We start from the raw sequence: 57,276 nt of genomic DNA, 5'->3' as shown, positions 1-57,276 counted from the left end.
ACGCGACGGCCTGGCCGTCCTGTTCGGGCCGGCTGTGCGGCAACCACCGCACCCATTCCCAGTCGGCGCCGCCGGCATGGTCGGTCAGCACGCAGATGCGCAGGTCCATGGGGCTGTGCAGGGCGGCCGCCTGGGCGACCAGCCAGCGGCCCACGCCGCGCGGCAGCGTCCCGCCGCCGGCCACGCCGAGCACGCCCGCGGACACCAGCGGCACCACCACGGGTACGTCGGCCAGCGTGCGCGGGTCCTGGCGCCGGTGCTCCTCGCGCCGCGGGTCGGTGAGCTCCACCTCGGACGGCATCGCGCCGGTGCCGACCCGCAGGAACAGGTGGTCGGGGTCGTCGCGCCGCCGCTCCCACAGGCGTTGCCGCGGGCCGGTGGCGATCAGCGCCGCCTTGGCGGGGTCGGGGAAGGCCGCACGGCGCTGCAGCGTCTCCACGGCGGTCGCGTGCGCGACCTGTTGCTCGATCGAGGTCTTGCGCTGCTGGTACTGGGCGAGCCGTCGGCGGTACGACTTGCGGCCGTGCCGCTTGTTGGTCACGTACATGCCGATCATCGACAGCGGGCTCAGCAGCGCGAGGAAGAGCATGCGCGTGGTGTGCATGACGTAAGCCATGACCAGCGCGCCGAGCAGCGGGGTCAGCGCCATCAGCCACGGCAGCGGGTGCGGGTCGCCCTGCTCGGGGCGCTGGGGGATCTGGAACTTGCGCTGGCGGGGCAGCGGTTGGACGCGCGGCGGACGGTTGAAGTCGAGGCCGCCGCCGCCCTCGGCCGGACGCAGCGCGGTGTCGGGGAAGGTGGGAACGGCCCGCTCGCACACGGTGTGGCCGCAGACCAGCACGGTCCGGACGGGCCATTCCACGGTCCCGTCCAGGACTTCGCCGTCCAGGGTGGCCTCGGCACCGGGCAGCGCGCGCACCGTCACGGTGCCGTCGACCGCCACGTCGATCTCGACGGCCTCGGCGGGCAGCGCGGGGTCGGCGACCCGGATCCAGGCGTCGGGTCCGGAACCGAGGACGGCGGTGCTGGGGCCGAGCCGGTGCACGCCGCCCGCGTCGGGGCCGCTGACGACGTGGATTTCGGCCACTCCCTGGGCGGGCGCGTCGTGGACGGGTGTGCCGACGCCGAGCACCACGCCGTCGCGCACCGGGGACTCGCCCACCGTGAGCTCGGGGTCCATCGGCTGTCCGGCGGTGTACAGCGCGGGCGGCGCGCCCGAAGAGCCGGAGACCCCGTATTCGCGGCCGAGTTCGGCGGCCAGCACGCCCACGGTGACCTCGGGGGCGACCTCGACCAGCACGTCCGCCTCGGAGTCCGCCGTGGCCAGGCTCAGCCTGATCTCCATCGCTCTCCCCTTCGCAAGTGACCAAGCGGAAGGCTATCCCGCACATTTTTGATCGGGCTTGTCGGAGAAGGGAGTTCGCGTGCCGCGCACGAGAGTTCATCACCCTCTTCCTTCTCGTTCACCTGCGGTCAGCCGAACGATTCCTTGCGCCGGGCTAGATCTTGATGGGTCGCGATCTTCCGGCTTGACCACACCGCTCGACCCGGACGCCGAACGCGCCGGGCCGGCCGCCCAGAGAGGACGCCGACATGGCCTCCAACGTCAATGTCACGTACGAAGAGATGCGCAAGGCCGCCAACGACCTTTCGGACGGCCACGCCGACATCATCGACAAGCTGCAGGTGCTGCAGGCGTTCATCAAGACGCTGGTCAACGGCGGTTACGTCACCGACCGTTCGAGCAAGCAGTTCGAGCACTCGTACGAGGAGTTCAACACCGGCGCCAACAAGACCATCGAGGGTCTGCAGGGCATGAGCGCCTACCTCAAGAAGGCCGCCGAGACCTTCGAGCAGGCCGACCACGGCCTCGCGCAGGGCCTCAACGGCTGACGGAGCGCGCACAGAGCGGTACTTCGCACCACCGGCCCGGTGACCCCGGGCCGGTGGTGCGTGGCGTGTGGCGCGCCGACCGGCGCGCCTTACGGGGAAACGGCCCGGCACACACCGGGTCCGAACGGGGAGGGGCGGCGCCATGGGGCTGCTGCAAGGCCAGGACCTCAAGGTCAACGGCCCGATCGTCGACGAGTTCGCGCGTCGTCTGGAGGCCATCAAGAAGGACATCGACGACGCGGGGAACCTCGTCAAGGGCAAGCAGGCGGCACTCGGCGAACACTCGGCCGAGGAAGCGCTGCACTCCTTCGAGTCGAACTGGCACGACGGGCGGGAGCGCATCTCCGAGGCGATGAAGTCGCTCGCGGAAATGGCGCATTCGGTCCTCGGCGAGATGGAGAAGCAGGACACGAGCCTCGCCGCCGCGATCACGGCCGGCCAGCCCTCGCGCCCGGTGTGACGATGACCAGCGTCCAGACCCACCTTCCGGTCGGCTTCTCCATCACCGTGCCCGACGACTGGTACGAGTTCGACATCCACCCGGCCAGCCGCGACGACAACATCCGCCGCGCCGTCAACGCGCGCATTCGCGAGGCTCCCGAACTCGCCGAGCACCGGCAGGCGTTGCTCAAGGCACTGCGCGGCGTCGCGCGCGAGGCGTGGGAGACCGGTGCGCTGTACTGCGGCTGCATGGCGGACGAGTTCGACTCGGTGCCGCTGACCGCGAACCTCACGGTCTCCGTCGTGTCCACCCGTTCGCCGACCGGCGAGCTGGTCGACCTGGACCCGCGCGCGATGTCCGCCGCCCTCAAGTCGAAGGCCGCGCGGCACGGCGGCGACACCTGGCAGCGGGTCAGCACGGTCGACATCGAGGACGTGGGCCCGGCCGCGCGCACCGAGGGCGTCGAGGACCTGCCCGTGCCCGGGACACCGCGCAAGCTACGCAGCGTGACGATGCAGACGTTCGTCCGCATGCCGGGCGTCAACGACTACGTGTGCGTCGTCACCGCCACCAGTCCCCGGCACGAACTCCAGGAGATGTTCCTGGAGTTGTTCGACACCGTCAGCGGCACGTTCCGCTTCGAGTACCCCGCCTGAGCAGCCGACCCGGCCCGAGGAGGACCCGCCGTGGTAGTGATCAGCCTTACCTACGCCGACATGACCCGCATGGCCGACGACCTCTCGGACGGCCGTTCGCAGATCGCCGACCAGCTGAAGATCCTGCAGGCGTTCGTGCACACGCTCGTCGAGGGCGGCTATGTCACGGACGAGTCGAGCAAGAAGTTCCTGACGTACTACACCGAGTTCGACAAGGGCGCGAACCAGACGATCGCCGCGCTCGACGACCTCGGCAGGTTCCTGAAGGACGCCGTGGAGAACTTCCGCAAGCTCGACAAGGACCTCGCCGACGGCCTCCGCGGCTGACCTACGCGCATTTCGAGGATGACACATGGGCCAGTGGGATGTGCTCGGGTACTCGTCGGACCCCGTCCCGGGCGACACGAACCAGATCAAGCAGCTCGCGGACAGCTTCCGGACGACGTCCGACCGCGCGGGCATCGCGCAGAAGCAGACCAGTGACGCGCGCGACGACAACGACCTGCGGACGAACTGGACCGGCGAGGCCGCGAAGGCGTACGCCGAGCACTTCAAGGGCGTCCCGGACGACCTGACGAAGTTGCACGACTCCTACAAGACCGCCGCCGACGCGCTGACGGCCTACTACGGAAGCCTGGTCACCGCGCAGGCGATGCGCGACTCGGCGCTCACGGAGGCCACCAAGGCCGACGGCGACCTGAAGGCCGCGCAGACGGCCAAGAAGGCCGCGGACGGCGAGGTGGACGCGGCGGCGAAGAACCTCCAGACCATCCAGAACCAGGCGACCCCGCCCGACGCGGCCACCCTTCAGGCGGCGATCGACCGGCACAACAAGGCACTGAACGGCCAGACCACGCACGGCAACGACGTCACCGACGCGACCGGTCGGCTCAACCACGCCAAGGGAATCGTCAAGAACGCCGTCGACATCCGCGACAAGGCCGCCAAGACCCTCACGGACGCGCTGCACCAGGCGTCCAAGCAGGGCATCAAGAACCTGCACTGGTGGGAGACCGCCATCGACTGGTTCTACGACCACGTCGTGCCCTTCCTGAAGATCGCGGTCGCGGTCCTCGGCGTCATCGCGCTCTTCGTCAGCGGCCCGCTCGGCTGGATCGTGTTCGGCCTCGCCCTCGCGGTGTTCGCGACGACCGCGTACGAGGCGTTCGCCCGACACAGAGCCGGCGTCGGGGACGTCGTGTTGGCGGCCCTTGACGTGATTCCCGGCATGAAGGGCCTGACCCTGATCGGCAAGGCCAAGTTCCTGGGCGCGCTGGCCAAGTCGGGCAAGTTCCCGAGGATCCTGAACGCGTTCACCAAGACCGACGGCCTGGCCATGAAGACCGCCAAGTTCTTCAGCCCCAAGGGCGGGCTCAAGAAGGCCTGGGACGGCAAGCTCTTCAAGATGCCGACGAAGACCAGCGGCATCAAGAACGCGGCCGCGCGCGGCGCCGTCCGCACGGGCAACACCACCATCCGCTACGGCATGCAGCTGCCCTCGAACTTCGCCACCAAGTACGCCACGACGCTGGCCGCCGAGCATCTGAACGGCAACGACGTCGAGCTGTGGAACCCGGGCGCGGCGATCAACGCCGCCGCGGGCGCGGTGGTCAGCGTCGGCGGCAAGGACCTCGGCACGCTCTTCAAGCACCGCGTCAGGGACGGCAAGTGGCTCCCCGGCAAGCGCGCCGCGGACGACCACCGGGTCGGCCAGCAGCGGCCCACGGACCAGGCCCGCCAGAACACCCACGAAAAGGCCGCCACGACCGAGCGTGCGAAGGCCGACGACTACCGGAACAACGCGCAGACCAAAGAGAACGAGGCCAAGGCGCACGAGCAGACGGCCAAGGACGAGCGCACCTCCCGCGAGACCGAGAAGCAGAACGCCAAGGACCAGCGCGAGGAAGCCGGCAAGCAGGCCAAGGAGGAGAAGTCCGAGGCCAAGCAGGCGAAGGCCGAGGACAAGTCCGCCAAGGGCCACGAGAACCAGGCCCAGTCGCACGAAAAGGCCGCGGCCAAGGACAACGACACCGCGGCCAAGCACGACACGAAGGCCGCCGCCGCGGCCAAGGAGCACGAGGCGCAGACGAAGACCGCGAACGACAAGCACGCCGAGGCCCGCGGCCACGAGCAGACCGCCCAGGACAAGGCCGCGGCCGCCCACAAGAGCGACACGGACGCGAACACGGCGCGCACCAAGGCGGAGGGCCACGAGAACAAGGCCGACGACCTCCGCACCCAGGCCCGCGAGCACGAGCGCCAGCAGAGCGAGCACCAGGCCAAGGCCGACAAGGAGCCGAACAACCCCGACCACGCCAGGAAGGCGGCCGAGCACAAGGACGCCGCCGAGCAGGCGCACACCAAGGCCCGCGAGGAAGACGCGCATGCGAAGACCGAGCGCGACGCGGAGACCAAGGCCAAGGACGAGGCCACCACGTCGCGCAAGGAAGCCGACGACGCCACGAAGGCCGCGCACAAGGCCGACGAGGCGAGCACGAACGCCAAGCAGCGCGCCGACGACGCCGACACCGCGCGGCAGCAGCACGAGACCAAGGCCGCCGACGCCCGCACGTCGGCCAAGGACCATCAGGACGCGGCGGCCAAGGAACGTACCGAGCACGACGCCGCCAAGGAGCGCGCCGACGACCACCGCAAGAACGTCGAGCACGCGCAGGACAAGCACGACGAGGCGAACAAGGCCGCGAAGGACGCCGACGAGCGCGCCGACCAGCACAAGGCGAACGCCAAGGCGGCCGACAAGCAGCACGAGGCGGCGGACAAGGAGTCGGCCGCGAACAAGGAGCGCGCCGCCGAGGCCGACCGCCGGGCCGAGCGGCACGACAACCTCAAGGACAACAAGGACCCGGACGGCGACGCGCGCTACACCAAGCCGTACCACCGGCTCCTGGACTCCACCTCGGACAGCCTCAACACGCGGCGCCACTGGTACTCGGGCGGCATGAACAGCATGACGTCGAGCGTGATCGGCAAGGCCGCCGAGGACTACTGGAAGCAGTCCCACGGCGAGCAGGTCAACTGGGCGTACGACCTGACCAAGAGCGGCTTGACCGGCTTCGCCGGCGGCGCCGGCCAACAGGTCGTCAGCAAGTGGCAGGTGAACCCGGGACCGTTCAACAAGTCGTTCAGCGGCTCCGACCACCACACGTTCGGTGTGCGCGAGTGGGAGAAGCCCGGCTGGCAGTGGGAGCGCACCGCCGAGATCGGCGTGAAGCGCGTCGCGAAGGCCTTGCCCGAATTCGTGGGGCTGTGACCGCCATGGGCCAGTGGGATGTGCTCGGGTACTCGTCGGACCCCGTTCCGGGCGACACGAACCAGATCAAGCTGCTCGCGGAGAGCTTCCGGACGACGTCCGACCGCGCGGGCATCGCGCAGAAGCAGACCAGTGACGCGCAGGACGACAACGACCTGCGGACGAACTGGACCGGTGAGGCCGCGAAGGCGTATGCGGAGCACTTCAAGGGCGTTCCGGACGACCTGACCAAGCTGCACGACTCGTACAAGACCGCCGGCGACGCGCTGATGGCCTACTTCGGAAACCTGGTCACGGCACAGGCCATGCGCGACAGCGCGCTGCGCGACGCGACGCAGGCGGACGGCGACCTGCGCAACGCACGGACGGCGAAGGGCACCGCGGACCGTGAGGCGGACGCGTCCGCGAAGGACCTCCAGACCCTTCAGAACAACGGGACGACGCCCCCCGACCCGGCCACCCTCCAGGCCGCGGTCGACCGGCACAACAGGGCGGTGAAGAGCCAGACCACCCACAACAACGCGGTCAACGACGCGACGGGCCGGCTCAACACCGCCAAGACCACGTGCAAGAACGCCGTCGACATCCGGGACAAGGCCGCCAAGACCCTCGCCGACGCCCTGCACCACGCGTCGAAGCAGGGCATCAGGAACCTGCACTGGTGGGAGACCGCCATCGACTGGTTCTACGACAACATCGTGCCGTACCTGAAGATCGCGGTCGCGGTGCTCGGGATCATCGCGCTGTTCGTCAGCGGGCCGCTGGGCTGGATCGTGTTCGGCCTCGCCCTGGCGGTGTTCGCGGCGACCGCGTACGAGGCGTTCGGCCGACATCGGGCCGGGGTCGGGGACGTCCTGTTGGCCGCCCTCGACGTGATCCCCGGCCTCAAGAGCCTGAGCCTACTCACCAAGGGCAAGTTCATCGCCGCGCTGACCAAGTCCGGAAAGTTCCCGGGCATACTGAACGCGTTCACCAAAGCCGACGGCGTGGCCATGAAGACCGCCAAGTTCTTCAGCCCCGGCGGCAAGCTCAAGGCGGCATGGGACGGAAAGGCCTTCAAGGCCGCCGAAGGGGCCGGCTTCGGCAAGCGGTTCGCGGTCGGCTCGGCGAACTTCTCCACGAAGTACGGCATGCAGTTCACCTCGAACTTCGCCACGAAGTACGCCACGACGCTGGCCGCCGAGCATCTGAACGGCAACGACGTCGAGCTGTGGAACCCGGGCGCCGCGCTCAACGCCGCCGCGGGCGCGGTCGTCAGCATCGGAGGCAAGGACCTCGGCACGCTGTTCAAACACCGGGTCAAGGACGGCAAGTGGCTGCCCGGGAAGCGGGCCGCGGACGACGGGCGAGTCGGAAAGCAGCGCGAGACCAACGACGCCCGCGAGACCACGCACAACGAAAAGGCCGCGGACGAGCGCGCACGCGCCGACCGGGCCAAGGAGGAGGCGGCGCCGCACCGCGAGAACGCCGAGGACGCCAAGCAGCGCGCGGCCGACCGGCGTGACCTGCGTGACGATCAGCGCCAGACCGCCTCCCAAAAAGAAGGCGACGCCAAACAGCACGCCAAGGAAGAGCAGCAGGCCACCGGCAAGCGCGACGCCGAACAGACGTCCGCCAACCGGCACGAAAACGAGGCCGCCACGCACGACAAGGCCGCCGCCGACGACAGGGCACAGGCGGGCAGGCACGACGATCAGGCGGCCAAAGCCGACCAGGACGCCAAGGCACACGCCAAGGACTCGCGCGAGCACAGCTCCCAGGCGGCCGAACACCGGCAGACCGCGCAGGAGAAGGCCACGGAGGCGCGCGCACACGACGAGAGCGCACGCACGTCGCACGAGAAGGCGGGCGAGCACCAGAGCAAGGCCGACGAACACGGCACGCAGGCCCGCGAGCACGAGACCAAGGCCGCCGAGCACGAGGCCAAGGCCAAGCAGGAGCCGGACAACCCCGAGCACGCCAAGAACGCCGCCCACGAGAAGGCCCAGGCCGAAGAGCAGCACAAGGCGGCCGAGCGCGAGAACGCCGAGGCGAACAAGCACCGCGAGGCCGAGACCAAGGCCAAGGAGGACGCCGACCGGGCCCGCCGGGAGTCGGCCGATGCGAAGAGCGCCGCTCGCGAATCGCACAAGGACGCGGCGGATTCCCGGCAGCACTCCGAGGACGCCAACTCCGCCCGGGACCACGAGCGGCAGCAGGCGAAGGACGCGCGCGACTCGGCCGGCAAGCACGACGAAGCCGCCGCCAAGGAGCGGACGGAACGTGACAACGCCCAGACGCGGGCCGACGAACATCAGAAGGCGGTCGAGCAGGCGCAGCACGCCCACGACAAGGCCTCGGGCGAAGCCAAGCAGGCCAAGGAGGACGCCGCGGCGAACAACAAGGCCGCGAAGGAGGCCGACAAGGACTTCAAGGCGGCCGACAGGGAGGCCTCCCGTCACGAGGCGCGCGCGACCGAGGCGACGAACCAGGCCAAGCGGCACGACAACCTGGCGCAGAACAAGGACCCGGACGGCGACGCCCGCTACACCAAGCCCTACCACCGCCTCCTGGACTCCACGGCCGACAGCCTCAACACCCGTCGGCACTGGTACTCCGGCGGCATGAACAGCATGACGTCCAGCATCGTGGGCAAGGCGGTGGAGGACGCCTGGAAGTCGCACAACGGCGAGCGCGTCGACTGGGCGGGCGACCTGAGCAAGAGCGCCTTCACCGGATTCACCGGAGGCGCCGGGCAGCAGATCGTCAGCAAGTGGCACGTGAACGCCGGCGGCTTGAGCCCGTTTCGCAGCGGCGACACTCACGCGTTCGGCGTGCGCGACTGGTCCAAGCCCGGCTGGCAGTGGGAGCGCACCGCCGAGATCGGCGTCAAGCGGGTCGCCAAGGACCTGCCCGACTGGTACACGGAGGCCGAGGACAAGGTGTTCGGCCCCTGACGGCGTCTTCGCGTACGTGAACGGGGTGGTGCGCACCGGAGTCCGGGTGCGCACCACCCCTCGTGTTCCCGGGACCGGACGAGCCGGCCGAGGAACGGAGCCCGTCAGCGGGCGGGCGTCTGCTTCTTCGTGGTCTCGGGCGCGGGCGGGGACGGCGAGCCGGAGGGCTTCGGCGGGCAGACCTGCGGTGCCGGGGCCAGGCCGAGGCTGCCGTCCTGCATGCGGACCAGGGTGGTCACGGTGAAGCACACGTTCACCGGCGCCGTTCCCCGCGGGAGGCCGAAGACCGCGTTGGAGACGCCCACCGGGGTCTGGCGGCGGTCGATGACGTTGCCCTGGGGGTCCAGGGCGAGGACCAGGAAGCCGGCGACCTGCTTGGTGTCGGTCGGCGGCTGCCACGCCACCTGGACGCTTTCGCCGAACGACACCATCGCGACGTCGTGTGGCGCGAACTGCGAGCCCTGCGAACCCGGGAGCAGTTGCGCGCCGCCGCTCCCGGGCGCCGACGGCGAGCCGCTCGCCGCCGGCTTGGCCTTGTGGCCCTTGTCCTTGCCGACCTGGACGAGGGCGACCGCGCCGCCCGCGAAGAGGACGGCCGAGGTGATGGAGAGCGTCCACAGCCAGCGTCGGCGGCGGCGCCTGCGGGCCTCGAACTCCGGGTCGTCCTCTTCGTCTTCGTAGGGTTCCTCGGGCGGGTCGGGGCGCAGCAGCGGGTCCGGCTCGTCGGGTTCCGGGTCGAGGCGCGGGACGCGGTCGGCGACCGTCGCGGGGACCAACGTGCAGAGTGTGCCGTGGACTTCGCCCAGGGAGGGGCGGTCGGCGGCGTGCGGGGCGAGCATGCGCTGGAGCAAGTGGCCGAGCGCGGGCGGGATCTGGGTGCCGCGCGGGGCGGGCAGGCGGCCTTCACCGACGAGCTGGTACAGGGCTTCGGTCTTGACGTCCAGGGCGTCGGTGCGCTGCGTGGTGAGGGCCTGCGGTGTGCCGTCCAGGAGGGCGTAAAGCGTCGCGCCGAGCATGTAGACGTCGGCGGCCGGGCCGGGGAGTTCCCAGCCGGCCAGTTCGCGGGGCGCGTACGCGGGGTCGAACGGCCGGGCCGCGCCCGGGACCGCCCGGGCCACGGCGCGGGCGACGCCGTGGCCGGCCAGGTACGCCTCGCCGTCGTCGCCGCGCAGCAGTGCGCTCGGCCGTACGTCCAGGTGCAGGACGCCGCGGCGGTGCGCGGCGCGCAGGGCGAGGCTCGCGCGGATGCCGATCAGCAGCACCTCGCCGAGCGGCAGCGGCCCGGTGCAGGAGCCGTTCGCGTACCACTCGCCCACCAGGTAGCAGCGGCCCTCGGGGGTCGCGCCGACGTCGAGCACGGTCGCGGTGCACGGGTGGCGTCCGGCGGCCGCGGCGGCGAGGAGTTCGGTGTGCAGGGCCAGCAGTGCGGCGTCGCCGGTCGGGCGGACGTGCAGCACGGTGACCGCGACGTCGCGGCCCCGGGCGGTGTCGCGGCACAGCATGACGCTGCCGTGCGCGCCGACGCCGAGCGGGCGTATCAGCGCGAAGCCCTCGGGCGGGGCGGTCGCGGGGGAGAGGGTGTGGAGCGCGGACCCGGCGCCAGAGGGTCCGGACGGGGGCTCGGCACCGACGGAAACCGCGATACGCACGTGCTGCCCACCCCCGAGACCCGCTTCACCCGACCCTGGTATCCAGTCATGGCCGGGTGTCCGCGAAGTGAACGGCGAACTGCCGTGGCGTGACGGATGATCAGCCAATCCGCACGTCGGGCGGCGGTTCGCGGACACCCACCGGTTGATCGTAAAAGGTCTACACCAATGTGGCCGCGCGCGGGCAAACCGCTTGATCCACTTGTGGACGCGTGCCTAGGGTGCGCACGTGACCGACGCCTCCCCGTACCCCGCCCCGCCCACCGCCCAGGTGCTGATCTTCGACGCCGACGACACCCTCTGGGAGAACAACGTCCTGTTCGAGCGCGTCATCGACGACTACCTTGACTGGCTCGTCCACCCGGTGCTCTCGCGCGACGAGGTGCGCTCCGTCCTCGACGACATCGAGCGGGCCAACGCCGTGACGCACGGCTACGGCAGCAAGGTGTTCCTCGGCAGCCTCGCCGACTGCTTCGCGCGGCTGCGCGAGCGCCCCGCCACCGGCGCCGAGCTCGAGCACATCGCGGAGCTCGCCGCGCCGCTCATCGAGCGCGGGCACGTCGAGCTCATGCCGGGCGTCGCCGACACGCTGGCGGTGCTGGCCGGGCGGCACGACCTGCGGCTGCTCACCAAGGGCGCGGTCGACGAGCAGCGGGAGAAGATCGAGGCGTCCGGCCTCGACGCGCACTTCCGCAGCGTGCACATCGTCGCCGAGAAGAACACCGACACCTACACCGCGCTCGTCGAGGACCTCGGCCTCGACCCCGAGCACAGCTGGATGATCGGGAACTCCCCCAAGTCGGACATCATCCCCGCGCGCAAGGCCGGACTGCGCGCCGTTTTCATCCCGCACCCGCACACCTGGGTGTTGGAACAGGAAGAGGTCGACCCGGGCGACACGGGCGTCCTGCACCTGACGGCGTTCCGCGACCTGCTCCGGCACTTCTGACACTTCTGAGCACACGGCGCACCGGGCCGCTCTGGTCTACTAGGCGCGTCCCCCTCGTACGACCCCGTGGAGCACCGGCATGACCGCCCGAACCCCTTCCGTGTCCTGCGTCTTCGTCTGCCACGACGGCGACGGGCGGGTGCTGCTCGCCCGCCGCGGGCCGGAGGCGCGCGACGAGCGCGGCGCGTGGGACTGCGGCGCGGGCGCACTGGAGTTCGGTGAGGCGTTCGAGACCGCGGTCGAACGCGAGGTGCGCGAGGAGTACGTGGCGGCGCCCAAGGAGATCGTCCAGCTCGGCGTCCGCAACGTGCTGCGCGGCGACCCGGTCGAGTCGCACTGGGTCGCCGTCGTCTTCGCGGTCCGGGTCGAGCCCGACGCGGTGGCGATCGGGGAGCCGCACAAGTTCGACGCCCTGGAGTGGTTCGCGCCCGACGCGCTGCCGGGGACGCTGCACTCGCAGCTGCCGGAGACCCTCGCGCTGTTCGCCGCCGCGGCGGCGGAGGGGCGGCTGTGACGGCCGCGACGGGGGAGGCGGGGGAGCCTCCGGCCGGGGAGGCCGCGGGTGAACGCCGGGCGACCTGGTTCGAGCTGTTCTGCGACCTGGTGTTCGTGGCCGCCGTCGGGCAGGTCACGCACCGGGTCGGCGGACATCCGACGCTCGGCTCGGTCGCGGGCGCCGCCGCGCTGTTCGTCCCGGTGTGGTGGCTGTGGGTCGTCTACACGACGCGTGCCAACCGCTTCGACCCCGACGACCTGGTGCACCGCATGCTGACCATGGTCGGCATGGCGGCCGTCGCGGGCGTCACCGTTTTCGTCGGCGGCGTCGGCCACGGCGGACGCGGTACCGACGCGGCGTTCGCGGTCATGTACGTCGCCGCCCGCGCGGTCATCGTCGCCACGTACGCGGTCGCGGCCCGGCACGACGCGCTGTTCCGGCCCATCCTGCGCTCGTTCGGCGCGGGCACGGCCGCGACCTCGGCGCTGTGGATCGGCGGCGTGTTCCTGCCGTCCGGCCCCGCGCGGTACGGCGTGTGGGCGGCCGCGATGCTCGCCGAGCTGGCCCTGCCGTTCCTCGCCCGACGGCGCATATCCGGCGCCCCGGTCGACACGGAACACCTGCGCGAACGGTTCGGCCTGTTCACCATCATCGTGATCGGCGAGGCGGTGCTGGGCCTGACGAACGGGCTCGCCGCGTCCCCGCGCGCGACCGTCTCCAGCGCGCTGACCGGCGCGGCGGCGTTCGCGGTGTGCGGCGGGCTGTGGTGGACGTACTTCAACGCCAGCAGCACCCGCCGGGGCAGCCACGAGGCCATGGCCGAACGGCAGTCGCTGCGCGACGCGTACGTGTTCGGGCACCTCCCGGCGCAGCTGGGCCTGGCCCTGGCGGGCGCCGCGCTCGGCATCGCGGTGGCCGGCGACGAGCCGCACGTCCCGACCGCGGCGGCGGCCTGCCTGCTCGGCGGCGTCGGCCTGTTCTACGCGTCCTCGGCGGCGGTACGGGCGGCCTTCACGGGCCCGCGCGAACCGGCCGTGCTGACCCGCCTGCTGACCGCCCTGGCGTTCCCGGCGCTGATCCCGCTCGCCCCGCATGTCCCGGTCGCCGTCCTGCTGTTCGCGACGGCCGCGCTGATCGCGGGGACGGTCCTGATCGAGGCCCCGGCGCACCGGCGACGGGTGGCGGTGGGGGAGGCGGCCGCGGCGGGGTAGGCGCGCGCCCGGGGTACGGCCACCACGAGCGCCTGTGCCCGAGGGAGTCGCCCGACCGGCACGACCACCGAGACGGCGGCCGGGGTGCCGACGCCCGTCGCGGTGCGCGGCCGAGCTCGGCGTCCTCGGGCCCGGCGACCGTGCGGAACAGCTCCCGGGCGGGCACGCGCGAACCGACCCCGACCGTCCGTGCCGCCGCGGTGCGCCTGTCGCGATCCGTTGTTGTTCCTGTCGCGGTGGGCCGCCCGTCGCGAACCGCCCCGTCCGCCGGCCGACCGTCAGCGCTTGCGGTCCCTGAACATGCCCGACAGCCCGTTCCCGTTCTCGTCCAGCGCGTTCCGCTCCAGTGCGAAGAACAGCAGCGACGGCTCGTCCGTCCGCCCCGCCGAGGTCATGGCGTGGGCCAGCACCTCCTCGCACACCTCGGCGCGCGTGCGGCCGGGCGGCGGCGTCAGGGTGCCGCGGTAGCTGGCGATGGTGTCGGCCCACTGGACCGTGATGATCCAGTGGTGGCTGTGCGGTGCGTCAGGCATCCGCCGATGATGTCAGTCCCGCACCGCGTGTGCTCAGCGGCGCACCAGCGCGTCGCGGGTCAGACCGTCCACCGTGGCGTGGCCGGACAGCGCCGTCGTCAGGTCGAGTTCGGCCATGAGGCAGCGCAGCACGTGCCGCACGCCGTCCTCGCCGCCGAGCGCGAGGCCGTAGGCGTACGCCCGCCCCACCAGCACCGCGCGGGCGCCGAGCGCGAGGGCCTTGGCGATGTCCGCGCCGGTCCGCACCCCGCTGTCGAACAGCACCGTCAGGTCGTCGCCGACCGCGTCGACCACGCCCGGCAGGGCGTCCAGCGCCGCGATCGCGCCGTCGACCTGGCGGCCGCCGTGGTTGGAGACCACCACGCCGTCCATGCCGGCGTCGCGGGCCTGCCGCGCGTCGTCGGGGTGCAGGACGCCCTTGAGCACGATCGGCCCGTCCCAGTGCGCGCGCAGGAACGGCAGGTGCTCCCACGTCGCCGCCGGGTTGGAGAACATGCCCGCCCAGTGCGCCACCGCGCCGAACGGGTCCTCGTCGGCCGGCTTCGCCAGCCCGGCCCGGAACGCCGGGTCGGTCAGGTAGTTCGCGATCCCGACCGAGCGCAGGAACGGCAGGTAGGACCGGTCGAGGTCGTGCGGCCGCCAGCCCAGCAGCCCGGTGTCGAGGGTGACCATCAGCGTCGTGAACCCGGCTGCCTTCGCACGCGCCAGCAGGCTCGCCGCCACGGCCTCCTCACGCGGCCAGTACAGCTGGTACCAGCGCGCGCCGTCCCCGGCCGCGGCCGCCACGTCCTCCATCGGCGTCGACGACGCGGTGCTCAGCACGGACGTGAGCCCCAGCGCGGCGGCCGCCCGCGCCGCCGCCGACTCGGCGCCCTCGTGCACGATCGACAGCACTCCGACCGGCGCGAGCAGCAGCGGGGCGGTCATCTCGGTGCCGAGGACCGTGCGCGCCAGGCTCCGCGTCGAGACGTCCCGCAGCATGCGCGGCACGATCGCCCACCGGTCGAACGCCTCCCGGTTCGCCCGAGCCGTCGCCCCGGTGCCGGCCGCGCCCGCGACGTACCAGAACGGCCCGTCCGCCAGCACCGCGCGCGCCGCGTCCTCCAGCGCCGCACCGTCGGTCGGATACGCCGGGACCCGGTCCTCCAGCAGCCCCTGCAGGTAGATCTCGTCCTGGAACCCGGACAACGGCCCGAGCGCGGGGCGCCCGGCAGCCGACCCGGCGGCGTCATCGGTGGTCATCCGACCTTCTTACACCGAAGCCGCGGCCTTGTGTCCCTTTCCCGGCGCGACCATTCTCGACAGGTCGTGATCGGGTGGCGTGCCACAGCCGACACCCGGCGCGGCGGTCATGTCCGAGACCGGCACGGGGGAAAACGGATGGAACTCGACGACGCGACACTGCACTTCCCGTTCGACACCGGACCCGGCGGGACGCACCCGACCGAGTTCGACGCGCTGCGCGGCTTCTGCCCCGTCGCGCCCGTGGTCCTGCCGTCGGGGGACCGGGCGTGGCTGGCCAGCCGCTACGACGACATCCTGACCGTGCTGGGCGACCCGCGCTTCAGCCGCCGCCCCGACATCCCGGGCGCGCCCAGGCTGGTCGCCGCCTACGACGGCACGATGGTCAAGGACATGATCGTCGCGATGGACGCGCCCGAGCACACGCGGATCCGCCGCATCGTGCAGGGCGCGTTCACCCCGCGCCGGATCCGCACCTGGCAGCCCCGCGTCCAGGCCGTCGCCGACGACCTGCTGGACGCGTTCGCGGCGTCGCCGGGCCGCACCGGCGACATCTACGAGGGCTTCGCGCTGCCGCTGCCGATCCGGATCATCTCCGAACTGCTCGGCATACCCGAGGCCGACGCGGCGTCGTTCCGCCGCTGGACCGAGATGGGGCTGTCACTCACCCGCTGGACGCGCGAGGAACTCGTCGCCGCGCACCGGGAGTACATCGCGTACGTCGCCACGCTCATCGCCGAACGCCGCGCCGCGCCCCCGGTATCGGACGAGGACGACGCCGACCTGCTCGACGCCCTCGTCTCCGCCCGGGACGACGACGACCGGCTCAGCGAGACCGAACTCGTCAACCTCGTCAGGGCGTTGATCTCCGCCGGGCACGAGACGACCGCCACCGTCTTCAGCCGCGGCCTCTACACGCTCCTCACCCACCCGGAGCAACTGGCGCTGCTGCGCGCCGAACCCGAGCGGCTGAACGACGCGGTGGAGGAGATCCTGCGCTTCGTCCCACCGGGCTCGGGCGGCACACCGCGCATCGTCACGACCGAACTGGAGCTCGGCGGCGTGACGGTGCGCCCCGGCGAGGGCGTGGTCGCGCCGTTCGGCGTAGCCAACCGCGACCCGGCACGGTTCCCCGACCCGGACCGCTTCGACATCACCCGCGACCCCGCCGGGCACATCGCCTTCGGGCACGGGCCGCACCACTGCCTCGGCGTCCATTTGGCGCGCCTCGAACTGCGGACCGCCTTCGAAACCGTGCTCCGACGCCTCCCGGACCTCGAACTCGCCGTGCCCGCCTCCGAGCTGGCGTGGTCGGAGGGCCTGCGCGTACTCAAGCTGCAGGCCCTCCCGGTCCGTTGGTGACCGCCGGCGGCTACTGCTGCGGCGCGCTCGTGATCAACGCGAACACCGCGCCGAACGGGTCGAGCACCATCGCGATACGGCCCGCCATCGGCACGTCCATCGGCGGGATCAGCAGCATGCCGCCGAGCTCCCGGGCCTGCATGGCGGCCTCGTCGCAGTCCGCCACCTCGAAGTACGGATGCCACTCCGACGTCGACCCGGCCGCCAGGTTGTCGGGCGGCAACTGCATCAGGCCGCCGTGCATGGTGGTCGGGCCACCGCCGCTGGGGGACACGATCGAGTACGCGAGGCCCTCGCCGCCCATCGGAGCGTCCACGATGTCCCATCCGAACACCGCACGGTAGAAGTCCTTGGCCGACGCCGCGTCCGTCGTGTACAGCTCGAGCCAGCTCATCGACCCGGGGGAGTTCACGTCCTCCAGGCCCGTGACCTCCCCCGGCTGCCACACGGCGAACTCGGCGCCGGTCGGGTCGGTGAACGCGGCCATCCGGCCCTTGTCGTCGACGTCGAGCGGCTCGACGCGCACACTCCCGCCCGCCTCCAACACGGCCTTCGCGGTGCCGTCGGCGTCACGCGTACCGAAGTACACCGTCCACCCGGAACTCGCACCCTCGGTCAGCGGCCCGATCCCGGCGATGGTGCGCCCGCCGAGCTTGAACCGCCCGTAGCCGTTGTTCGTCGCGTCCCCGGGCGTGAACGTCCAGCCGAACAGCCTGGTGTAGTACGCGGCGTGTGTCTCGATGTCAGGGGACCCCACGTCCAGCCACGTGGGACCGCCCGGGGTATTGGTCGAGGTGAGCATGCCACCCTCCGACGAATCGTCGTGACAAACCGCACGCAGCCGAATCCGCGCACGACCCCGTTGGAGCCAGCCTCGCAGGCCCTACCGACCCACCCAGGGCAACGGCACGCCGGGAAGCCCCGATATTCGGAAGCGAAGGTCAGTGGGCTGTCCAGCCGCCGTCTATGGGGAGGATGGCGCCGGTCAGGAAGGAGGCGGCGGGGGAGGCGAGGAGGAGGGCGGCGGCGGCGAGTTCGGTGGGGGCGGCCCAGCGGGCGGCGGGGACCTGGTGGGTGAGGAAGGCCTGGACGTGGGGGTCGTGGTCGACGTCGGCGTTGAGCGGGGTCCGGAAGGGGCCCGGGGCCAGGGCGTTGACACTTATCCCGGTCCCGGCGAGCTCGGTGGCGAGGCTCCGGGTGAGTTGCACGACGGCGCCCTTGCTCGCGGCATACCCGGTACGGCCCGCGGCGCCGACGAGGCCCAGGGCGCTGGCGAGGGTGACGATGCGGCCGTAGCCGGCGTCGCGCATCACCGGCACCGCGGCCTGGCAGGCGAGGAAGGTGCCGACCACGTTGACGTCGAGGCAACGACGCAGGTCGGCGGCGGTCAGGGTGTCGATGGTGCCGCGCGCCTGGATGCCGGCGCTGGTGACGAGGATGTCGAGGCGGCCGGTGCGGGCCGTGGTCTCGGCGACGAGGGCCCGCACGCTGTCCTCGTCGGAGACGTCGCAGGGCAGGCCGTGGACGTCGGTGCCGGTCTCGTCGGTGATGGCCACGGCGGCCTCGGCGCACGCGTCCGCGCGACGGCTCGCGACGACGACGTCGGCCCCGGCGGCGGCGAGCGTGCGGGCGATCTCGAGTCCGAGGCCTGCGGACCCGCCGGTGACGAGGGCGGTCTGCCCGGTGAGGTCGAGGTCGGTGCGGAGTGTCGCGCGGGATCCCATCGGGGCCTCTCCGGTGTGTGCTGGCCGGGCACGGTGGCCACCGCACCCGCTCCCCGAAGTCGATCACCGCGAGGGCGCCGGCTGCATCCGAATATCGGGCTCCGCGTACCATGCGCCGCATGACAACGGGCTTCGACCCGCGCACCGAGCTCGCAGCGATCCGTGACACACCCACGGCGCTGCGGTTCATCGAGCGCTACGCGGCGGCGTGGTGCACGGCGATCCGCCCCGGCGACGGCTGCCCGGAGGACGAACTCCTGGCAGCCGAGGCCCGGCTCGGGGTCGCGCTCCCGCTCGCGCTGCGCGAGACGTACCGGTTGCTGGGGCGTCGCGCCGACCTGACGTCCAACCAGGACGTACTGCTGCCGCTCGACCAGCTACGGGTCGAGGGCGACGTGCTGGTGTACCGGATGGAGAACCAGGCCGTCTCCGAATGGGGCGTGCTTCTGGACCCGGACGACCCCGATCCGCCGACGGCCACCCGGCCGTGCGGGTGGCGCGACGAACAGTGGGAGCCGTGGTTCGACCGGTTCTCGCTCGCCGCCGTCGAGATGGTGCTGTTCGAGAGCGTGTTGGCCGGGGACGACCAGTGCGACACCCTCGAACTCGCGGACGTCGCCGAATACGAGGCGCTGAAACAGCGATACGACCACCTGCCCTTGCCGGACTACGGGCGGGCCGGCCCGGACGATGAGGGGTCCCGCTGGTATGCGAATGCCGAGACCGTCGTCTGGGTGACCGAAGGCGCCTGGGCATGGGCACGCTGGCGTGACGCCGCGAAGGAGCCGTGGCTCAGCGCGCCATAATGGCCGCCATGTCGCGACGCAAGGTGAACACGCGCTCCAAGGCTCCTGCCGCCTCCGGAGTCTCCGACGGGGATCCGTGTCCGTGCGGGTTGGACGGTGGGGCGTATCGCGACTGTTGTGCGCGGTACCACCGGGGTGCGGCCGCGCCGACGGCGGAGCGGTTGATGCGGGCGCGGTACAGCGCCTATGCAGTGGGAGACCGGGAGTACCTGGTCCGGAGCTGGCATCGGGATTCGCGGCCGGACGAGCTGGACCTCGACCCGAAGACGCGGTGGCTCGGGCTGGAGATCACGTCGACGACCGACGGCGGGCCGTTCCACGACCGGGGGGTCGTCGCGTTCCGCGCGCGGTATCGGGAGCGCGGGCAGGAGGGCGTGCTGGAGGAGACCAGCCGATTCGTTCGCGACGAGGCCGGGGAGTGGGTGTACGTCGACGGGCTGGTGCGGTGACGCAAGTGTGACGCGGACACCCCCCAATGAGGGAGTTCTGGTGATTCGCATACGTGACGGCAAAGTGATGGGGGGGCGAGGCCGTGCCCCCGGCCGACTCAACCAGGCGCGGCCCCACGCTGGAACGAAGCCCGGCAGCGCAACGAACCCGAGCAACAAAACCCGCCTGGAACCCCAAGCGAAACCGCAGCCCGGCGGCGCAGCGCCAGGAGCGGTGAAGCAGCACCGCAAAACTAAGCAACACCGCAGCCCGGCAGCGCAGCGCCAGGAGCGGTGAAGCAGCACCGCAAAACGAAGCAACACCGCAGCCCGGCGGCGCAGCGCCAGGAGCGGTGAAGCAGCACCGCAAAACGAAGCAACACCGCAGCCCGGCAGACCAATAAAACCCAAGAGCCACCACACCCCGCGCCCCTCCCGCCAGGTGCGAGGTAGTCAGCGCGGACGGCCCGCGGGTCAAGGCGCCTCCCGAACCCCGGGACAGGCCAACTGTCCACCAAAGGTCCACCGCGCCTTGACGCGCGGGCCGTCCAAGCGAAAATCAAAAAGCGGGAGGGGCGTCAGGCCGCCGAAAACGAACCAGGTCAGGAACGGTGCAGCCAAAACGCCGCTCAGGACCGGTGCAGCCAAAACCCCGTCAGATCAGCTGCAAAGGCCGGAACGCCCCCGCCCCCCGCAGCAGTTCCGTCGTCGAGTCCAGCCCCTCCTGCGTCGTCCAGTCGATAGGCGCCATACCCGCCCCGCCGTCCTCCCGCCGGTTCGGGTCGGCGCCACCGGCCAGCAGGGCCCGGACCGCGTCGTCGTGCCCCCAACAGGCGGCAGCACACAACGGGAGGCCCTCGTCGCCGTGCCCGCTCTCGCGGTTCGGGTCGGCGCCCGCGGCGAGCAGTACGTCGGTGATCTCCGCATCGCCGTGCACCGACGCCGCGTACAACGGCGTCGTCCCGTGCGAGTCCGGGCGGTCGGCGTCGGCCCCCGCCCGCAGGAGGCGCCTGGCGGCCTGCAGGTCGGCGTACTGCACGGCCAGCACGAGGCGATTGGACAGCTTCTTGGCCTTGCGGCGCTTCATGGGGTGCGGGTCCTTCAGTTGTCGGTGATGCGGCCGGACTCGACGCTGATGCGCCGGTTGGTTTCGACCGCGTCCAGCATCCGCCGGTCGTGCGTCACGAGCAGGAGCGTGCCGGCGTACGAACCCAGCGCCTGTTCCAGTTGCTCGATGGCGGCCAGGTCGAGGTGGTTGGTCGGCTCGTCGAGCACCAGCAGGTTGACGCCCTTGGCCTGGAGCAGCGCCAGCGCCGCCCGGGTCCGTTCGCCCGGCGACAGCGTCGCCGCGGACCGCAGCACGTGGTCGGCCTTGAGCCCGAACTTGGCGAGCAGCGTCCGCACGTCGGCGGGGAGCATGTCGGGGACGGCCGCGCCGAAGGCGTCCAGCAGCGCGTCGTCGCCGAGGAACAGCCCGCGCGCCTGGTCGATCTCGCCGACGACCACGCCGGGCCCGAGCGCGGCCTGCCCCGAGGACAGCGGGACGCGCCCGAGCAGCGCACTGAGCAGGGTGGTCTTGCCGGACCCGTTGGGTCCGGTGATCGCGACCCGGTCGCCCCAGTCGATCTGCAGGCTGACCGGCCCGAGCGTGAAGGCGCCGCGCCGCACCTCGGCGGCGTTGAGCGTCGCGACGACCGCGCCCGCGCGCGGGGCGGCGGCGATCTCCATCCGCAGCTCCCACTCCTTGCGGGGCTCCTCGACGACCTCGAGCCGCTCGATCATGCGCTCGGTCTGACGGGCCTTGGCGGCCTGCTTCTCGCTGGACTCCGACCGCAGCTTGCGGCTCATCTTGTCGTTGTCGGACGCCTTGCGGCGCGCGTTCTTGACGCCCTTGTCCATCCACGCCCGCTGCATGCGGCCGCGCTCCTCGAGGCCCGCCTTGGTGTCGGCGTACTCGTCGTAGCGCTCGCGGGCGTGCCGCCGGGCGACCTCGCGTTCGGCGAGGTACGCCTCGTAGCCGCCGCCGTACGAGCGGATCTGCTGCTGCGCGAGGTCGAGTTCGACGACGCGGGTCACGGTACGGGTGAGGAACTCGCGGTCGTGGCTGATGACCACGGTGCCGGCGCGCAGGCCGGTGACGAACCGCTCGAGCCGGTCGAGGCCGTCCAGGTCGAGGTCGTTCGTGGGCTCGTCGAGCAGGAACACGTCGTACCGGCTGAGCAGCAGCGACGCGAGCCCGGCCCGCGCGGCCTGGCCGCCCGACAGTCCGGTCATCGGCTGGTCGAGGCCGACGGTCAGGCCGAGGTCGGCGGCCACCTCGTCGGCGCGCTCCTCGAGGTCGGCGCCGCCGAGGTCCAGCCAGCGCTCCAACGCCACGGCGTACTCGTCGTCAGCGCCCGCGCGGCCCTCGACGAGGCCCTCCGTGGCGTCGTCGAGCGCGGCCTGCGCTGCGGCGACCCCGGTCCGGCGGGCCAGGAACGCGCGCACGGTCTCCCCGTCACGCCGCTCCGGCTCCTGCGGCAGATGCCCGACGTTGGCCCCGGGCGGGCTGAGCTGGATCGACCCGCCTTCGGGCGTCGCGAGCCCGGCCAGCATCCGAAGCAGCGTCGACTTGCCGGCGCCGTTGACGCCGACGAGCCCGACAACGTCGCCTGGGGCGACCACCAGGTCGAGCCCGGAAAAGAGGACGCGGTCCCCGTGCCCGGCGGACAGGTCCTTGACGACGATCGTGGCACTCATAGGAAGGAAATCGTATCGGCCCAAGACAGGCCTCCCTGCCGGGGCGGGCGCTCTGACGAGGACGGCCGGACGAACCGCAGGATCGGGGCGGCCGACGCAGGCAAGCACGTGAGCCGAGGGGACAGCAGCCCGGTGGGCGCCGGTTGCGGCGCGCCGAACGCAAGCGCGGCTGTCGGTCGGCCTCCGGACGGGGCGGATCCAACCGTCTGACGGCAACGAACCGGAGCACGTCGGTCGAGGCGGGAGCCGACGTGGGCCCCGCTCCGCCTGGGGCTGACGGGGCTGAGCCCGCCGACGCACGCGAGGGACGGGGTCGGCGGGGGAGCGCGGTCGTGTGGGGGCCGGACGCGCGGTGCGGTGCCGCGCATATGCGCGGTCAGCGGCGGGCCTTCGGGCCGGGGCGGATCCGACCGGCGTTCTTCGTCGTCCCCGCCCGACGGTCGAACGACTCCGCACGCGAGGCCCGCTCGTCGAGAGCGGGCCCGTCGGTCAGATCGACCCGTCCGTCCCCGCCAGGCGGGCGGCCTTCAAGGCCATGTGCACCAACAGCCTGTGCTCGCCGTTCGACAGGTCCAGGCCGGTCAGTTCCTCGACCCTCGACAGGCGGTAGTACAGCGTCTGCCGGTGGATCGCCAGCAGCTCCGCGGCCTTCGTCGCATGCGCGGCCTGGTCGAGGTAGATCTCGGCGGTGCGGGCCAGTTCCGCGTGTTGGGGGGTGAGCAGCACAGCCACCGCCGGGTCGGGGGCCGCGCCGCCCGGGGCTTCGGCGAGGCGGGCCAGCATGCGGTACGGGCCCAGGTCGGTCCAGGTCGAGACCGGGGCCCGTTCGGGGAACGCCGCCGCGGCCCGGGCCGCCGCGCGGGCCTGGCCCAACAACGGGGACGCGCCCCGCAGTTCGGCCACCGTCGCGGACACTCCACCACGCGCTGCCCGGCGGCCCTTCGCGATCCGCCGCGCCGTGTCGGCCGCCGGGCGGGGCGAGCGGACCAACGCCACCAGCTCGCCGACGGGGTGGGCGGCCGCGTCGGCGTCGGCGTACGCCGCCACCACGTACGGCAGCGCGTGCACCGCCAGCGGATCCGGTACGTGCTGGGCCGCGTCCCGCACCACCACGACCGCGTAGCCGCCGACGCCGACCCGTGCCCCCGCAGCCTCCAGTGCGGCGACGGCGCGGGCCTCGTCGGCACCGGCCAGCAGGTCGCGCAGGCGTTCGCCCAGTTCCGCCCCGGCGTGCGCCTCCTCCGCGAGCAGGTCGCCCGCGCGTCCGGCCAGCGCGAACGCCGCGGCCAGGTCGTCGGCGGCCCACGGCTCGGCGTCGGGCACCCCCGGGTCGAGGAGCCACATGTACCCGTACGTCACGCCCCGGTGCCGGGCCGGCAGGCACAGCCGGGCCCGGACCCCGGTCGCCGGGTCCGCCGGGATCCGCACGGGCTCGGCGGCGCGGCTGATCCCGAAGCTCTCGAACCAGGCCTTGACCTGCGGCGACGAGGTACGGCTGAGGATCGACCTGGCCCGGACGTCGTCGGCGTCCGCCGCGTCGCCCTCGTGCGCGCAGAACGCGACCAGGCCGAAGTCGCGGTCCTCGAGCGTGGCCGGGGCGCCGAGCAGCGCGGCGACCTCCTCGACGAGGCGCTGGTAGTCGCGCGGCGCTGCCATCGGGCTCCGTTCGGGTCTCGCGGTCGTTCGGACGGTGCAGAAGGTTCAGACGGTTCGGAAGGTGCGGCCGGGGCGTTGCGGTCCGGTCCGGTCCGGGTCGTTGTCGTCGGGTCGGTGCTGTCAGGTCGGTGCCGTCGGGCCGGCGCCGTCAGGTTGTAGGCAGGGTCGTTCCATCGCGGTTCCCGAGGCCGCTCCCCGGCTCGTCCCCAGGCCCTTCCCCAGGCCCTTCTCCAGGCCCTTCCCGCCTCCGCTCCGACCTCCGCCCGGACCCCGTCCCGACCCGCCGACCCCGTTCATACATGTGTACAAGATGCGACCCCGGGAACGCGACTGCGGTCCATGTCGCCCCCGCCACGCCGCGATCTACCGTCGCCTCGCACCGGCATATCGCCCGTGCCCCGCCCCTCCGGAGGACCACCGTGCTCGGCCGCATGCTGCTCACCGCATCGCGGAGCGACCGTCTGCGCGACTTCGTCGCGACGGCGCCCGTGACCCGTCCCGTCGTCGACCGCTTCGTGGCGGGCGAGGAACTGTCCGAGGCGATGGCCGCGGTCAGCGCCCTGACCGAGGCCGGCCTCGACGTCACGATCGACCACCTCGGCGAGGACATCACCGAGCCCGCCCAGGCCGAGGCCAACCGCGACGCGTACCTGGCGCTGCTGGCGGCCGCCGAGGAGCTGGGGCTCGGGTCGCGGGTCGAGGTGTCGGTCAAGCTGTCGGCGTTCGGCCAGGGCCTCGGCGCCGACGGCCACGCGCTCGCGCTGGAGAACGTCCGTCCGGTCGCCGAGGCCGCCTCCCGCGTCGGCACGACGGTCACGCTGGACATGGAGGACCACACCACCGTCGACTCGACGCTGGACATCCTGGACAAGCTCCGCGCCGAGCACCCCGGCACGGGCGCGGTCCTCCAGTCGTACCTGTTCCGCACCGAGGACGACTGCCGCAGACTCGCCGTGGAGGGTTCGCGCGTGCGCCTGGTCAAGGGCGCGTACCGCGAGCCGGCTTCGGTCGCGTACCAGGACCGGCGGGAGGTGGACCTGGCGTACGTGCGCTGCCTCAAGATCCTCATGGCGGGCGACGGCCACCCGATGGTCGCGACGCACGACCCGCGCCTGATCGCCATCACCCGCGAGCTGGCGCTCGTCAACGACCGCGTGCCGGGCTCGTACGAGTTCCAGATGCTGTACGGCATCCGCGCGGCCGAGCAGCAGCGGCTCGTCGAGGAGGGCGAGCGCGTGCGCGTGTACGTGCCGTTCGGCACCGACTGGTACGGCTACTTCACCCGCCGCCTGGCCGAGCGCCCCGCGAACGTCGCGTTCTTCCTGCGCTCCTTCCTGCCGTCGCGCTGACCCGACCGCCGACCCGACCGCCGACCCGACCGCCGACCCGACCGCCGACCCGACCGCCGACCCGGCCGCCGACCCGGCCGCAAGCCCCGCCGGCCCGAACCGCGCCGCCCGCGCCGCATCCCGCAGCCTCCCCGATCCGATCGAAAGGGCTCCTCGTCATGGACGCCGTCTCCAACGTCCCCACACCGGTCAACGAGCCGGTGCACTCGTACGCCCCCGGCAGCCCCGAGCGCGCCCGTCTCGAATCCGCGCTGAAGGAACTCGCGGCCAACCCCGTCGAGCTGACGCAGACGATCGGCGGCGTGTCGGCCCTGGGCGGCGGCGCGCGGGTGGACGTCGTGCAGCCGCACCGGCATGCGGCCGTGCTGGGGTCGTTCGGCTCCGCGACGCACGAGGACGCGCGGGCCGCGGTGGCGGCGGCGAAGGCCGCGGCGCCGGGGTGGCGCGCGCTGTCGTTCGACGACCGTGCGGCGGTGATCCTGAAGGCGGCGGACCTGCTGGCGGGTCCGTGGCGCGAGCGTCTGGCGGCGGCCACCATGCTCGGGCAGTCGAAGACCGCGCAGCAGGCGGAGATCGACACGCCGTGCGAGCTGGTCGACTTCTGGCGCTTCAACGTGCACTTCGCGCGCCGGATCCTCGCGGAGCAGCCGATCAGCTCGCCCGGAGTCTGGAACCGCCTGGACCACCGCCCGCTCGACGGCTTTGTCTACGCCGTTACGCCGTTCAACTTCACCGCGATCGCCGGCAACCTGCCCACCGCCCCCGCCCTGATGGGCAACACGGTCGTGTGGAAGCCGTCCCCGACGCAGACGCTCGCCGCCTGGCACCTCATGCGCCTGCTCGAAGAGGCCGGGATGCCGCCGGGCGTCATCAACCTGGTCACCGGCGACGGCATCGCCGTGTCCGACGTCGTCCTGGAGGACCCGGACCTGGCCGGCATCCACTTCACCGGCTCGACCGCGACGTTCCGCCACCTGTGGCGCACCGTCGGCATGAACATCGAGAAGTACCGCACGTACCCGCGGATCGTCGGCGAGACCGGCGGCAAGGACTTCATCGTCGCGCACCCGACCGCCGACCCGGCGGTGCTGAAGACCGCGATGGTCCGCGGCGCGTACGAGTTCCAGGGCCAGAAGTGCTCGGCCGCGTCCCGTGCCTACGTCCCGCGCTCGCTGTGGCAGAGCGGTTTCCGCGACGAGCTCGTCGCGGAGATCGAGGGCCTGAGCATGGGCGACGTCACCGACCTGAGCAACTTCATGGGCGCGGTCATCGACGAGCGCGCCTTCGCGAAGAACAAGGCCGCGATCGACCGCGCGCACGCGACCGCGTCGGTCGACGTCGTCGCGGGCGGGACGTACGACGACAGCGTCGGCTACTTCGTCCGCCCGACCCTGCTGGTCTCGGACGACCCGACCGACGAGATCTTCCGCGACGAGTACTTCGGCCCGATCCTCGGCGTCCACGTGTACGACGACGCCGACTGGGAGCCGATGCTCCGCCAGATGGAGTCCGTGTCGCCGTACGCCCTGACCGGCGCGGTGATCGCGCAGGACCGCGCGGCGCTGGCCGAGGCGACCGGGTTCCTGCGCTTCGCCGCCGGGAACTTCTACCTGAACGACAAGCCCACCGGCGCCGTGGTCGGCCAGCAGCCCTTCGGCGGCGGCCGCGCGTCCGGGACGAACGACAAGGCGGGCGCGGCGCAGAACCTGATGCGCTGGACCAGCACCCGCACGATCAAGGAGACCTTCGTTCCCCCGACCGACTACCGCTACCCGCACATGGGGGGCGGGAACTGACGGGCCGCTTGGGCCACAGGGTGTAGGTCAGCGCCACCAGGGCGTTGATGCCCGCGATCCAGAGCATGCGCACCTGGGCCCAATGAAGTGCCTTGGTGCGCGTGGCGTCGCCGACCATCCAGATCGCCGCCTGGAGCAGCACGAGCGCGATCGCGCAGGACAGGGCGGTCCGGGCGGCGATCTTCCACTCGTGGACGGCCCGGGCCGTGCCGTACTTGGGCGGCTTCGGCGGCCTCGGGCCGTCCGCGAAACGGTGGAGGAACCAGGAGTCCGCCCAGCGCACCAGGTAGTGGCCGTACGCGACCGAGAAGCCGATGTAGGCGGCGGCCAGCCCGTGGGTCCAGTCGGCGGTGGCGCCGCGGCGCAGGTCGACGATCGTGGCTGCGAGCAGCACGACGTCGACGAGCGGCACGGACACCAGCAGCACGGTGCTGGTACGCCGCCACCGCAGCAGGTAGCGGGCGACCAGGCCGGCGCCGAGGATCAGCCAGAAGCCGATCTCACAGGCGACGACCAACGCGAGCAACATGGGGACTCCTCGGACGAGGGGGAACGACCGGCTGTGGCACCGGTTCGGCGACCGTGCCTCCAGGCTTCCCGACGCGCCCCCGCCCGCGCGTCGTCGGCGCCGACGACCGGCGGCTGCATCGTTCGATGTACGCCTGGCCGCCCGGGACACACCCCGCAGACGACGGAGCGGCGTAGTCGGGCATGGTCGGATGGAGCCATGGCATTGGAGCGTCCGCACCCCCACGACATCGCGATCGCCGTGGGCGGGCTCGTCGGCGGGTTCGTGCTGTGGTGGTTCGGGCTCCAGAACGCGTACTACGACGCGATCCCGCGGGTGCTGCCGCTGGTGCCGCTCGTCGTCATGGCGGCGACCGAGCTGTTCCGGCGCACCGCGCCGCGTGCCGCCCTGGTCGTGGGCTTCGTCGCGCTGGCCGGGGACCAGGTGACGGGCGGCAACCTCGCCACCATCGTCATGTTCACCGACCTCGTGTACGCGTCGGCGCTCTACGCGCCGCAGCGTTGGGCCCGGCAGGTCACGCCGGCCGCCGTGACGTTCACCGTGGTCGTGACGGTCGTCGCGGTCGGCGCGCTGCGCAGGCCGGAGGCGCTGCTGCTGGGGGTGTTCGCCGGGCTGGTCGCGGTCGCGCCGGCGGGGACGGGCTGGCTGATCCGCACCCACCGCGACGCGGCCGCCGCCGAACGCCTGCGGGCCGAACAGACCGCGCTGCTCGCCGAGATGGACCGGCGCCGCGCCGTCGAACAGGAACGCGCGCGGATGGCCCGCGAACTGCACGACGTGGTCGCCAACCACCTGTCGGCGATCGCGATCCACTCGACGGCCGCGATCTCGGTGGCCGCGGGCGACCCCGAGGCGACCGCGCGCTCCCTGGCGGTGATCCGCGAGAGCAGCGTGCAGGGCCTCGCCGAAATGCGAAGGCTGATCGGGCTGTTGCGCGCCGGCGGCGGGGGAGAGGCCCTCGACGGGACCTGGCCGCAGACCGCTGACGGCGACACGGGGGCGGGCGGCACGACCCGAACTCCGAACCGCGCCGCGCCCGCGGGCTCCAACGGACAACGCACGGCGCCGGGGGACCCGGCCGCCCCGACCGCAGGCACCGGCAACGCCGACGGAACCGGCACCGGCGACGGGACCGGCTACGGCACCAGCCACAGCCACAGCCACAGCCACAGCCACAGCCACGCGACACCCACCACCCGTCGCCCCACCGCCCCCGACCAGGCCTCGCCCCACCCCACCGACCCCTTCGACTACCCCCTCGCCGACACCGAGGTCTCCGCCGCCGTACCGCGCCTGGACTCGCTGGACGCGCTGGTCGCCCGCGCCTCACGCAGTGGCGAGGCGAGCGGCCTGTGCTTCGAACTCCGAGACGAGCGCCGGACGAACGGCGGCGACCCGACCCCGCTCCCGGCCCCGGTAGAGCTGGCGGCGTACCGGATCGCTCAGGAGTCGGTGACCAACGCCCTCAAGCACGCCGCACCGGGCGTGGTGACGGTGACCCTGACCGTGACCGAAGGAGCGGCCCGCTGTCTGGCGGTCACGGTCGAGAGCCCGTACAAGGCAGAACCGAACCCCCGCGCCCCGGGCGCGGGTGCGGGCCTGGTCGGCATGCGCGAGCGCGCGGCGCTGCTCGGCGGCCACTTCGAGGCCGCCCCCGCCGACGGTGCCCACAGGGCCGACGGCGCCCACGGCACCGACGGCACCGACCGCGCTGACCGGGCCCACGGGCTCTGGCGTGTCCGCGCCGACCTCCCACTGGACGTCCCGGCGGACCGCCCGAGGCGTGCGCGGGGGGACGCGTGACGGCCAGGCGTCTGACAGCCGTTCGCGACCGCCGTCACCGGCCTCGTCCTCACGCGCGCCGCTCCGCCGCCGAAGCCCGCGCCCGAACCCGCCGAGGCCGAGGCGTGCGTGGAGGACGCATGACGCCCCAGCATGCGGCGCTGCTCGGCACCCGCTTCGAGGGCGCCTGGGCCGACGGCACCCATGACACCGACGGCGCTGACCGAGCCCACGGACTGTGGCGCGTCCGAGCCGAACTCCCGCTGGATGTCGTGGCGGACCGCCCGAGGTGTGCTCGGGAGAAGCGCATGACGCCCCAGCGCCCGATGGCCCCTCGCGGTTGCCGTCATCGGCCTTGTCCTTACGTGCGTCGCTGCGCCGCCGGAGCCCGCGCCCGAACCGCCCAAGGCCGAGGCCTCCGCCCGGGCCTGACCGGCCCCTCGTCGCCGCACCGCGTGGGAGTCTCGCCCCGTCGCCCCGTCGCCCCGTCGCCCCGTCGCCCCGTCGCCCCGTCGCCCCGTCGCCCCGTCGCCCCGTCGCCCCGTCGCCCCGTCACGCGGTCACGCGGTCACGCCCGTGAGGACCGCCACGTCATCGCGCCCGTCGCGCCCGTCGGGCCCGTCACGCCGTCACGCCCGTGACGCCGTCGCCCCCCGTCCCCCCTCCACCCCCGCTCAGGAGCCCGCGTGACCGAGACGTCCGCCACCCCCACCCCCATCCGCGTCGTCGTCGCCGAGGACCAGGGCGCGGTCCGGGCCGGGCTGGTCATGATCCTCGGGGCCGCGTCGGGGGTCTCGGTCGTCGGGGAGGCCGCTGACGGGGAGGAGGCTGTTCGGCTCGCCCGTGTGCTCCGCCCCGACGTCGTCCTCATGGACGTCCAGATGCCCCGGATGGACGGCGTCGCCGCCACACGCGTGGTCGTCTCCGAAGGCCTGGCCGACGTTCTCGTCCTCACCACCTTCGACCTCGACGAGTACGTCTTCGGCGCGCTGCGGGCCGGTGCGTCGGGGTTCCTGCTCAAGGACTCCGACGCGGCCGCTCTCGTCGACGCGGTGCGGCTCGTCGCGCGGGGCGAGGGCATGATCGCCCCGGCCGTCACCCGTCGGCTCATCGCCGCGTTCGCCTCCTCCGGGCACGCGCCGGACCAGGCGCCCGACCCCCGGGCCGGTCTCGTCGACACGCTGACGCCGCGCGAGCGCGAGGTGCTGGTCTGCCTGGGCCAGGGCATGTCCAACGCGGAGATCTCGGCACGCCTGGACATGGCGGGGGCGACCACGAAGACCCACGTCAGCCGCATCCTGCCGAAGCTCGGCGTGCGCAGTCGCGCGCAGGCCGCGGTGCTCGCGCACGAGCTGGGGCTGCTCGACGGGACCCACTGATCTGACGGTGTGTCAGAATCGCTGCGCGGGGCGGCACCGGCGAGAGGACACGGCATGCACGAGACCGCTGCGGACGACACGGGCGCGCCGGGCGCCGTACACCCCGTCCCCGCGGGCGACGACCTCGCCGCCCGGGTCGCTCGGCTCGAGGCCCGCGACGAGATCCGGCAGCTCGCCGCCCGCTACGCGCTGGCCCTCGACAGCCGCGACGTCCCCGCCCTCACCTCACTGTTCGTCGACGACGTCGAGACCGGCGACGGCGGCGTCGGCCGCGACGCGCTGGCCCGCTGGTTCGACCCGGTGCTGCGCCCGTACGGCATCACGTTCCACCTGATCGGCAACCACGTGATCGACCTGGTCGACGAGGACCACGCCACCGGCGTCGTCTACTGCCGCCCCGAGCACGAGGTCGGCGACCTGTGGGTGGTCATGCCCATGCAGTACTGGGACCGCTACGAACGCCGCGACGGCCGCTGGTACTTCCGCAGCCGCAAGCCGAAGGTGTTCTACGCCGCCGACGTCCTGGAACACCCGCTGAGCGTCGCCGACCGCTACCACTTCCCCGGCAACCCGCTCATCACCCGTGCGGAGCTGCCCGAGCGGTGGCCGTCGTGGCAGGAGTTCTGGTCGCGCACCGGCAGCGTCTGAGGCGGCGTCCGAAGGCCGACCGGCGTGGAACCGGACTCGCCGACGACGGCGTCCACCGCGCACTCAGGCGCCGCGAACGCGCGACCGCCCCAACGCCACGCATACCCGCCCCCCGCGCCGGGTAGCGTCGCCGCCATGCGAACCGTCATCGCCGGTGGACACGGCCAGATCGCGCTGCGCCTCGAACGCCTGCTCGCGGCACGCGGCGACAGCGTGGCCGGGATCATCCGCAAGCCCGAGCAGTCCGACGCACTGCGCGCCGCCGGCGCCGAGCCGATCGTGTGCGACCTGGAGGCGGCGTCGCCGGACGAGGTCGCCGCGCACCTGGCCGGCGCCGACGCCGCCGTGTTCGCCGCGGGTGCCGGGCCCGGCAGCGGCGCGGCCCGCAAGGACACCGTCGACCGGGCGGCCGCCGCGCTGTTCGCGGACGCGGCCGAACGCGCGGGGGTGCGCCGCTTCCTCATCGTGTCCTCGTACGGCGCGGGCGCCGAGCCGCCGCCCGGCACCGACCCGGTGTTCGCCGCCTACCTGCGCGCGAAGACCGCCGCCGACGTCGACATCAGCTCCCGCGCCGGACTCGACTGGACGATCCTGCGCCCCGGCACGCTGACCGACGACGCGGGCACCGGCCTCATCCACCTCGCGACCTGGACCGGCCGCGGCACCGTGACCCGTGACGACGTCGCGGCCGTCCTCGCCGCGCTTCTCGACGCCCCGAACACCGTCGGCAGCACGCTTGAACTCATCGGCGGGACCGTCCCGGTCGACAAGGCCGTCCGCACCGTCGCCTAGAAGAGCCCGTCCGGACCAACGCGTAGGACCGGAAGTCGACGCGTCACGCCCGCAATTCACCCGTTCGCCGACCCGTCCGGCGCACGTGCCGCAGCGCTTGGGGTAAATCACCTCATTCCTCCCGTACCGTCGATCTCGTGATCTCCCGCGCGCTCAAATGGCCGTTGGTCGCGGCCGCCGTCGCGGTGGTCCTCGCGATCGCCGGCGTATGGCTGCAGCTCGGCGAGCGGATCCACGCCGACCGGCGGTACCACTCCGGGGACGCGAGCGCGCCCGACCGCGTCGACGTGAAGGCCTCCATCCAGCGCGTGGACGCCGCCGGTCGCGAACTCGTGCTGCGCGTGCTGCCCGAGCCGCGCGGGGCGCTCGCCGACGAAGGCGCCTTCAGCCCGGCCGAGGACCTGGTGCTGCAGACCTCGTCGTCGGTCAAGGGCGACCTCGACTACCCCGCGCACACGCGCATCTCCGGCACCGACGTGGCGGTCGCCCTGACCGGCGGCGCCATCACCGACTACCCGTTCGACGGGTACGACACCGTGATCGCGTTCTCCGCCAAGTCCGGCGGCCGGACCGTTCCCGTGTGGGTCACCCTCTCCAACAACGACGTGCTGTTCTCCGCCGACGTGACCCCGGGGGCCGAGGGCGCCGGCGCGGGCTTCGACGTCGGACTCACCCGTTCGGACAGCGTCCTGTTCTTCGCGACCTTCATGATGACCGCCATGTGGGGCCTCGCCTTCGCCGTGGCGCTCGGCAGCCGCTTCCTCGTCACCCGGCGGCGCGGCCTGGTCTGGCCCGCGCTCGGCTGGATGGCGGCGACGCTGTTCGCGCTGGCCGGATTCCGCAACACCGCGCCGGGTTCGCCGCCGATCGGCTCGCTGATCGACTACCTGGCGTTCCTGTGGGTCGAGGCGCTGATCGCGGTGTGCGTCATCGTCACGGTGATCGCGGGCAACCACGCCGAAGGCCGGAAGCCCGGCACCGATACGACGACGGCCCTCCCCGACGCCGCCCCCTAGGCGCCCCCTAGGCGACCCCGTCGTCGGACTCCGGCGGGTACGGCCGGTCGGTGAAGTCGCGGACCGGGCCGTACCGGTGCTGGGCCGCCGCCGCGGCGCCGTCCGCGGCGGCCCGGATGCCGGAGGCGAGCAGGATCGGGTCCCGGCCGCCGGCGCGCACCATGTGCAGGCCGACGATGCCTGCCGAGCCCGCAGCTTGAGGGGACGTCAGCTCCGTCGCGGCGGGCGTCGCGACGAGCAGGCCCCGGGTCAGCGCGAGCCACGACCCCGCTATGGTCCGGATCATCAGCGCCTCGGGGTCGACCCGGTCCGCCGCGCGGCGCGGCCACAGCCGCGTCTCCAGCACCGGCACGAACGGCAGCGACAGGTGCCCGGCCGGCAGCCACGGCCCCACGTGCGCCAGCCCGGTGCGGGCCTCCGCCTCGGTGAGCCGCCCCTCGCGGACCTCCCGGGCGGCGGCCGCCTCGGCGTCGAACCACCAGGTGAGCCACACCCCGGCGTAGTGCGTCGGGAGGCTCGGCCCCCAGGTCGCGGCGGTCAGCGGCGTGCACCCGTCCGTCGGGTCGACGCCGATCGGCACCTGGAACATCAGCAGGCCTCGGGTGGCCGGAAGCAGCTCCGCCGCCATCGGGAGCCGCAGGTCGACGGACGCGCTGCGCAGCGCCCGCACGGCCGGCTCGTCGACCGCGTACGCGGGGCTGTCCGCGACCCGCTCGACCTGCACGCGCGCCATCCGCTCGGCCTGTTCGGCGGGCGGGCCGTCGCGCCACTCGGCCGGCGCCATGCTGCGCGCGCCGTGCCGGATCATCGCCGCCCAGTGCCGGGGCGCGCGCTCCATGAGGTACGCCAGGAAGCGGGCACGCCGGTCCGCGCAGCGTTGCGCAGTCCAATTTCCGGGCATATCTACGAAGTTAGACCCGGTTGGTTGCCGAGGGGACCGGTTTCTCCGGATTTCCCGGATCGTGACATCAAGTCCCCTCCGCTGACTACAATTTCGCCCCTCCGCCACAGCCGCCGCCGCTCCCCGGCCGTGAACGTCGCCGCTGACGGGAGCCTCCGCGCGGTCCGGGCGGGCGTCCGGCGCACCGCCGCCGGCGTGGCGGAACCGACACCGTCCGGCGGCGCCGGTGACTTGCAGGAGCGTCCGGCGCTGCGCGATGCTGACCCCGCATCGGCCTCCGCCGGTGCGGGGAGGGCGTGGCCAGGAACCCGGTGCGAGTCCGGGACGGTCCCGCCACTGTGACCGTTCGCGCGGCCGGCCTGACGGCGGCGGACGGGAGTCAGGAACTGCGCGTCCACCCCTGTTGTCCGATGGGGCGAGGACCCCGGAGAGGCGCGCACGGTGACGACTCCGTCCTGCGTTCGCTCGCGCACATCCCTGCGCACGACCACGTCCATCCACACCCGCCTGGGCGGCTCGCGCGGGACGGCGGTGGCGTCGTGACGATCCTCTTCCTGTCCACCTCGGACACCGACCTGCTCAGCGCGAAGGCGAGCGAGGGCGACTGGCGCCTCGCCAACCCCGCCCGCGTCGCCCCCGCCGACCTGCCCGCGCTCGTGGACGGCACCGACCTCGTCGTCGTCCGCCTGCTGGGCGGCCGCCGCGCCTGGGAGGCCGGCCTCGACGCGCTGCTGGCGGGTCCGCGCCCGGTCGTCGTGGTGTCCGGCGAACAGTCGCCCGACGCCGCGCTGATGGAGCTCGCGACGGTCCCGGCCGGGGTGAGCGCGCAGGCCCACGCGTACCTCGCGCAGGGCGGCGCCGACAACCTGACCAACCTGTTCCGCTTCCTGTCGGACACCGTGCTGCTGACCGGCTTCGGCTTCGAGGCCCCGGTCGAGGTCCCGGCGTGGGGCCGCCTGGAGCGGTCGACCCGCAATCCGGACGCCCCGGCCGTCGGCGTGCTCTACTACCGCGCCCACCACCTCGCCGGGAACACCGCGTTCGTCGGCGCGCTGTGCGACGCCATCGAGGACGCGGGCGGCCGCGCCGTCCCGCTGTGGTGCGCCTCGCTGCGCGGCGCCGAGCCCGCGCTGTTCGAGGCGATCGGCGAGTGCGACGCGCTGCTGGTGACCGTGCTGGCGGCGGGCGGCGCGCGCCCGGCCGAGGCGTCGGCCGGCGGCGACGACGAGTCGTGGGACGTCGGGGCGCTCGCCGAGCTCGACATCACCGTCCTGCAGGCGCTCAGCCTGACCACCAGCCGCGCCGACTGGGAGGCGGGCGACGCCGGCTTGTCCCCGATGGACGCCGCCACCCAGGTCGCCGTCCCCGAGTTCGACGGCCGCCTGATCACCGTGCCGTTCTCCTTCAAGGAGACCGGCGCCGACGGACTGACCTTCTACGCCGCCGACCCGGAACGCGCCGCGCGCGTCGCGGGCATCGCGGTACGGCACGCACAGCTGCGGCACGTCCCGGCCGCCGAGCGCCGCATCGGCGTCGTGCTGTCGGCGTACCCGACCAAGCACGCCCGCATCGGCAACGCCGTCGGCCTCGACACCCCGGCGAGCGCGGTCGCGCTGCTGCGCGCGATGCGCGAGGCCGGCTACGACGTCGGCCCGGTCGACGGCGCCGACGCGCTGCCCGGCCTGGAGCCGGCCGACGGCGACGCGCTCATCCACGCCCTGATCGCCGCGGGCGGCCAGGACCCCGAGTGGCTGAGCGAGGCGCAGCTCGAGGGCAACCCGGTGCGCATCAGCGCCGCCGAGTACCGCGCCCGGTACGCGACGCTGCCGGTCGGGCTGCGCGCCAACATCGAGGAGCACTGGGGCCCCGCACCGGGCGAGCTGTACGTCGACCACTCGCGCGACCCCGAGGGCGAGATCGTGCTCGCGGCGCTGCGGGCCGGCAACGTCGTGCTGATCATCCAGCCGCCGCGCGGCTTCGGCGAGAACCCGGTCGCCATCTACCACGACCCGGACCTGCCGCCGAGCCACCACTACCTGGCCGCCTACTGGTGGCTCGACGCCGCGCGCGAGAACGGCGGCTTCGGCGCGAACGCGCTGGTGCACCTGGGCAAGCACGGCACGCTCGAGTGGCTGCCCGGCAAGAACCTCGGCCTGTCCGCCGAGTGCGGGCCCGACGCGGTGCTCGGCGACCTGCCGCTCATCTACCCGTTCCTCGTCAACGACCCGGGCGAGGGCGCGCAGGCCAAGCGGCGCGCGCACGCCGTCATCGTCGACCACCTCGTGCCGCCGATGGCGCGCGCCGAGACGTACGGCGACCTGACCCGGCTCGAACAGCTCCTCGACGAGTACGCCAACGTCTCCGCGCTCGACCCGGCCAAGGCCCCGGCCGTGCAGGCGCAGATCTGGACGCTCGTGCAGGCCGCCCGCCTCGACCACGACCTCGGCATCGGGGACCGGCCGCACGAGGCCGAGTTCGACGACTTCCTGCTGCACCTCGACGGCTGGCTGTGCGAGGTCAAGGACGCGCAGATCCGCGAGGGCCTGCACATCCTCGGCACCGCGCCCACCGGCGCCGGACGCATCAACCTGGTCACCGCCATGCTGCGCGCCCGCCAGGTGTGGGGCGGCCGCAGCGCGGCGCTCCCCGGCCTGCGCGAGGCGCTCGGCCTCGTCGAGGGCGGCACCGCCGGCCGCCGCGAGACCGACGACGCCGAGGCGGCCGCGCACGCGCTGGTCTCCGGAATGGAGGAGCGCGGCTGGGACCCGGCCGCGGCGCCCGACGTCATCGACGCCGTGCTCGGCGCCTCCGCGGGCCCGGCGGTCGCCACCGCCGTCGCCGACGTGCTCGCCTTCGCCGCCACCGAGGTCGTGCCGCGCCTGGACCGCACCGGCGACGAGATCAACGCGGTCCTGCACGCGCTCGACGGCGGCTACGTGCCGGCCGGCCCGTCCGGGTCGCCGCTGCGCGGCCTGGTCAACGTCCTGCCGACCGGCCGCAACTTCTACACCGTCGACCCCAAGGCGGTGCCCAGCCGCCTCGCGTGGGAGACCGGCCAGGCGCTCGCCGACTCGCTGCTCGCCAAGTACCGCGAGGAGACCGGGACATGGCCGTCGTCGGTCGGCCTGTCGGTGTGGGGCACCAGCGCCATGCGCACCAGCGGCGACGACGTCGGCGAGGTGCTGGCGCTGCTCGGCGTCCGGCCGGTGTGGGACGACGCCTCTCGGCGCGTCACCGGCCTGGAGCCGATCCCGCTGGAGGAGCTCGGGCGGCCGCGCATCGACGTGACCGTGCGCATCTCCGGCTTCTTCCGGGACGCGTTCCCGCACGTCGTCCTGCTCCTCGACGACGCCGTGCGGCTGGCCGCCGGGCTGGAGGAGTCCGACGAGGACAACCACGTGCGCGCGCACGTCCGCGCCAACCTCGCCGAGCACGGTGACGAACGCCGGGCCACCGCCCGCGTGTTCGGCTCGCGCCCGGGCGCCTACGGGGCCGGGCTGCTGCCGCTCATCGACGCCCGCACGTGGCGCGACGACGCGGACCTGGCCGAGGTGTACGCGACGTGGGGCGGCTACGCCTACGGGCGAGGCCTGGACGGCGTGTTCGCGCGCGAGGACATGGAACGCGCGTACCGGCGCATCGCGGTCGCGGCGAAGAACACCGACACCCGCGAGCACGACATCGCCGACTCCGACGACTACTTCCAGTACCACGGCGGCATGGTCGCGGCCGTGCGCGCGCTCACCGGCACGGCGCCCGCCGCGTACATCGGCGACTCGACGATGCCGGACGCGGTCCGCACGCGCACGCTCGAGCAGGAGACCGCGCGCGTGTTCCGCGCCCGCGTGGTCAACCCGCGCTGGATCGAGGCCATGCGCAAGCACGGCTACAAGGGCGCGTTCGAGCTCGCCGCAACCGTGGACTACCTGTTCGGCTACGACGCGACCACCGGCGTCGTGCAGGACTGGATGTACGAGAAGCTCGCCGCCGAGTACGTCCTCGACCCGGCCAACCGCGAGTTCATGCGCGGCGCCAACCCGTGGGCGCTGCGAGGCATCGCGGAACGCCTCATCGAGGCCGCCGACCGCGGGCTGTGGGCCAAGCCGGACGCGGCCACACTGGACGGGCTGCGCGAGGCGTACCTGGAGGTCGAGGGCGACCTGGAGGGCGGCATAGACGGGGACGGCGGCGGGAATGGCTGAGGCCGCGGGGGGATCCGCCCCGGAGGCCGGGCACCCGCGCGAGCCGGTCGCCACCCTCGTGCCGGGCCTTCCCGACGACGCGTACGCCCACGACGGCCAGTTGACCAAGCGTGAGATACGCGCCGTCACCCTCGCCGCGCTCGCGCCGCGTGCCGGCGCACTGCTGTGGGACATCGGCGCGGGCAGCGGAAGCATCGGCATCGAGTGGATGCGCGCCCATCCGTCGTGCCGCGCCGTCGCCGTCGAGGCCGACACGGCGCGGGCCGAGCGGGTGCGCGCCAACGCGGACGCCCTCGGCGCGCGCGGCCTCGTCCTGGTCACCGGCACCGCGCCCGCCGCGCTCGACGGGCTGACCGTCGCGTACCCGCCCGACGCGGTGTTCGTCGGCGGCGGCCTGACCGTGCCCGGCGTGGTCGAGAAGTGCTGGGCCGCGCTGCGCCCCGGCGGGCGGCTGGTGGCCAACGCGGTGACTGCGGAGACCGAGGCCGAACTCGTGCGCCACCGCTACGCGTTGGGCGGCGACCTGACGCGCATACAGATCAGCCGTTCGGCTCCGGTCGGGAAGTTCACCGGCTGGCGGCCGCTCATGCCCGTGACGCAGTGGGTCGCGGTCAAGCCGGAAGGACCCGCCGCATGACCGTCCACTTCGTCGGCGCGGGCCCGGGCGCGGCCGACCTGATCACCGTGCGCGGCCTGCGGCTCATCGAGAACGCGGCGGTGTGCCTGTACGCGGGCGCCATCGTCCCGCGCGAACTCCTGGACGCCGCACCGGCGGACGCCCGGCTCGTCGACACCGCCGACCTGACCCTCGACGAGATCGTCGCCGAGATCGTCGCGGCGCACGACGACGGCCTCGACGTCGTCCGGCTGCACTCGGGCGACACGTCGTTCTACAGCGCGGTCGGCGAACAGATCCGGCGGCTGGACGCGTTGGGCATCGGCTACGACATCACCCCGGGCGTCCCGGCCTTCGCGGCCGCGGCCGCCGCGCTCGGGCGCGAACTCACCCTCCCGGGCGTGAACCAGACCGTCGTCCTCACCCGCGTCTCCAACAACTCCACGGCGATGCCGCCCGGCGAGGAGCTGGCGACCCTCGGCCGCTCGGGCGCGCTCCTCGTCCTGCACCTCGCGGTCCGCGAGACCGCGCGCATCGTCGCCGAACTCACGCCGCTCTACGGGGCGGACTGCCCGGTCGCCGTCGTCGCGCGGGCCTCGCGCCCCGACGAACTCATCGCCCGCGGGCGCCTCGCGGACCTGGAGGCGCTCGTGCACGACAACGGGATCAAGGCCGTCGCCGTCATCATGGTCGGCCGCTCCCTCGGCGACGCCACCGGCTTCTGCGAAAGCCATTTGTACTCCCCGGAACGGGTGCGGTGACCGAGACCGGCGACCGCAAGGTCTCGATGTACGCCGCGAACCGGCTCCACGTCGACGCCCGGCTCGCCGCCGACGGCACCCTGACCATCGAGGGGCAGGACCTGAACGGCGGCGAGTACGAGTACGTGGTCACGGTCGCCGCCGGTGATGTTCCGGTCGTCATCGCGGCCCTCGGCGGTGCGCCGGGCGACGACGTCCTCGCGCTGCTCGCCGCCAACGGAGCCGCCGTCGTGCGGCAGGGCGAACGGGCCTGGCTGCGGGGGCTGGGCCTGGAACCGCGGTTGTGGGGGCGGCGGGAGCCGGACTGAACGGCCGCCGGTCGTCCGCGTGCAGCGATCGTCCATCGGTCGTTCATCAGGTGTCGGCAGTGTCGAGGACGTCCGGGCCGCCCGCCGCCTCATCCGCGGCGGGCGGCCTCAGCCACGTCCGAGAGAACGACGGTGCCCCAGCCCTTCCCGTCCCCTGCGCGCCCGACCGTACGCCGGGCTTCCGGCGTCTGCCGTGCCCGATCGCTCTTCTGCGGCGCCGCGTTGGTCCTCACCGGCGTGCTCGTTGCTCCCCTCCTGCCGTTCGGCTCGGCCGCCGCCGCCCCGGCCGGGGACCAACCCGCCACCGGCCGACCGGAGTTCGGGATCGAGTCGCTGGACATGCTCAAGACCCGCCTGGACCGCACCGCGATCCGGCTCCGGGAGTCCGGAACGCCGGTCTACGGCAACTGGGCCGTGGATGTTCCACTGAACCGCGTCGTGCTGCACCTGTCGCCCGCCACACCGCCGGACGTCCTCGACGTGTTCCTCGCCGAAAGCGGCACGGACGCTGCGGATCCGAGCCTGGTCGTCGCGTACGACGCCCCGGCCGAACCGACGTGCCTGCCCGAGGAATGACGCGCCGAGGTCACGCCTCGCCGAAGTCCACCTGCACCTTCAGCTGCATCTGCTGCGACTGGCCCCGCAGTTGGTCGAACTTGCCGCCGAAGCCCGCGTCCACGCCGATCAGCAGGGTCTCGAGGCCGAGCGCGAAGGTGATCTCCTTCTGCGCCTCGGACGAGATGTCGAGCAGCACTTCGTGCCGCGTGAGCGGGTTCGCGGTGTAGCGGCGGCCGTCCAGCAGCCCGCCGATCATCGGGTCGGCGCGCAGTCCGCTGCGGGCGGCGACCTGTTCGGCCTGCTCCTGGTCGCGGACGCCGGTCTGGTACTCCCACACCGAGTGGAAGCGCTGTGCGATGCGCTGGAAGTTCGCGCTGCCGCCCGCGCCGGACACGTCGGCGATGCCGGCGCGCAGGTACGCCACCGCCACGCGCTGGCCGGTCGCGGCGTACTCGCGCAGCTCCTCGACCTCCAGGCTGCGGGCGCCGAGCAGTTGGCAGATGCGGGCGAACTCGCGGAACTTGGCCAGCGAGATGGCCTCGTACGCGCCGCCGGTCTCGACGTACCGGTCGCCGTCGAAGCGGTTCCGCACGAAGATGGCGCCCGGGCGCAGGTCGGCGCCGATCGGGGCCAGCCCGTCGAGCCCGGTCCAGGGCGGCCGCAGCGGGAAAGGCACGACGGTGGTCAGCGGATCGGCGAGCAGCCGCGGGCTGGTGATGCGCGCCTGGTTGTACGCGTCGCGGGTGAGGACGACGAGGCGCTGGTTCAGCTGCGGCCGCGGGGTCATGGTGTTCCTTTCGAGCAGCATCGCGGAACCGGAGAGCGGCTCGGGGGCCGGCGGGCGCGCGAACAAACGTGCGAGGCGGCCGAGGAGGCGGGAGAGCCGGCCGCGCGTGACCCACTCGGCCCGGTCGAGCACGACGGGCAGCGGACGCATCGGCGCGGGGAGCCCGTTGCCGTGGAGGACCGCCTCGGCGAGCTCGCCGAAGCCCGCGGTGCGGTCGCGGAGGAACCCGCCGCCGACGTGCGCGGCCAGGGTCACCGCGAGCGGCCGGCCCACGTCGTCGTGCCCGTCGAGCGGCGTCTCGACGAGCAGCCAGCGGCCGCACCGCACCGCGCGCGTACGGTCGAACTCGCGGCGGCGCGCGGCCGCGGAGACGATGCGGGCGAACAGTTCGTGGGCGGACTGCCGTGCGTGGAAGGCGCTTTCGGGGGCGACTGTGCCGTCCATCCAGAGGAACTCGGTGTGTCCGGGGCCCTGGTCGACGAGGACGACGCGCAGCCCGTCCTGCGCGTCGGTCAGGCGAGGGGGCGGGGCGGCGGCGTTCATCGCAGCCAGCCCAGGATGGCGTCGGTGAGTTCGGCCGCGCCCGCGGCGTCGGCGAGGCTGCCGGTGACGACGTGGACCTTCTCGGAGCCGCCGAGCTTGATGATGACGCCGTCGAGCTGTTCCTCGACGTGCGCCTGGTAGTGGACGCCGAGTTCGGCGTAGCGGTCGTCGCGGTCCCGGTGCGTGACGGCGATGACGCACCGGTCGACCACGCCCGCGTCGACCAGGGGTCCGATGATGCCGGCGTCGTCGCCGATGCGCTCCCAGGCGGCGGTCTCGCGGTCGGACAGCTCGTACTCGACGAGGTGTTCCGCGTTGACCAGGTACACCACGACGCGCGTGTCCTGGGCGACCTCCTGCCACCCGCTCCACGAGTACTTGCTGCCGCTGACGTCGGTCAGGCCCGGCATCAGCACGCGCCGGCCGCCGGACGTCATCGCGACGTGGGGCAGCGGCTGGGGAGCGCCGGTGGGGCTGTAGGCCGCGCTCCCGACCCGGCGGGTGCTCCAGTAGCGCAGCAGGGTGGTCTTGCCGACGGCGGGCGGTCCGAGGACGGCGACGGTCCGGATGTGGCGGCGCCTGACCCACGCGGAGACCCGTGTCCCGAGACTGACCGGCATGAAGGCCAGTGTGCGGCAGGAACGATTGCCCGTGTCGGCCGAACGGGCTTATTCGAGGGGGCGGCGGGCGGCCGGTTCGCCGGCCGCCCCCCCCGGGGGGGGGCCCGCCCCCCCCCCCCCCGGCGGGGGGGGGGGGGGCGGCGGGGCCGCGGCCCCCCCGCCCGGGCGGGGTCAGCGCACCCACACGACCGTGTGCGACTCGCGGTCGACGACGATCTTGTGGCCGACGACGACGTGCGTGGACTCCCACTGCTTGACCTTGACGTCGGCCTGTGCGGCCGGCGCGGCGACGCCCACGGCGGCGAGGGCGAGCGCGGCGGACGCGATGATGCGGCGGATCTTCATGCTGGCTCCTAGGGCATGGGGGACGATTTACCAGTCACTAGAGCTACTGCACATCCAGGTTATAAACGGCAAATTGCCGCGACCGTGGGCGTGTCCGACGGACGTCGGCCGGCGCCCGCCGCGCCGCCGGCACGATTCGGGCGATCGTGGGCGTGTCCGGCGGGAACCCGTCCGTGGCGCGATGTGTGGGATGCGCGTCCTGGCCTGTACGGGGCTGTCCGGTTTGGGTCGCTAGGCTGGCGGCATGGCGACCGTTGTTGATCTCTTCACCTATCCCGTCAAAGGCTGCGCGGGCGTCCCGCTGCGCACCGCGCCGGTCGGGGCCGCGGGCGTCGCGCACGACCGCACGTTCATCGTCGTCGACGAGAACGGCGTCTTCCGCAGCCAGCGCACCGACCCGAAGCTGGCCGTCGTCCGGGCCGCGGTCGAGGCGGACGGCGCCAAGCTCGTGCTCTCCGCCGACGGGGTCGAGGAGTTGCGGCTCGGCGTCGACCCCGACGGCGAACGCGTCGCCATCGAGATGTTCAAGCAGCCCTACCGCGGCGTCGACCAAGGGCCCGACGCCGCCGCCTGGTTCACCGAAGTCCTCGGCGCGCCCTGCCGCCTGATGCGCGTTCCGCCCGCCGCCGAGCACGGCCGCGTGACCAAGGGACTCCTGCCCGGCACCGCGGCGTTCGCCGACGGCGGCGCGGTGACGATCGCGTCCCTCGCCTCACTGCGCGAACTCAACCGCCGCCTCGCCGAGGCCGACCGGCCCGCGCTGCCGATCGGCCGGTTCCGGCCCAACATCATCGTGGACGGCTGGGACGAGCCGCACGCCGAGGACCGCGCCCGGCACATCCGCGTCGGCGGCGCCGAACTCGGCTTCGCCAAGGTCGCCGGCCGCTGCGTCGTCACGACCGTCGACCAGCAGCGCGGCGTGAAGGCCGGGCCCGAGCCGCTCCGCATCCTCGCGACGTACCGCCGCGGCCCCGAGGGCGGCGTGCTGTTCGCCTCGCAGTACTCCGTCGCCACCCCGGGCACGGTCACCGTCGGCGACGACGTCACCGTCACCCAGTGGGCGGAACCGGAAGCCCCTGCGACCGACTGACCAACCGCTCCACAACCCCGATCCGCGCCAGGCCCGGCGCCAACTCGCGAGCCACCCGCAACGCGGCCGCGGCCTGCTCATGACGCCCGGCAGCCGCCGCCACGCGCGCCGCGGTGCACTCGATGTGCGCTGCGGCGTACGGCGTGACGGCCGCGCCCCGGGCCTGCGCGACGGACTGCGCCGCGCGCTTGGGCTCGCCCCGCAGGTGCCAGTAGAGCGCGAACGCGTCGGACGCCCGCGGCCCGAACGGCACACACGCCACGACCGTCGCTGCGGCCTCGATGTCGTAGCCCGGCGCGGGGAGCGGGGAGCCCTGCGCTTCGGCCTCTTCGTGCAGGTACACCGTCGCGCGGACGAGCACCTGGGCGAACTGACTGCCCAGCAGGCCCAACGGCTGCCGCGGCCCGAACTCCGCGGCGAGCACGCCCGCGTCGGCGTAGCGCCCCTCGTTCAGGGCCAGCTCGCAGCGCAGCACCGCCGCGAACGGCCGGTCCGGCGCGGCCGAGTCCAGCGCGGTACGGCACCCGTCGAGGTCGCTGAGCGCGGCGGCTCGGACCGCCGAGGCCTCGGCGTCGTCCCAGGTCACCTGCGGCAACACCGACGCGTCCGCGGCGGGCAGACGGAACAGCATCCACCCGGGCGCGTTCGAGACCCCGGGGAGGGGCAGCGCCAGCATCGCGACGACCATGATGAGCCCCAGCGCCGGCAGCGTCACCCAGACGCTGGAGGCCACCGCCAACGCGACCGCCGCGCAGCCGAGTTGCAGCAGCAGCCAGGCCGCGTACGCACCCCACAGCCGCAACCGCCCGACCCCGGCGTCCGCCATCGCGACGACGCCCCACGGAAAGGCCGCGGCACGGCGGACGACCACCATGCCCGACCGCGTCACCCTCACCCCACGCAGCCGCCCGCCCCCCGCCACGACCATCCTCGCCCGCACCCCGAACCACCGCGCGGGCCCGAGCCACCACAACGGATTCAGCACGAGCAGCCCGAGATACGTCCCGACGAGCATCCCGCCGATGGTCCGCCACAAGGCCGAGCCCTGGACACCGAACGCAAGGAGGAGCCCGACCGACAGCACGGCAAAGGGCACGGCCACGAACCGGAGCGCTCGCCGATTGAGCCGCAACTGCTCATCGACGCTGATGGGTGACGACATGCCAGACGATCATGCCAGGCCTCCTACAGACCCCCGGCCGGCCCCTGCGCCCACGCACCCCAACGTCGGCCTGGGCCTGCCATCGCGTCCGCAGGGCACTCGCGCACCACACCCATCGATGCCACGTCCGCGCGGATCCGCCGCCAGGCCACCCACCAGGGCAGCCACAGTTCCTGATGCCGCGCCCATAACCGCGCCGCCGGCTGCTGAGCGGCGGCTGGCACGGGGAACTCGGCAGCGCCGCACCCTTGCAGCCCGGCACCGCGTCCTCGCACCCGCGCGAGCAGCTGCGGCCTGCCGGCGCGTCCGCAGCCGGACCCGACGCCCCAGAACCGCCAACGGCACCGACAGCGCCCGAAGCCGCCAACCGCCCCCCGAACCCACGTCGCCCCGCCCCGCCCCGCGCCGCGCCGCGCCGCGCTGCCTCGCCTCGCCTCGCCCCGTGCCGCCTCGCCCCGTGCCGCCCCGCCCCGCTCTGCCTCGCAGCCCCGGTCTGCCCCGCCCCGCCGCGCCCCGCTCTGCCTCGCCGCCTTGCGTCGCCCCGCCTCGCGTCGCCCCGCGCCTTACGTCGCCTCGCCCCGCGGCGCGTCGCCCCCGGCGCCCCGCGGTCGGGTTCTTTGTCTGGTGGCATCACCCGTTCCGGCGCGGAGCGTTGACGTGTGGGTTCGTCGGGGGCACCGTGCGTGCGCGTGTCCTCCCTTCCTTCCTCTTGCCCGAGCTGCTGTGATGCGCGTCGGAACTGCTGTACGACGGAGGAGGCATCCCCATGCGCGCCGCACTGCTCGAGTCCCAGCCCGGTGAGCTCGTCGTCGCCGACCTGCGGGTCGACGCGCCTGGGCCCGGGGAGGTGCTCGTTCGTACGGTGGCCGCCGGGCTTTGTCATTCCGATCTGCATGTGCTCGACGGGAGTGTGCCCGGGACGCCGCCGACGGTGCTCGGGCACGAGGCGTCGGGGGTGGTCGAGGCGGTCGGGGCCGGGGTCACGCGGGTGGCGGCGGGGGATCACGTCATCGCCTGTCTGTCGGTGTTCTGCGGGCGCTGCGCGCTGTGCCTGCGCGGGGAGACCTGGCTGTGCGTCGACCGGCAGGCCACGCAGCGGGCGGCGGGTGAACCGCCGCGGTTGAGTCGTGCGGACGGGGCCGAGGTCGGCGCGCACGCGAAGATCGGCGGGCTCGCCGAGCGGCTGCTCGTGCACGAGAACGCCGTGGTCGCGATCCGCAAGGACATGCCCCTGGACGTCGCGGCCATCATCGGCTGCGCGGTCACCACCGGCGTCGGAGCGGCCTGCAACACCGCGGACATCCGCGCGGGCGACACCGTCGCGGTGGTCGGTTGCGGCGGTATCGGGCTCAACATCGTGCAGGGCGCCCGGCTGCGCGGCGCGGCCCGGGTCGTCGCCGTCGACCTGCTCGCCGCCAAGCGCGAGCTCGCCCGTACCGTCGGCGCGACGGACGACGTCGATCCCGGGGCGGGCGACCCCGTCGCGGCCGTGACGGCGTTGACCGGCGGTGTCGGCGTCGACCACGTGTTCGACGCCGTCGGGGCGAAGGCCACCAACGCGCAGGCGCTGGCGATGACCCGCCCCGGCGGCAGCATGTACGTCGTCGGGATCGGCGGCATGACGGCCACCGTCGACATCCCCGCGTACGCGCTGTGGGGGCAGGGCAAGTCGGTGCGGGGCGTCCACATGGGCTCGAACAACTTCACCGCGGACATGCCGCGCTACGTCGAGCTGTACCTGCAAGGTCGGCTGATGCTCGACGAGTTGGTGTCGCACCGGATCCGCCTGGAGGACGTCAACGACGGCTACGCGGCACTGCGGCGCGGGGACGTGGCGCGCTCGATCGTGGTGTTCGACCAGGCGTAGGAGCCGGCGGGCAGGCGGGGGCCGTCGGATCGGTGCGGAACGTGCCGCCCGCGTCCGGCCTGTCGCGGTGACCTCCCTCGCGAAGCCGGGTTGAATTCGGGGCAGGCCGACCGTCCCCGCCCGCAAGGAGTCCCGTTGTGAGCACCGAGCAGCAGCAGACAGGCGCCGACCCCGCCGAGGAGTGGTTCGACGTCGTGGTCGTCGGCGCCGGCCCGGTCGGGGAGAACGTCGCGGACCGGGTGCGGGCCGGCGGGCTCACCGTGGCCGTCGTCGAGCAGGAGCTCGTCGGCGGGGAGTGCTCGTACTGGGCCTGCATGCCCAGCAAGGCGCTGCTCCGCCCCGTGCAGGCCGTCGCCGACGTGCGGCGGGTGCGGGGTGCGCGGGAGGCGGTGACCGGGCGGCTGGACACGGCGGAGGTGGTGGCGCGGCGCAACGCCGTGGTCGGGGACTGGGACGACTCCGGCGCGGCCGGGTGGCTGACCGGCATCGGGGCCGAACTGGTGCGCGGGCACGGCCGGCTGGCCGGGCCGCGCCGGGTGGTGGTCAGCCCGTCGGACGGCGGCCCGGAGCGCAGGCTCGCCGCCCGCCACGCCGTCGCCATGGCGACCGGCAGCGACCCGGTGCTGCCGCCTCTGCCGGGCATGGCCGAGGCCCGCCCGTGGACCAGCCGCGACGCGACGTCGGCGAAGGCCGCGCCCGCCCGCCTCGCGGTCGTGGGCGGCGGGGTCGTCGGCGTGGAGATGGCCACCGCGTGGCAGGCCCTCGGCTCGTCGGTCACGCTGCTGGTGCGCGGCGGCGGACTGCTGCCGAACATGGAGCCGTTCGCCGGCGAACTGGTCGCCGACGGGCTGCGCGAGGCGGGCGTCGACGTGCGGTTCGGGGTGTCCGCGACCCGGCTCGCGCGTCCCGCCGCCGACGGCCCGGTGACGCTCACCCTCGACGACGGGTCGACGCTGGAGGCCGACGAGGTCCTGTTCGCGACCGGCCGCAAGCCCCGCACCGGCGACCTCGGCCTCGACACAGTCGGCCTCACGCCGGGCGCGTGGCTGGACACCGACGACACGCTGCGCGTGACGGACGTCGAGGACGGCTGGCTGTACGCGGTCGGCGACGTCAACCACCGCGCGCTGCTCACCCACCAGGGCAAGTACCAGGCCCGGATCGCCGGTTCGGTCATCGTCGCGCGGGCGCGGGACGAATGGCAGGACACCCTGCCGTGGGGCGCCCACGCGGCGACCGCCGACGTGCACGCCGTGCCGCAGGTGGTGTTCACCGACCCCGAGGCGACCGCCGTGGGCCTGAGCACCGAGCAGGCCGAGCGCGCCGGGATGCGGGTGCGCGCGGTCGATTACGACATGGGCTCCGTCGCCGGCGCGTACCTGTACGCCGACGAGTACAAGGGCCGGGCCCGCATGGTCGTCGACCTCGACCGGGGCCGCCTGGTCGGCGCGACGTTCGTCGGCCCGGGCACGGCGGAGCTGCTGCACGCGGCGACGATCGCGATCGCGGGCGAGGTCCCGATCGACCGGCTGTGGCACGCGGTCCCGGCGTACCCGACGATCAGCGAGGTGTGGCTGAGGCTGCTGGAGGCCTACCGGGGGTGAGGGCCAGGGCGTGTCCGGGGGATCTCTCCGGGCCCGCGTCGCGTGGCACGCGCGCTCGCGACGTCCCAGGACCTCGCGAGTACGACCGAGTACGACCGAGTACGAGCAGCCGGGCCTGGCGGCCGTCCCAAGCAAGGCGCATGGGAGGGCCGCTGGACCCGGGGCGCACGCACCACGCGACGCGGGCTGATCCAAAGAGATTCCCCAGACACGCCTCGGGAGCCGGACGACAGCGGGGCGCACCGGCGACGTCCGTCGTGCGGGAGGCCGTCCGGCCGCGCCGGGGCGAGAGACGGCCTGCCGGCGCACACCGGCCTGCACGGCGGCAACGTCTTCCCGCGCGTCGGGCCCGGGCGACCGCTGCGCTTTCTGCCGACGCCCGTCTTGCATCGTCCCCCCGCGCGGCCAAGCACGGTTGGTGGCCTACCGGAGGTGGGGACGACGGACCCGGGCGACGCGTCACGGCCCCGCCCGGCCCACCACCGTCCCGCCCCGGTCGATGGCGATCACGTCCACGGTGATCGGTACGGCCGACCCCGCCAGCACCTCGGCCGCCTTCGCCCGCGCCGCCTCCGCCACCGCGTCCCCCAGCGGGAGGCCCGCGGCGCGGGCCAGTTGGAGGGCGTGCAGGGCGGTGTTCGCGCCGCGGACGGCCTCGGTGAGCTCCGCGCCGGCACCGAGCCCCTCGACGCGTCGGGCCAGCGAATCCAGGTCGACCTGCGAGCGGCCCGAGTGCAGGTCGAGGTGTCCGTCGGCGAGCTTGGACAGCTTGGCGAAGCCGCCCGCGATCGTCAGGCGCGGGATCGGGTGGCGGCGCAGGTACTTCAGCAGCGCGCCCGCGAAGTCGCCCATGTCGAGCAGCGCCGTGCCGGACAGCCCGTACGCCTCCGCGCCCACCCGCTCGGACGTCGTCCCGGTCGCGCCCAGCACGTGGAGCTCGCCGGTGGCCAGCGCCACGTCGATGCCGCGCCGGATCGAGTCGATCCACGCCGAACACGAGTACGGGATCACGATGCCGGTCGTGCCGAGGATCGACAGCCCGCCGAGGATGCCCAGGCGCGGGTTCCACGTCCGCTCGGCGATCGCCTCGCCGTCGTCCACCGACAGCTCGATCTCGACCGCGCCCGGGTCCCCGAACCGCTCGGCGAGCGCGGCCACATGCTCGCGCATCATGCGGCGCGGCACCGGGTTGACGGCGGGTTCGCCGACGTCGAGCGGCAGGCCGGGAAGCGTGACGGTCCCGACGCCGGGCCCGGCGCGGAACGTGACACCGGCCCCCGGCGCGGTCCGGCGGACCGTGGCCCGCACGAGCGCACCGTGCGTCACGTCCGGGTCGTCGCCGGCGTCCTTGACGACGCCCGCCATCGCCGAGCCCTCGCGCAGCTCCTCGACGGCCAGCGCGAACGCCGGGCTCTGGCCGCCCGGCAGGGTGATCGTCACCGGGTCGGGGAACTCGCCGGTGAGCAGCGCCTGGTAGGCGGCCGTGGCGGCCGCCGTCGCACACGCGCCGGTCGTCCAGCCGCGCCGCAGGGGACCGGAAGGGCGGGTCACGTCAGAGCCTCGGCAGGGGGAGTGGTGGGATGGGGGATCGGAAGACAGACGACGGGCGAGGCGGGGTGCGGGCGGTGGCGGACCGGCGGACGGTGCTGATCCTCGGCGGGACCGCCGACGCGCGGGCGCTCGCCGCGAGGCTGGCCGACGCGTTGCCGGACGCCCGGATCGTGTCGTCGCTGGCAGGCCGCACCAGCAACCCCGTGCTGCCGAGGGGCGAGACCCGCATCGGCGGGTTCGGCGGCGCGGCCGGGCTCGCGACGTGGCTGGCCGCGGAGCGGGTCACCGCCGTCGTCGACGCGACCCACCCGTTCGCGGCCCGGATCTCCGCCAACGCCGTCACCGCGTGCGGCGAGGCCGACGTGCCGCTGCTGCGCCTGCAACGCCCGGGCTGGACCCCGGAACCGGGCGACGACTGGCGACACGTGGGCTCCGCCACCGCCGCGGCCGCCCTGCTGCCGGAGGTCGGCCGCCGGGTGTTCCTGACCACCGGCCGCATGGAGACCGAGCCGTACGCCCACCTGGACGACCTGTGGTTCCTCCTCCGCAGCGTCGAGGCGCCGACCGGCCCGGTGCCACGCCACTGCGAACTGCTCCTCGCCCGAGGCCCGTTCGACGTCGCCGACGAGATCGCCCTGATGCGCAGGCACGAGGTCGACGTCATCGTGACGAAGGACAGCGGAGGAACCCTGACCGCCGCAAAGCTGCGGGCTGCCCGCGCCCTGCGGATCCCGGTCGTAATGATCGACCGCCCAGAGGTGACGGCCGACCAGCAGGTGGCAGCCGTGGCCGACGCGGTGGAGTGGACGCAGCGAATCGTGGCCTGACGCGACGGGCCCACGGTGGCCTGACGCGACGAGCCCGCGCGACGGCTGACCCAGGCCCGACGGGTGCGGGCGGCTCGACGTGGCACGGCTGCGCGGGATACGGAGGCCGTCCGCGCAGGTGACCGACACGCCGAACACGCATTCAGCGAGCGCGCTTTCGCCGACACAGTGCGAGGGCCGCCCGCCGCGCGCAGGCGCAGCAAGCGCGCTTGCGTACACGCCCGCGCTGATCGCGGGGACCTCCCGCCCTGCGTGGTGAGCTCCCCACCAGCCAGGGGGTCCAGGCGTCGGCCGTCCACGCCCGGCGCGGGCGAGCAACCTCCGCCCCAGCGCCGAGACTGCCCCCATGGCCTGACCACGACCTCGCGGCCGTGGTGGTTGGAGCGCTTGCTGGCCGACCGTGCGGCGGGTTGCCGCGGGACAACAGGCCATCGGGTCCGTCGTCGCGCAACCGCCGCGTGGAGCGTCGGCCCGGCGACCGTGGCCGACGGGGTGGAGTGGACGCAGCGAATCGTGGCCTGACGCGACCGGCCCGCGCCCGGTGAGCAACGGCTGGTCCCGGTCCGACGGGCGCGGCGAGCCCGTGCGGCGTGCCGCGCCCGGCGTCGTGCGTCCGCTGCGTGGGGCTTCGGCTCGGCGGCCGTCGTCCCGCCCCGCTCGACTCAACCCCGTCAATCCAGGCATTTCGCTGACCACTGTTCCACACCTGTCCCGCCGTCGACCGGACCCGGCCGCGCGGCCGCGCGTCAGGCCAGGTAGCGGCGTGGGCAGGTGCGGGTCGTCGACGAGCCCACGAACAGCAGCGTGTGCATGCGCCCGGTCTCCGAGTTCAGTTCGCGGAGCGCTCGTGAGGGGTGTTGGCGCGGGGCAGCAGACTGTCGCGCCCGTCGTTGCGCAGCCGCTGTGCGGGGCGGCTTTGTCGCGCCGCCCCGGCCGTTGCCGTCGTCGGGCTCGCACGGCCGCCAGGCCCCTGCGTCAGGCCGGGTAGCGGCGCGGCGTGTAGACGCCGACCGTGCCGTCGGGGCGGGGGTAGGTGCGGGTCGTCGACGAGCCCACGATCAGGAGCGTGCGCATGTCGACGATTTCCGGGTCCAGTTCGCCGAGCGCGACCACCCGCACCGCCTCCGTCGGGCCGCCGACGTCGCGGGCCACCACGACCGGGGTCGCGGGGTCGCGGTGGGCGAGGAACAGGTCGCGGGCGTCGGCGATCTGGTGGCGCCGGGTCTTGGACGCCGGGTTGTAGATGGCCACCGCGAGGTCGGCCTGGGCCGCCGCCGTCAGGCGTCGGGCGATCACGTCCCACGGCTTGAGCACGTCGGACAGGCTGATCACGCAGAAGTCGTGCCCGAGCGGCGCGCCCGCCCGCGCCGCGACGGCCTGCATCGCGGACAGCCCCGGCACGACCCGCACGGGCACCGGGCTCTTGGTCTCGTCCGCGGCCTCCAGCACCGCAGACGCCATGGCGAACACCCCCGCGTCGCCCGACGACACGACCGCCACGCGCGCGCCGGCCTCGGCGAGGGCCAGCGCGTGCCGGGCGCGTTCGGCCTCGACCCGGTTGTCGGTCATGTGCCGCTTCTGGCCGGGCCGCGGCTGCACGCGCGCGACGTACGGCCCGTACCCGACGAGGTGGTCGGCGGCGGCCAGCACAGCGTGCGCCTCAGGGGTCAGCCATGTCGGCCCGGCCGGCCCGAGGCCGACCACGTCGACTGAGCCCGGCTCGCCGGTCGGTTCGGGTACCGCGTAGTCGGGCTCGACGACGGCCGGGGTCCGGTTGGTCGCGAACGGGGTGCCGGGCGCGGCGGACGGGGTGACCACCAGCGAGAAGTACGGCACGTCGGCGGCGTCCACCTCCGTCAGCGGCGCGATGCGCTGCCGCGCGGTCGTCGCCCGCTCGACGTACCACGTGCGCCCGTCGGTCCCGGCGTCCTCGAACGCGGCGCGCACGTCCTCGAAGTGCCGCCGCCCGAGCTTGATGACGGCCGCCGAGTCGGCGGTACGCAGCCGCGCGGCCAGCACGTCCGGCGGCAGCGTCCCGGGCAGGATCGTCAGCACCTCGTCGTGCTGCACCAGCGGACGGCCGAGCATCGCCGAAGCCCCGCTGACCGACGTGACACCCGGCACGACCTCGGCCGGGTAGCGGTCGGCGAGCCGCTCGTGCCAGTACATGTAGGAGCCGTAGAAGAACGGGTCGCCCTCGCACAGCACGGCGACGTCGCGCCCGGCGTCCAGGTGCGCCGCGATCTCGGCGGCGGTCTCGTCGTAGAAGTCCGCGAGCGCGCCGTCGTATCCGCCCGGGTGGTCGGTCGTGCCGGTGGTGACCGGGTACTCCATCGGCAGCCGGATCTGGTCGTCGCTCAGGTAGCGGCCGGCGATGGTGATCGCGACGCCCGGGGCGCCCTTCTTCACCGGATACGCCACGACCTGCGCGGACGTGATCAGCCGGTGCGCCTTGAGCGTCATCAGCTCGGGGTCGCCCGGGCCCAGCCCGACGCCGTACAGACGGCCGGTGGCGGCGGGCGCGCCCTGGGGCTCGGCGGCGGACGGGACGGCGGGGTCGGTGGTCACGGAGGCTCCGGCGGGTCGGGACGTACGGTCGGGTCGGACGAGGGGTGCGGCGGTGCGGGGCGGCGCGCGCGGGCTGCGTGCTGCGGGACGGGTGCCCGCGGTTACTCCTTCTCGCTGGCCATCGCGTTCAGCGCGGCGGCGGCCATCGCGCTGCCGCCGCGACGGCCGTGCACCACGAGGAACGGGATGTCGCCCGCGCGTTCGGCGAGCGCCTGCTTCGACTCGGCGGCGCCGATGAAGCCGACCGGCACGCCGATGATCGCCGCGGGCGCGGGCGCGCCCTGGTCGAGGAGTTCGAGGAGCCGGAACAGCGTCGTGGGCGCGTTGCCGACGGCGACGACCGCACCGGCCAGGTCGTCGCCCCACAGGTCGACGGCGGCGGCACTACGCGTCGTGCCCTGCTCGGCGGCGAGCGCCGGCACACGCGGGTCGGACAGCAGGCACTTGACCTGGTTGTCGCGCGGCAGCCGCGCCCGCGTGACGCCCGACGCGACCATCTGCGCGTCACACAGGATCGTCGCCCCGGCCCGCAACGCGTCGCTCGCCGCGCGGGCCACGTCGGGGTGGAACCCGACGTCGGACGGCAGGTCGGTCATGCCGCACGCGTGGATCATGCGGACCACGACCCGCGAGACGTCCTCCGGGAACCGGCTCAAGTCGGCCTCGGCACGGATGGTCGCGAACGAGCGGCGGTAGATCTCGGCGCCGTCCTTCAGCCAGTCGTCCACGGGTGGGGAAACCTCTCGTACGGGGAACTCGACGGGTGGGTCAGGGGGTTGGTCGGATCGACCACGCTCAGCGCATGGTCGGGGCAATCGTCAGGGCGGAGGCGGCTCGTCGACGACCCGCAGCGCGGCACCGGGCGGCTTGCCGCAACCGCGCTCACACGCCGCAAAGTGCACCGCCCGGACGGGATCCGCCTCCCCGGACGCGACGAACGCCCGTGCCATCCCCCGGACATCCGCCCGAGCCCGACGACATTCACCGACCCCGCTGCACGCACTGACCGCCCGCCACGGCGAGGCGGGATCAGCCGGCAGCCCAGCAGCCTCCAGCGCAGCAGCGACCTGATCGGCAACACCGGCCGACACATCGACGAGCACAACCCCACGCCAGGTGGTCACCCGAAGCCGGGCGCCGTGCAGGTCGCACAGGTCAGCGAGCAGCACGAGCTGCGCCTGACCGAGCCGCCCGAGCGGCACGAGCACCGAGACAGAGGCCAGGCCGTCCCGCTGCCGGACGACCCCGACGGGCGGTTCGACGCGAGGGCGGAAGAGGACGGCGGGCGCAGGGTTGGACGCGGGGCCAGGCGGCGTGGACTCGGATGCGGGACCGGGGTACGAGTCGGCGGAAGCGAGGCTGGCGAACGCGTGACCTCGCGCAGCCGTTTCCGCAGCGGCGGACGTGGGGCCGGCCGGCATGGACTCGGACGCGGGACCGAGGTGCGCCTGGGCGGCCGCGGCGTTTGCGATCGTCTGCGCCTGCGCGGCCGGTTCGGCGGCGCCGGGGGTAAGGCTGGGCGGAGTGGACTGGGCCGCGAGGCCCTGGCGCGTGCCGGCGGCCGCACGGTCGGCGGTCGCCCGTCCCTGTGCGGCTGATTCCGCATCGTTGGAGGTGGCTGTCGTGTGCGTGTCCGTGTGCCTGTGCCCGTGCCTGTGCGTCTGGGCGCTGCGCCCGGCAACGGTCTCGTCGCCGCCGCGCAGGGCGTCAGCCAGCGACTCACCGCCGCCAGGCAACTCGCGGACGTGCCAGGCTCCGTGGGCCTCGCCTGCCGACCCGCGCAGGCGGAGGAATGCGCGGGCGGCCTGCAACGCGGCGTGGGCGGCTTCGTGTTCGGGAACGCGGATGCCCGTGTCGACGCCGCCCACGGCCAACGCGAGCTCGTCGGGGCCGACAGCCACCAGCGCGACGTCGTGGCGGGCGGTCGCGACCGGCAGGCCGCCGTCGTCCACCGCGAACAGGAACCGTCCTGGCAGCACGCCGAGTTGAGGGTCGTCGCACAGGCCCTGATCCAGCGCCGTCACGATCGCCTCGGCGTCCACGTACGCCCGCGGGTCGCGCCCCACTCCCGCGAACGGGCTCGCGACGATGTTCCGGGCCCGGTCGTGGGTCGCCGACGGGTAGAGCCCTGCTGTGGCGAGCCGTCCAGCGAGGGCCCGGACGCCGGTCTCGTCGAGTCCGCGCAGCTGGGCGTTCCCACGCACCGTCAGGTCGAGCTCCCCGGTACCGAGTTCGGCGGCACACGCGGCCAACACGCGCAGGCCGGCGGCACTCAGCCGCCCGCCCGGCAGGCGGACGCGGGCGATCAGCCCGTCGTCGGCCGGCGCGGCGTCGATGGTGCCGGGACACGCGTCGGGGCGAGTGCGGACGGCGGCCTCATGCGTACGGTCAGACTGCGACGCACCCGGTGCCGCCTCGGCGTTCGCCGTCGCGTCGGTGATCGAGCCGGTCGCCGGGCCGGTCATCGGCTCGGTCATCGGCTCGGTCGTCTCGTCAGTCGTCGGGACGGCCGCGGGGCGGGTCGTCGGGTCGGGCGTTGTGTCGACCGCCGGTGCCGCGGCCGCGCAGGCCGCTGCCGGGGGAGCCGTCACCACGGCTGCCGCCGCCCGCTCGTCCGTCGTCATGCCGCCGCACCTCCCCTCGCGTCGCCCCGCCTCGCCCGCGGTCCGCCTAGATGCAACACTGTTGCATATGGACGACGGATCGCCACCCCCCACCCCCGCCCCCGACGACGCCGAGACGGCCGACCGGGTCGTGGCCGAGGCGGTTGCGCGCATCCGTGCGCACGGTGAACGCGTCACCGTCGCCCGCACCGCGGTCCTGCGGGTGCTGGCCGACACGTCCGGATTCCTGACCGCGGACCAGATCTTCGCCGAGGTCAACCGCGCCGCCCCCGGCGTCCACCGCACCACCATCTACCGGGCGTTGGACGCGCTGGAGCGGCTCGGTCTCGTCGTCCAGACCAGGATGGGTCAGGACGCCGCCACGTACCAGCTGGGCGAGGCGGGCACGTACGTCCACCTCGTGTGCCGCGACTGCGGCCGTGTCGAACGCGCCCCGGGCGACCTGCTGGACCCGGTCGCGGCCGACCTCGTGGAGCGCTCGGGCTTCCGGCTCATCCCGACGGGCGCGGCGCTGACCGGCGTGTGCCGTAGCTGCTTCGACTCCCTGCGGTACCGCAAACCCCGACCGGACGCCCCGACGGCGTGGTGGCAGTAGGGCGGGGTTCGGGGCATTCGGCCCACTCCGTCGCGGAGTCGCGTCGCGGACGTGCGAGCCAGCCGCCGTCTGCGTTGCGGGGCTCGCCCGTCGCGGCGTGGACGTCAAAGACCTGCACCGTCCCTGACCCGTCTGCCGGCGGTGTCCTGGCGCCCCTCCCGACTTTTGATGGTCCGCGCGGCCGACCGGCTGTCAAGCCGCGGTGGGGTCATCGAAGTCCCGGCGGCCTGTGACGTGTTCGAGGGGGCGGCTTGACAGCCGCCCGTCCGCGCAGAAAACCCGGCAGCTATCGGGAGGGGCGCGGGGTGTGAAGGCGCGCGTGGTCTCGTTCGCGTCGCCGGGCTGCGGTCCCAGCGCGGTGGCCGGGCGGGCGGTGTCGGTCGGGTGCGGCGCCGGGCTGCGGCCGTCCGCCCCCTTACCGGGAACGGTTTTCAAGAGACGGAAACGGCAAGATATTGCCGTT

The 57,276-nt window shown here is 73.6% G+C and carries 47 protein-coding genes, 1 pseudogene and 1 riboswitch (1 of these 49 only partly in view); of the genes and pseudogenes, 29 read left to right on the top strand and 19 right to left on the bottom strand.

What is annotated here, in order from left to right:
- Positions 1-1,345, bottom strand: partial view of an FtsK/SpoIIIE domain-containing protein gene (locus QI554_RS06605; protein ID WP_281466901.1) — the 5' end (the start) only. It extends 3,167 nt beyond the left edge of the window; the window shows 1,345 of its 4,512 coding nt (coding positions 1-1,345); its start codon is at positions 1,343-1,345; its stop codon lies off the left edge, out of view.
- 248 nt (positions 1,346-1,593) lie between these two features.
- Between QI554_RS06605 and QI554_RS06600 the strand changes: the two genes are divergently transcribed.
- The 6 genes from QI554_RS06600 (at position 1,594) to QI554_RS06575 (ending at position 9,198) form a co-directional block, all read left to right on the top strand.
- The gene (locus QI554_RS06600) at positions 1,594-1,893 is read left to right on the top strand and encodes a WXG100 family type VII secretion target (RefSeq protein WP_281466899.1); all 300 of its coding nucleotides are present in this window, start codon (positions 1,594-1,596) and stop codon (positions 1,891-1,893) included.
- Positions 1,894-2,035: 142 nt separating this feature from the next.
- Complete coding sequence (locus QI554_RS06595) at positions 2,036-2,353, top strand: hypothetical protein (RefSeq protein ID WP_281466897.1); 318 nt, start codon at positions 2,036-2,038, stop codon at positions 2,351-2,353.
- 2 nt (positions 2,354-2,355) lie between these two features.
- The gene (locus QI554_RS06590; protein ID WP_281466895.1) at positions 2,356-2,991 is read left to right on the top strand and encodes a hypothetical protein; all 636 of its coding nucleotides are present in this window, start codon (positions 2,356-2,358) and stop codon (positions 2,989-2,991) included.
- A 30-nt stretch (positions 2,992-3,021) separates the two neighbouring features.
- Entirely contained in the window at positions 3,022-3,318 is a 297-nt protein-coding gene (locus QI554_RS06585) for a WXG100 family type VII secretion target (RefSeq protein ID WP_281466894.1), read from the top strand.
- A 25-nt stretch (positions 3,319-3,343) separates the two neighbouring features.
- Complete coding sequence (locus QI554_RS06580; RefSeq protein WP_281466893.1) at positions 3,344-6,262, top strand: hypothetical protein; 2,919 nt, start codon at positions 3,344-3,346, stop codon at positions 6,260-6,262.
- On the top strand, positions 6,259-9,198 hold the full coding sequence (locus tag QI554_RS06575) for a DUF5336 domain-containing protein (protein ID WP_281466891.1): 2,940 nt from the start codon (positions 6,259-6,261) through the stop codon (positions 9,196-9,198). The genes QI554_RS06580 and QI554_RS06575 overlap by 4 nt, the downstream gene beginning before the upstream one ends.
- A gap of 104 nt (positions 9,199-9,302) precedes the next feature.
- On the opposite strand, the gene QI554_RS06570 is transcribed toward QI554_RS06575, so the two are convergent.
- Positions 9,303-10,847 carry a serine/threonine-protein kinase gene (locus tag QI554_RS06570; RefSeq protein WP_281466889.1) on the bottom strand — a complete coding sequence of 515 codons (1,545 nt, stop codon included), beginning with the start codon at positions 10,845-10,847 and terminating at the stop codon, positions 9,303-9,305.
- Between the two features lie 229 nt (positions 10,848-11,076).
- Between QI554_RS06570 and QI554_RS06565 the strand changes: the two genes are divergently transcribed.
- From QI554_RS06565 to QI554_RS06555, 3 genes are all read left to right on the top strand, one after another.
- On the top strand, positions 11,077-11,796 hold the full coding sequence (locus QI554_RS06565) for an HAD family hydrolase (RefSeq protein ID WP_281466886.1): 720 nt from the start codon (positions 11,077-11,079) through the stop codon (positions 11,794-11,796).
- Positions 11,797-11,875: 79 nt separating this feature from the next.
- Positions 11,876-12,310: an NUDIX domain-containing protein gene (locus tag QI554_RS06560; RefSeq protein ID WP_281466885.1), complete on the top strand. Its 435-nt coding sequence runs from the start codon at positions 11,876-11,878 to the stop codon at positions 12,308-12,310.
- Entirely contained in the window at positions 12,307-13,503 is a 1,197-nt protein-coding gene (locus tag QI554_RS06555; RefSeq protein WP_281466883.1) for a low temperature requirement protein A, read from the top strand. The genes QI554_RS06560 and QI554_RS06555 overlap by 4 nt, the downstream gene beginning before the upstream one ends.
- Positions 13,504-13,781: 278 nt before the next feature.
- Here the strand turns inward: QI554_RS06555 and QI554_RS06550 are convergent, their stop codons facing one another.
- Both QI554_RS06550 and QI554_RS06545 read right to left on the bottom strand, forming a co-directional pair.
- Positions 13,782-14,036 (bottom strand): hypothetical protein, encoded by a 255-nt coding sequence (locus QI554_RS06550; protein WP_281466881.1) that lies wholly within the window; start codon positions 14,034-14,036, stop codon positions 13,782-13,784.
- 33 nt (positions 14,037-14,069) lie between these two features.
- Positions 14,070-15,278, bottom strand: coding sequence for an alpha-hydroxy-acid oxidizing protein (locus tag QI554_RS06545; protein WP_281466879.1), 1,209 nt, complete (start codon positions 15,276-15,278; stop codon positions 14,070-14,072).
- 138 nt (positions 15,279-15,416) lie between these two features.
- Here QI554_RS06545 and QI554_RS06540 point away from each other — a divergent pair, with 138 nt between their 5' ends.
- Positions 15,417-16,640 carry a cytochrome P450 gene (locus tag QI554_RS06540; RefSeq protein WP_281466877.1) on the top strand — a complete coding sequence of 408 codons (1,224 nt, stop codon included), beginning with the start codon at positions 15,417-15,419 and terminating at the stop codon, positions 16,638-16,640.
- A 10-nt stretch (positions 16,641-16,650) separates the two neighbouring features.
- On the opposite strand, the gene QI554_RS06535 is transcribed toward QI554_RS06540, so the two are convergent.
- Positions 16,651-17,442, bottom strand: a complete 792-nt coding sequence (locus QI554_RS06535) for a VOC family protein (RefSeq protein WP_281466875.1) — start codon at positions 17,440-17,442, stop codon at positions 16,651-16,653.
- A 139-nt stretch (positions 17,443-17,581) separates the two neighbouring features.
- Complete coding sequence (locus QI554_RS06530; RefSeq protein WP_281466873.1) at positions 17,582-18,364, bottom strand: SDR family NAD(P)-dependent oxidoreductase; 783 nt, start codon at positions 18,362-18,364, stop codon at positions 17,582-17,584.
- Between the two features lie 119 nt (positions 18,365-18,483).
- Between QI554_RS06530 and QI554_RS06525 the strand changes: the two genes are divergently transcribed.
- Positions 18,484-19,170 (top strand): SMI1/KNR4 family protein, encoded by a 687-nt coding sequence (locus QI554_RS06525; protein WP_281466871.1) that lies wholly within the window; start codon positions 18,484-18,486, stop codon positions 19,168-19,170.
- Between the two features lie 164 nt (positions 19,171-19,334).
- Positions 19,335-19,619: a YchJ family protein gene (locus QI554_RS43525; protein WP_425527925.1), complete on the top strand. Its 285-nt coding sequence runs from the start codon at positions 19,335-19,337 to the stop codon at positions 19,617-19,619.
- Positions 19,620-20,253: 634 nt separating this feature from the next.
- Here QI554_RS43525 and QI554_RS06515 read toward each other — a convergent pair.
- The 3 genes from QI554_RS06515 to QI554_RS06505 all read right to left on the bottom strand — a co-directional run bounded on the left by QI554_RS06515 (position 20,254) and on the right by QI554_RS06505 (position 23,993).
- Positions 20,254-20,685 carry an ankyrin repeat domain-containing protein gene (locus tag QI554_RS06515; protein WP_281466867.1) on the bottom strand — a complete coding sequence of 144 codons (432 nt, stop codon included), beginning with the start codon at positions 20,683-20,685 and terminating at the stop codon, positions 20,254-20,256.
- 14 nt (positions 20,686-20,699) lie between these two features.
- Positions 20,700-22,337 carry an ABC-F family ATP-binding cassette domain-containing protein gene (locus QI554_RS06510; protein WP_281466865.1) on the bottom strand — a complete coding sequence of 546 codons (1,638 nt, stop codon included), beginning with the start codon at positions 22,335-22,337 and terminating at the stop codon, positions 20,700-20,702.
- 489 nt (positions 22,338-22,826) lie between these two features.
- Positions 22,827-23,993, bottom strand: coding sequence for a PucR family transcriptional regulator (locus tag QI554_RS06505; protein ID WP_281466863.1), 1,167 nt, complete (start codon positions 23,991-23,993; stop codon positions 22,827-22,829).
- Positions 23,994-24,412: 419 nt separating this feature from the next.
- Between QI554_RS06505 and QI554_RS06500 the strand changes: the two genes are divergently transcribed.
- Both QI554_RS06500 and pruA read left to right on the top strand, forming a co-directional pair.
- On the top strand, positions 24,413-25,342 hold the full coding sequence (locus tag QI554_RS06500; RefSeq protein WP_281466861.1) for a proline dehydrogenase family protein: 930 nt from the start codon (positions 24,413-24,415) through the stop codon (positions 25,340-25,342).
- Between the two features lie 158 nt (positions 25,343-25,500).
- Complete coding sequence (gene pruA / locus QI554_RS06495; protein ID WP_281466859.1) at positions 25,501-27,138, top strand: L-glutamate gamma-semialdehyde dehydrogenase; 1,638 nt, start codon at positions 25,501-25,503, stop codon at positions 27,136-27,138.
- Here the strand turns inward: pruA and QI554_RS06490 are convergent.
- Positions 27,077-27,667: a hypothetical protein gene (locus QI554_RS06490; protein ID WP_281466858.1), complete on the bottom strand. Its 591-nt coding sequence runs from the start codon at positions 27,665-27,667 to the stop codon at positions 27,077-27,079. The two genes, pruA and QI554_RS06490, sit on opposite strands and share 62 nt — an antisense overlap.
- Before the next feature lie 198 nt (positions 27,668-27,865).
- On the opposite strand from QI554_RS06490, the gene QI554_RS06485 reads away from it, so the two are divergent.
- The 5 genes from QI554_RS06485 to QI554_RS06465 all read left to right on the top strand — a co-directional run bounded on the left by QI554_RS06485 (position 27,866) and on the right by QI554_RS06465 (position 33,284).
- Positions 27,866-29,470: a sensor histidine kinase gene (locus QI554_RS06485; protein ID WP_281466856.1), complete on the top strand. Its 1,605-nt coding sequence runs from the start codon at positions 27,866-27,868 to the stop codon at positions 29,468-29,470.
- Positions 29,471-30,135: 665 nt separating this feature from the next.
- Entirely contained in the window at positions 30,136-30,828 is a 693-nt protein-coding gene (locus QI554_RS06480; RefSeq protein WP_281466854.1) for a response regulator, read from the top strand.
- Positions 30,829-30,882: 54 nt separating this feature from the next.
- Positions 30,883-31,476 carry a nuclear transport factor 2 family protein gene (locus QI554_RS06475; protein ID WP_281466852.1) on the top strand — a complete coding sequence of 198 codons (594 nt, stop codon included), beginning with the start codon at positions 30,883-30,885 and terminating at the stop codon, positions 31,474-31,476.
- Between the two features lie 135 nt (positions 31,477-31,611).
- On the top strand, positions 31,612-32,268 hold the full coding sequence (locus QI554_RS06470) for an NAD(P)H-binding protein (protein WP_281466850.1): 657 nt from the start codon (positions 31,612-31,614) through the stop codon (positions 32,266-32,268).
- 137 nt (positions 32,269-32,405) lie between these two features.
- Positions 32,406-33,284 (top strand): DUF4436 domain-containing protein, encoded by an 879-nt coding sequence (locus tag QI554_RS06465; protein ID WP_281466848.1) that lies wholly within the window; start codon positions 32,406-32,408, stop codon positions 33,282-33,284.
- Between the two features lie 7 nt (positions 33,285-33,291).
- Here QI554_RS06465 and QI554_RS06460 read toward each other — a convergent pair whose 3' ends face one another.
- Entirely contained in the window at positions 33,292-34,185 is an 894-nt protein-coding gene (locus tag QI554_RS06460) for a hypothetical protein (protein ID WP_281466846.1), read from the bottom strand.
- 301 nt (positions 34,186-34,486) lie between these two features.
- Positions 34,487-34,574, top strand: a riboswitch (cobalamin riboswitch).
- A gap of 21 nt (positions 34,575-34,595) precedes the next feature.
- On the opposite strand from QI554_RS06460, the gene cobN reads away from it, so the two are divergent.
- From cobN to QI554_RS06435, 5 genes and pseudogenes are all read left to right on the top strand, one after another.
- Positions 34,596-38,387: a cobaltochelatase subunit CobN gene (gene cobN, locus QI554_RS06455; protein WP_425527924.1), complete on the top strand. Its 3,792-nt coding sequence runs from the start codon at positions 34,596-34,598 to the stop codon at positions 38,385-38,387.
- 58 nt (positions 38,388-38,445) lie between these two features.
- Positions 38,446-39,024: pseudogene (gene cbiT, locus QI554_RS06450) on the top strand (precorrin-6Y C5,15-methyltransferase (decarboxylating) subunit CbiT); the annotation flags it as partial.
- Positions 39,021-39,764, top strand: coding sequence for a precorrin-4 C(11)-methyltransferase (gene cobM / locus QI554_RS06445; RefSeq protein WP_281466842.1), 744 nt, complete (start codon positions 39,021-39,023; stop codon positions 39,762-39,764). The pseudogene cbiT and the gene cobM, both read left to right, overlap by 4 nt.
- Complete coding sequence (locus tag QI554_RS06440) at positions 39,761-40,072, top strand: hypothetical protein (RefSeq protein ID WP_281466840.1); 312 nt, start codon at positions 39,761-39,763, stop codon at positions 40,070-40,072. Before cobM ends, QI554_RS06440 begins: the two co-directional genes overlap by 4 nt.
- A 237-nt stretch (positions 40,073-40,309) precedes the next feature.
- A complete protein-coding gene (locus tag QI554_RS06435; RefSeq protein WP_281466838.1) occupies positions 40,310-40,648 on the top strand; it encodes a hypothetical protein in 339 nt (112 codons plus the stop codon).
- A gap of 10 nt (positions 40,649-40,658) precedes the next feature.
- Here the strand turns inward: QI554_RS06435 and QI554_RS06430 are convergent, their stop codons facing one another.
- The 3 genes from QI554_RS06430 to QI554_RS06420 all read right to left on the bottom strand — a co-directional run bounded on the left by QI554_RS06430 (position 40,659) and on the right by QI554_RS06420 (position 42,925).
- Positions 40,659-41,960, bottom strand: a complete 1,302-nt coding sequence (locus QI554_RS06430; RefSeq protein WP_281466836.1) for a hypothetical protein — start codon at positions 41,958-41,960, stop codon at positions 40,659-40,661.
- On the bottom strand, positions 41,957-42,580 hold the full coding sequence (locus QI554_RS06425; protein WP_281466833.1) for a GTPase domain-containing protein: 624 nt from the start codon (positions 42,578-42,580) through the stop codon (positions 41,957-41,959). The genes QI554_RS06430 and QI554_RS06425 overlap by 4 nt, the downstream gene beginning before the upstream one ends.
- A 171-nt stretch (positions 42,581-42,751) precedes the next feature.
- A complete protein-coding gene (locus QI554_RS06420; protein ID WP_281466831.1) occupies positions 42,752-42,925 on the bottom strand; it encodes a hypothetical protein in 174 nt (57 codons plus the stop codon).
- A gap of 244 nt (positions 42,926-43,169) precedes the next feature.
- Between QI554_RS06420 and QI554_RS06415 the strand changes: the two genes are divergently transcribed.
- Complete coding sequence (locus QI554_RS06415; RefSeq protein WP_281466828.1) at positions 43,170-44,015, top strand: MOSC domain-containing protein; 846 nt, start codon at positions 43,170-43,172, stop codon at positions 44,013-44,015.
- Here QI554_RS06415 and QI554_RS06410 read toward each other — a convergent pair.
- Entirely contained in the window at positions 43,975-45,177 is a 1,203-nt protein-coding gene (locus QI554_RS06410) for a hypothetical protein (protein ID WP_281466826.1), read from the bottom strand. The two genes, QI554_RS06415 and QI554_RS06410, sit on opposite strands and share 41 nt — an antisense overlap.
- A gap of 766 nt (positions 45,178-45,943) precedes the next feature.
- Between QI554_RS06410 and QI554_RS06405 the strand changes: the two genes are divergently transcribed.
- On the top strand, positions 45,944-47,044 hold the full coding sequence (locus QI554_RS06405; RefSeq protein ID WP_281466824.1) for a Zn-dependent alcohol dehydrogenase: 1,101 nt from the start codon (positions 45,944-45,946) through the stop codon (positions 47,042-47,044).
- 137 nt (positions 47,045-47,181) lie between these two features.
- Positions 47,182-48,648: a dihydrolipoyl dehydrogenase family protein gene (locus tag QI554_RS06400; protein WP_281466823.1), complete on the top strand. Its 1,467-nt coding sequence runs from the start codon at positions 47,182-47,184 to the stop codon at positions 48,646-48,648.
- Positions 48,649-49,107: 459 nt separating this feature from the next.
- Here the strand turns inward: QI554_RS06400 and QI554_RS06395 are convergent, their stop codons facing one another.
- Positions 49,108-50,199, bottom strand: a complete 1,092-nt coding sequence (locus tag QI554_RS06395) for a cobalt-precorrin-5B (C(1))-methyltransferase (protein ID WP_281466821.1) — start codon at positions 50,197-50,199, stop codon at positions 49,108-49,110.
- Between the two features lie 74 nt (positions 50,200-50,273).
- Here QI554_RS06395 and QI554_RS06390 point away from each other — a divergent pair, with 74 nt between their 5' ends.
- On the top strand, positions 50,274-51,026 hold the full coding sequence (locus QI554_RS06390; RefSeq protein ID WP_281466818.1) for a cobalt-precorrin-6A reductase: 753 nt from the start codon (positions 50,274-50,276) through the stop codon (positions 51,024-51,026).
- A gap of 975 nt (positions 51,027-52,001) precedes the next feature.
- On the opposite strand, the gene QI554_RS06385 is transcribed toward QI554_RS06390, so the two are convergent.
- From QI554_RS06385 to QI554_RS06375, 3 genes are all read right to left on the bottom strand, one after another.
- The gene (locus tag QI554_RS06385; protein ID WP_281466816.1) at positions 52,002-53,594 is read right to left on the bottom strand and encodes a precorrin-2 C(20)-methyltransferase; all 1,593 of its coding nucleotides are present in this window, start codon (positions 53,592-53,594) and stop codon (positions 52,002-52,004) included.
- Between the two features lie 101 nt (positions 53,595-53,695).
- A complete protein-coding gene (locus tag QI554_RS06380; RefSeq protein WP_281466814.1) occupies positions 53,696-54,322 on the bottom strand; it encodes a precorrin-8X methylmutase in 627 nt (208 codons plus the stop codon).
- Positions 54,323-54,412: 90 nt separating this feature from the next.
- Positions 54,413-56,218, bottom strand: coding sequence for a hypothetical protein (locus tag QI554_RS06375; protein ID WP_281466812.1), 1,806 nt, complete (start codon positions 56,216-56,218; stop codon positions 54,413-54,415).
- Positions 56,219-56,285: 67 nt separating this feature from the next.
- Here QI554_RS06375 and QI554_RS06370 point away from each other — a divergent pair, with 67 nt between their 5' ends.
- On the top strand, positions 56,286-56,813 hold the full coding sequence (locus QI554_RS06370; protein WP_281466810.1) for a Fur family transcriptional regulator: 528 nt from the start codon (positions 56,286-56,288) through the stop codon (positions 56,811-56,813).
- The last annotated feature ends 463 nt before the right edge of the window (positions 56,814-57,276 follow it).

Source organism: Yinghuangia seranimata, from assembly GCF_029953285.1.
GTDB classification, from domain to species: Bacteria; Actinomycetota; Actinomycetes; order Streptomycetales; family Streptomycetaceae; genus Yinghuangia; species Yinghuangia seranimata.
The sequence above is the reverse complement of the archived record's forward strand: the minus strand, read 5'-3'. Positions and strand labels throughout refer to the sequence as shown.

What these genes read in the sequence shown, in the direction of transcription:
- QI554_RS06600 (WP_281466899.1), top strand. Translation starts at nt 1,594, where the DNA reads ATGGCCTCCAACGTCAATGTCACGTACGAAGAGATGCGCAAGGCCGCC.
- QI554_RS06595 (WP_281466897.1), top strand. Translation starts at nt 2,036, where the DNA reads ATGGGGCTGCTGCAAGGCCAGGACCTCAAGGTCAACGGCCCGATCGTC.
- QI554_RS06590 (WP_281466895.1), top strand. Translation starts at nt 2,356, where the DNA reads ATGACCAGCGTCCAGACCCACCTTCCGGTCGGCTTCTCCATCACCGTG.
- QI554_RS06580 (WP_281466893.1), top strand. Translation starts at nt 3,344, where the DNA reads ATGGGCCAGTGGGATGTGCTCGGGTACTCGTCGGACCCCGTCCCGGGC.
- QI554_RS06560 (WP_281466885.1), top strand. Translation starts at nt 11,876, where the DNA reads ATGACCGCCCGAACCCCTTCCGTGTCCTGCGTCTTCGTCTGCCACGAC.
- QI554_RS06550 (WP_281466881.1), bottom strand. Translation starts at nt 14,036, where the DNA reads ATGCCTGACGCACCGCACAGCCACCACTGGATCATCACGGTCCAGTGG.
- QI554_RS06545 (WP_281466879.1), bottom strand. Translation starts at nt 15,278, where the DNA reads ATGACCACCGATGACGCCGCCGGGTCGGCTGCCGGGCGCCCCGCGCTC.
- QI554_RS06540 (WP_281466877.1), top strand. Translation starts at nt 15,417, where the DNA reads ATGGAACTCGACGACGCGACACTGCACTTCCCGTTCGACACCGGACCC.
- QI554_RS06535 (WP_281466875.1), bottom strand. Translation starts at nt 17,442, where the DNA reads ATGCTCACCTCGACCAATACCCCGGGCGGTCCCACGTGGCTGGACGTG.
- QI554_RS06530 (WP_281466873.1), bottom strand. Translation starts at nt 18,364, where the DNA reads ATGGGATCCCGCGCGACACTCCGCACCGACCTCGACCTCACCGGGCAG.
- QI554_RS06525 (WP_281466871.1), top strand. Translation starts at nt 18,484, where the DNA reads ATGACAACGGGCTTCGACCCGCGCACCGAGCTCGCAGCGATCCGTGAC.
- QI554_RS43525 (WP_425527925.1), top strand. Translation starts at nt 19,335, where the DNA reads ATGCGGGCGCGGTACAGCGCCTATGCAGTGGGAGACCGGGAGTACCTG.
- QI554_RS06515 (WP_281466867.1), bottom strand. Translation starts at nt 20,685, where the DNA reads ATGAAGCGCCGCAAGGCCAAGAAGCTGTCCAATCGCCTCGTGCTGGCC.
- QI554_RS06510 (WP_281466865.1), bottom strand. Translation starts at nt 22,337, where the DNA reads ATGAGTGCCACGATCGTCGTCAAGGACCTGTCCGCCGGGCACGGGGAC.
- QI554_RS06505 (WP_281466863.1), bottom strand. Translation starts at nt 23,993, where the DNA reads ATGGCAGCGCCGCGCGACTACCAGCGCCTCGTCGAGGAGGTCGCCGCG.
- pruA (WP_281466859.1), top strand. Translation starts at nt 25,501, where the DNA reads ATGGACGCCGTCTCCAACGTCCCCACACCGGTCAACGAGCCGGTGCAC.
- QI554_RS06490 (WP_281466858.1), bottom strand. Translation starts at nt 27,667, where the DNA reads ATGTTGCTCGCGTTGGTCGTCGCCTGTGAGATCGGCTTCTGGCTGATC.
- QI554_RS06485 (WP_281466856.1), top strand. Translation starts at nt 27,866, where the DNA reads ATGGCATTGGAGCGTCCGCACCCCCACGACATCGCGATCGCCGTGGGC.
- QI554_RS06475 (WP_281466852.1), top strand. Translation starts at nt 30,883, where the DNA reads ATGCACGAGACCGCTGCGGACGACACGGGCGCGCCGGGCGCCGTACAC.
- QI554_RS06470 (WP_281466850.1), top strand. Translation starts at nt 31,612, where the DNA reads ATGCGAACCGTCATCGCCGGTGGACACGGCCAGATCGCGCTGCGCCTC.
- QI554_RS06460 (WP_281466846.1), bottom strand. Translation starts at nt 34,185, where the DNA reads ATGCCCGGAAATTGGACTGCGCAACGCTGCGCGGACCGGCGTGCCCGC.
- cobN (WP_425527924.1), top strand. Translation starts at nt 34,596, where the DNA reads ATGGGGCGAGGACCCCGGAGAGGCGCGCACGGTGACGACTCCGTCCTG.
- cobM (WP_281466842.1), top strand. Translation starts at nt 39,021, where the DNA reads ATGACCGTCCACTTCGTCGGCGCGGGCCCGGGCGCGGCCGACCTGATC.
- QI554_RS06430 (WP_281466836.1), bottom strand. Translation starts at nt 41,960, where the DNA reads ATGAACGCCGCCGCCCCGCCCCCTCGCCTGACCGACGCGCAGGACGGG.
- QI554_RS06425 (WP_281466833.1), bottom strand. Translation starts at nt 42,580, where the DNA reads ATGCCGGTCAGTCTCGGGACACGGGTCTCCGCGTGGGTCAGGCGCCGC.
- QI554_RS06420 (WP_281466831.1), bottom strand. Translation starts at nt 42,925, where the DNA reads ATGAAGATCCGCCGCATCATCGCGTCCGCCGCGCTCGCCCTCGCCGCC.
- QI554_RS06415 (WP_281466828.1), top strand. Translation starts at nt 43,170, where the DNA reads ATGGCGACCGTTGTTGATCTCTTCACCTATCCCGTCAAAGGCTGCGCG.
- QI554_RS06410 (WP_281466826.1), bottom strand. Translation starts at nt 45,177, where the DNA reads ATGTCGTCACCCATCAGCGTCGATGAGCAGTTGCGGCTCAATCGGCGA.
- QI554_RS06405 (WP_281466824.1), top strand. Translation starts at nt 45,944, where the DNA reads ATGCGCGCCGCACTGCTCGAGTCCCAGCCCGGTGAGCTCGTCGTCGCC.
- QI554_RS06375 (WP_281466812.1), bottom strand. Translation starts at nt 56,218, where the DNA reads ATGACGACGGACGAGCGGGCGGCGGCAGCCGTGGTGACGGCTCCCCCG.
- QI554_RS06370 (WP_281466810.1), top strand. Translation starts at nt 56,286, where the DNA reads ATGGACGACGGATCGCCACCCCCCACCCCCGCCCCCGACGACGCCGAG.